At 39.3% G+C, this 57,239-nt stretch carries 65 protein-coding genes (2 of these 65 cut by a window edge); 48 read left to right on the forward strand and 17 right to left on the reverse strand.

Annotated features, from left to right (window positions below; translation table 11 throughout):
- The 24 genes from rplD to F777_RS0107005 all read left to right on the forward strand — a co-directional run.
- A protein-coding gene (gene rplD, locus F777_RS0106890; protein ID WP_026751397.1) for a 50S ribosomal protein L4 crosses the window boundary here: on the forward strand, positions 1-43 show its final stretch. It extends 590 nt beyond the left edge of the window; the window shows 43 of its 633 coding nt (coding positions 591-633); its start codon lies off the left edge, out of view; it ends in the stop codon at positions 41-43.
- Positions 44-69: 26 nt separating this feature from the next.
- A complete protein-coding gene (gene rplW / locus F777_RS0106895; RefSeq protein ID WP_026751398.1) occupies positions 70-369 on the forward strand; it encodes a 50S ribosomal protein L23 in 300 nt (99 codons plus the stop codon).
- Between the two features lie 43 nt (positions 370-412).
- Positions 413-1,252 carry a 50S ribosomal protein L2 gene (gene rplB, locus F777_RS0106900; protein ID WP_026751399.1) on the forward strand — a complete coding sequence of 280 codons (840 nt, stop codon included), beginning with the start codon at positions 413-415 and terminating at the stop codon, positions 1,250-1,252.
- 54 nt (positions 1,253-1,306) lie between these two features.
- On the forward strand, positions 1,307-1,588 hold the full coding sequence (rpsS, locus tag F777_RS0106905; RefSeq protein WP_026751400.1) for a 30S ribosomal protein S19: 282 nt from the start codon (positions 1,307-1,309) through the stop codon (positions 1,586-1,588).
- Positions 1,589-1,614: 26 nt separating this feature from the next.
- Positions 1,615-1,959: a 50S ribosomal protein L22 gene (gene rplV / locus F777_RS0106910; RefSeq protein WP_051408487.1), complete on the forward strand. Its 345-nt coding sequence runs from the start codon at positions 1,615-1,617 to the stop codon at positions 1,957-1,959.
- Positions 1,960-1,975: 16 nt separating this feature from the next.
- Positions 1,976-2,746, forward strand: a complete 771-nt coding sequence (rpsC, locus tag F777_RS0106915; protein WP_026751402.1) for a 30S ribosomal protein S3 — start codon at positions 1,976-1,978, stop codon at positions 2,744-2,746.
- A 73-nt stretch (positions 2,747-2,819) separates the two neighbouring features.
- On the forward strand, positions 2,820-3,239 hold the full coding sequence (gene rplP / locus F777_RS0106920; RefSeq protein WP_026751403.1) for a 50S ribosomal protein L16: 420 nt from the start codon (positions 2,820-2,822) through the stop codon (positions 3,237-3,239).
- Between the two features lie 18 nt (positions 3,240-3,257).
- Positions 3,258-3,473, forward strand: a complete 216-nt coding sequence (rpmC, locus tag F777_RS0106925) for a 50S ribosomal protein L29 (RefSeq protein WP_026751404.1) — start codon at positions 3,258-3,260, stop codon at positions 3,471-3,473.
- A gap of 17 nt (positions 3,474-3,490) precedes the next feature.
- Positions 3,491-3,748, forward strand: coding sequence for a 30S ribosomal protein S17 (gene rpsQ, locus F777_RS0106930; RefSeq protein ID WP_026751405.1), 258 nt, complete (start codon positions 3,491-3,493; stop codon positions 3,746-3,748).
- Between the two features lie 72 nt (positions 3,749-3,820).
- On the forward strand, positions 3,821-4,189 hold the full coding sequence (gene rplN, locus F777_RS0106935; RefSeq protein WP_026751406.1) for a 50S ribosomal protein L14: 369 nt from the start codon (positions 3,821-3,823) through the stop codon (positions 4,187-4,189).
- Between the two features lie 22 nt (positions 4,190-4,211).
- On the forward strand, positions 4,212-4,550 hold the full coding sequence (rplX, locus tag F777_RS0106940; RefSeq protein WP_026751407.1) for a 50S ribosomal protein L24: 339 nt from the start codon (positions 4,212-4,214) through the stop codon (positions 4,548-4,550).
- Positions 4,550-5,119, forward strand: a complete 570-nt coding sequence (rplE, locus tag F777_RS0106945) for a 50S ribosomal protein L5 (protein WP_026751408.1) — start codon at positions 4,550-4,552, stop codon at positions 5,117-5,119. The genes rplX and rplE overlap by 1 nt, the downstream gene beginning before the upstream one ends.
- Before the next feature lie 22 nt (positions 5,120-5,141).
- The gene (gene rpsN, locus F777_RS0106950) at positions 5,142-5,411 is read left to right on the forward strand and encodes a 30S ribosomal protein S14 (RefSeq protein WP_026751409.1); all 270 of its coding nucleotides are present in this window, start codon (positions 5,142-5,144) and stop codon (positions 5,409-5,411) included.
- A gap of 48 nt (positions 5,412-5,459) precedes the next feature.
- Positions 5,460-5,858: a 30S ribosomal protein S8 gene (rpsH, locus tag F777_RS0106955; protein ID WP_026751410.1), complete on the forward strand. Its 399-nt coding sequence runs from the start codon at positions 5,460-5,462 to the stop codon at positions 5,856-5,858.
- Between the two features lie 79 nt (positions 5,859-5,937).
- Positions 5,938-6,492, forward strand: coding sequence for a 50S ribosomal protein L6 (rplF, locus tag F777_RS0106960; RefSeq protein WP_026751411.1), 555 nt, complete (start codon positions 5,938-5,940; stop codon positions 6,490-6,492).
- A gap of 48 nt (positions 6,493-6,540) precedes the next feature.
- Positions 6,541-6,891 (forward strand): 50S ribosomal protein L18, encoded by a 351-nt coding sequence (gene rplR, locus F777_RS0106965; protein ID WP_026751412.1) that lies wholly within the window; start codon positions 6,541-6,543, stop codon positions 6,889-6,891.
- A 29-nt stretch (positions 6,892-6,920) separates the two neighbouring features.
- Entirely contained in the window at positions 6,921-7,442 is a 522-nt protein-coding gene (gene rpsE / locus F777_RS0106970; RefSeq protein WP_026751413.1) for a 30S ribosomal protein S5, read from the forward strand.
- A gap of 5 nt (positions 7,443-7,447) precedes the next feature.
- Positions 7,448-7,630, forward strand: a complete 183-nt coding sequence (gene rpmD / locus F777_RS0106975) for a 50S ribosomal protein L30 (protein ID WP_026751414.1) — start codon at positions 7,448-7,450, stop codon at positions 7,628-7,630.
- Positions 7,631-7,752: 122 nt separating this feature from the next.
- The gene (gene rplO, locus F777_RS0106980; RefSeq protein ID WP_026751415.1) at positions 7,753-8,202 is read left to right on the forward strand and encodes a 50S ribosomal protein L15; all 450 of its coding nucleotides are present in this window, start codon (positions 7,753-7,755) and stop codon (positions 8,200-8,202) included.
- A gap of 29 nt (positions 8,203-8,231) precedes the next feature.
- Positions 8,232-9,578: a preprotein translocase subunit SecY gene (gene secY, locus F777_RS0106985; protein ID WP_026751416.1), complete on the forward strand. Its 1,347-nt coding sequence runs from the start codon at positions 8,232-8,234 to the stop codon at positions 9,576-9,578.
- A gap of 69 nt (positions 9,579-9,647) precedes the next feature.
- The gene (gene map / locus F777_RS0106990) at positions 9,648-10,472 is read left to right on the forward strand and encodes a type I methionyl aminopeptidase (RefSeq protein ID WP_235785898.1); all 825 of its coding nucleotides are present in this window, start codon (positions 9,648-9,650) and stop codon (positions 10,470-10,472) included.
- Positions 10,473-10,487: 15 nt separating this feature from the next.
- Entirely contained in the window at positions 10,488-11,714 is a 1,227-nt protein-coding gene (locus F777_RS0106995; protein ID WP_026751418.1) for a BaiN/RdsA family NAD(P)/FAD-dependent oxidoreductase, read from the forward strand.
- 41 nt (positions 11,715-11,755) lie between these two features.
- A complete protein-coding gene (locus F777_RS0107000) occupies positions 11,756-12,184 on the forward strand; it encodes a CBS domain-containing protein (protein WP_026751419.1) in 429 nt (142 codons plus the stop codon).
- Between the two features lie 169 nt (positions 12,185-12,353).
- Positions 12,354-14,930: a zinc-dependent metalloprotease gene (locus tag F777_RS0107005; protein WP_026751420.1), complete on the forward strand. Its 2,577-nt coding sequence runs from the start codon at positions 12,354-12,356 to the stop codon at positions 14,928-14,930.
- Between the two features lie 131 nt (positions 14,931-15,061).
- Here the strand turns inward: F777_RS0107005 and F777_RS18080 are convergent, their stop codons facing one another.
- Together F777_RS18080 and F777_RS0107020 are read right to left on the reverse strand one after the other, a co-directional pair.
- Positions 15,062-15,232, reverse strand: coding sequence for a hypothetical protein (locus F777_RS18080; protein ID WP_173399620.1), 171 nt, complete (start codon positions 15,230-15,232; stop codon positions 15,062-15,064).
- Between the two features lie 188 nt (positions 15,233-15,420).
- Complete coding sequence (locus tag F777_RS0107020) at positions 15,421-15,843, reverse strand: hypothetical protein (protein WP_026751421.1); 423 nt, start codon at positions 15,841-15,843, stop codon at positions 15,421-15,423.
- 141 nt (positions 15,844-15,984) lie between these two features.
- Here F777_RS0107020 and rpsA point away from each other — a divergent pair, with 141 nt between their 5' ends.
- From rpsA to F777_RS0107065, 9 genes are all read left to right on the forward strand, one after another.
- Positions 15,985-17,877, forward strand: a complete 1,893-nt coding sequence (gene rpsA / locus F777_RS0107025) for a 30S ribosomal protein S1 (RefSeq protein ID WP_026751422.1) — start codon at positions 15,985-15,987, stop codon at positions 17,875-17,877.
- 141 nt (positions 17,878-18,018) lie between these two features.
- Positions 18,019-18,825 (forward strand): outer membrane protein assembly factor BamD, encoded by an 807-nt coding sequence (locus F777_RS0107030; protein WP_026751423.1) that lies wholly within the window; start codon positions 18,019-18,021, stop codon positions 18,823-18,825.
- On the forward strand, positions 18,818-19,162 hold the full coding sequence (locus tag F777_RS0107035; RefSeq protein ID WP_026751424.1) for a DNA-directed RNA polymerase subunit omega: 345 nt from the start codon (positions 18,818-18,820) through the stop codon (positions 19,160-19,162). Before F777_RS0107030 ends, F777_RS0107035 begins: the two co-directional genes overlap by 8 nt.
- An 85-nt stretch (positions 19,163-19,247) precedes the next feature.
- A complete protein-coding gene (locus F777_RS0107040) occupies positions 19,248-20,174 on the forward strand; it encodes a type IX secretion system protein PorD (RefSeq protein ID WP_026751425.1) in 927 nt (308 codons plus the stop codon).
- Positions 20,171-20,527 carry a DUF4296 domain-containing protein gene (locus F777_RS0107045; protein ID WP_152530881.1) on the forward strand — a complete coding sequence of 119 codons (357 nt, stop codon included), beginning with the start codon at positions 20,171-20,173 and terminating at the stop codon, positions 20,525-20,527. The genes F777_RS0107040 and F777_RS0107045 overlap by 4 nt, the downstream gene beginning before the upstream one ends.
- A 2-nt stretch (positions 20,528-20,529) precedes the next feature.
- Positions 20,530-21,222, forward strand: a complete 693-nt coding sequence (locus F777_RS0107050) for a CoA transferase subunit A (RefSeq protein ID WP_026751427.1) — start codon at positions 20,530-20,532, stop codon at positions 21,220-21,222.
- Between the two features lie 25 nt (positions 21,223-21,247).
- Complete coding sequence (locus tag F777_RS0107055; RefSeq protein WP_026751428.1) at positions 21,248-21,907, forward strand: 3-oxoacid CoA-transferase subunit B; 660 nt, start codon at positions 21,248-21,250, stop codon at positions 21,905-21,907.
- A 61-nt stretch (positions 21,908-21,968) separates the two neighbouring features.
- Positions 21,969-22,439: a peroxiredoxin gene (locus tag F777_RS0107060; protein WP_026751429.1), complete on the forward strand. Its 471-nt coding sequence runs from the start codon at positions 21,969-21,971 to the stop codon at positions 22,437-22,439.
- Between the two features lie 108 nt (positions 22,440-22,547).
- On the forward strand, positions 22,548-22,907 hold the full coding sequence (locus tag F777_RS0107065) for a T9SS type A sorting domain-containing protein (protein WP_152530882.1): 360 nt from the start codon (positions 22,548-22,550) through the stop codon (positions 22,905-22,907).
- Between the two features lie 72 nt (positions 22,908-22,979).
- Here the strand turns inward: F777_RS0107065 and F777_RS0107070 are convergent, their stop codons facing one another.
- Positions 22,980-24,155, reverse strand: coding sequence for a class I SAM-dependent rRNA methyltransferase (locus tag F777_RS0107070; RefSeq protein WP_026751431.1), 1,176 nt, complete (start codon positions 24,153-24,155; stop codon positions 22,980-22,982).
- 93 nt (positions 24,156-24,248) lie between these two features.
- Here F777_RS0107070 and F777_RS0107075 point away from each other — a divergent pair, with 93 nt between their 5' ends.
- Both F777_RS0107075 and dnaJ read left to right on the forward strand, forming a co-directional pair.
- The gene (locus tag F777_RS0107075; RefSeq protein ID WP_037369192.1) at positions 24,249-24,818 is read left to right on the forward strand and encodes a nucleotide exchange factor GrpE; all 570 of its coding nucleotides are present in this window, start codon (positions 24,249-24,251) and stop codon (positions 24,816-24,818) included.
- A 15-nt stretch (positions 24,819-24,833) separates the two neighbouring features.
- The gene (gene dnaJ, locus F777_RS0107080) at positions 24,834-26,000 is read left to right on the forward strand and encodes a molecular chaperone DnaJ (protein WP_026751433.1); all 1,167 of its coding nucleotides are present in this window, start codon (positions 24,834-24,836) and stop codon (positions 25,998-26,000) included.
- A 40-nt stretch (positions 26,001-26,040) separates the two neighbouring features.
- Here the strand turns inward: dnaJ and F777_RS16020 are convergent, their stop codons facing one another.
- Genes F777_RS16020 through F777_RS0107105 form a run of 5 tightly spaced genes read right to left on the reverse strand, consistent with a single transcriptional unit; the run spans position 26,041 to position 31,602 of the window.
- A complete protein-coding gene (locus F777_RS16020) occupies positions 26,041-27,789 on the reverse strand; it encodes a vWA domain-containing protein (RefSeq protein WP_051408488.1) in 1,749 nt (582 codons plus the stop codon).
- A 44-nt stretch (positions 27,790-27,833) separates the two neighbouring features.
- A complete protein-coding gene (gene hpt, locus F777_RS0107090; protein ID WP_026751434.1) occupies positions 27,834-28,376 on the reverse strand; it encodes a hypoxanthine phosphoribosyltransferase in 543 nt (180 codons plus the stop codon).
- A gap of 2 nt (positions 28,377-28,378) precedes the next feature.
- A complete protein-coding gene (locus F777_RS17220) occupies positions 28,379-29,506 on the reverse strand; it encodes a glucosaminidase domain-containing protein (protein WP_051408489.1) in 1,128 nt (375 codons plus the stop codon).
- Positions 29,503-30,147: an O-methyltransferase gene (locus F777_RS0107100; RefSeq protein WP_026751435.1), complete on the reverse strand. Its 645-nt coding sequence runs from the start codon at positions 30,145-30,147 to the stop codon at positions 29,503-29,505. The genes F777_RS17220 and F777_RS0107100 overlap by 4 nt, the downstream gene beginning before the upstream one ends.
- Positions 30,148-30,153: 6 nt before the next feature.
- Entirely contained in the window at positions 30,154-31,602 is a 1,449-nt protein-coding gene (locus F777_RS0107105; protein ID WP_026751436.1) for a sodium:solute symporter, read from the reverse strand.
- Between the two features lie 77 nt (positions 31,603-31,679).
- Here F777_RS0107105 and F777_RS16030 point away from each other — a divergent pair, with 77 nt between their 5' ends.
- The gene (locus tag F777_RS16030; protein WP_051408490.1) at positions 31,680-32,219 is read left to right on the forward strand and encodes an LOG family protein; all 540 of its coding nucleotides are present in this window, start codon (positions 31,680-31,682) and stop codon (positions 32,217-32,219) included.
- On the opposite strand, the gene F777_RS0107115 is transcribed toward F777_RS16030, so the two are convergent.
- Entirely contained in the window at positions 32,200-32,799 is a 600-nt protein-coding gene (locus tag F777_RS0107115; protein WP_152530883.1) for a hypothetical protein, read from the reverse strand. The two genes, F777_RS16030 and F777_RS0107115, sit on opposite strands and share 20 nt — an antisense overlap.
- Positions 32,800-32,822: 23 nt before the next feature.
- Entirely contained in the window at positions 32,823-34,235 is a 1,413-nt protein-coding gene (locus tag F777_RS0107120; RefSeq protein ID WP_026751438.1) for an FAD-binding oxidoreductase, read from the reverse strand.
- A gap of 173 nt (positions 34,236-34,408) precedes the next feature.
- Here F777_RS0107120 and pckA point away from each other — a divergent pair, with 173 nt between their 5' ends.
- Complete coding sequence (gene pckA / locus F777_RS0107125; protein WP_235785899.1) at positions 34,409-35,968, forward strand: phosphoenolpyruvate carboxykinase (ATP); 1,560 nt, start codon at positions 34,409-34,411, stop codon at positions 35,966-35,968.
- A 106-nt stretch (positions 35,969-36,074) separates the two neighbouring features.
- Here pckA and F777_RS0107130 read toward each other — a convergent pair whose 3' ends face one another.
- Positions 36,075-36,710, reverse strand: coding sequence for a deoxynucleoside kinase (locus F777_RS0107130; RefSeq protein ID WP_026751440.1), 636 nt, complete (start codon positions 36,708-36,710; stop codon positions 36,075-36,077).
- A 59-nt stretch (positions 36,711-36,769) separates the two neighbouring features.
- A complete protein-coding gene (gene trpS / locus F777_RS0107135; RefSeq protein WP_037369194.1) occupies positions 36,770-37,780 on the reverse strand; it encodes a tryptophan--tRNA ligase in 1,011 nt (336 codons plus the stop codon).
- A gap of 129 nt (positions 37,781-37,909) precedes the next feature.
- On the opposite strand from trpS, the gene recG reads away from it, so the two are divergent.
- From recG to F777_RS0107175, 8 genes are all read left to right on the forward strand, one after another.
- A complete protein-coding gene (gene recG, locus F777_RS0107140) occupies positions 37,910-39,979 on the forward strand; it encodes an ATP-dependent DNA helicase RecG (protein WP_369791997.1) in 2,070 nt (689 codons plus the stop codon).
- Between the two features lie 15 nt (positions 39,980-39,994).
- Positions 39,995-43,645, forward strand: a complete 3,651-nt coding sequence (locus F777_RS0107145) for a gliding motility-associated C-terminal domain-containing protein (RefSeq protein ID WP_037369971.1) — start codon at positions 39,995-39,997, stop codon at positions 43,643-43,645.
- A gap of 15 nt (positions 43,646-43,660) precedes the next feature.
- A complete protein-coding gene (locus tag F777_RS0107150) occupies positions 43,661-44,692 on the forward strand; it encodes a PorP/SprF family type IX secretion system membrane protein (protein WP_071790312.1) in 1,032 nt (343 codons plus the stop codon).
- Positions 44,693-44,734: 42 nt separating this feature from the next.
- Positions 44,735-46,027, forward strand: coding sequence for an aminopeptidase P family protein (locus F777_RS0107155; protein WP_026751445.1), 1,293 nt, complete (start codon positions 44,735-44,737; stop codon positions 46,025-46,027).
- Between the two features lies 1 nt (position 46,028).
- Positions 46,029-46,787: a CDP-diacylglycerol--serine O-phosphatidyltransferase gene (gene pssA / locus F777_RS0107160; RefSeq protein WP_026751446.1), complete on the forward strand. Its 759-nt coding sequence runs from the start codon at positions 46,029-46,031 to the stop codon at positions 46,785-46,787.
- A complete protein-coding gene (gene purS, locus F777_RS0107165; protein ID WP_026751447.1) occupies positions 46,784-47,032 on the forward strand; it encodes a phosphoribosylformylglycinamidine synthase subunit PurS in 249 nt (82 codons plus the stop codon). Before pssA ends, purS begins: the two co-directional genes overlap by 4 nt.
- 1 nt (position 47,033) lies before the next feature.
- Positions 47,034-47,702, forward strand: coding sequence for a 16S rRNA (cytidine(1402)-2'-O)-methyltransferase (gene rsmI / locus F777_RS0107170; RefSeq protein WP_026751448.1), 669 nt, complete (start codon positions 47,034-47,036; stop codon positions 47,700-47,702).
- 107 nt (positions 47,703-47,809) lie between these two features.
- A complete protein-coding gene (locus tag F777_RS0107175) occupies positions 47,810-49,633 on the forward strand; it encodes a M1 family metallopeptidase (protein ID WP_235785900.1) in 1,824 nt (607 codons plus the stop codon).
- Positions 49,634-49,692: 59 nt separating this feature from the next.
- Here the strand turns inward: F777_RS0107175 and rsmG are convergent, their stop codons facing one another.
- On the reverse strand, positions 49,693-50,349 hold the full coding sequence (gene rsmG / locus F777_RS0107180; protein ID WP_235785901.1) for a 16S rRNA (guanine(527)-N(7))-methyltransferase RsmG: 657 nt from the start codon (positions 50,347-50,349) through the stop codon (positions 49,693-49,695).
- Positions 50,319-51,443: a glycosyltransferase gene (locus tag F777_RS0107185; RefSeq protein ID WP_026751451.1), complete on the reverse strand. Its 1,125-nt coding sequence runs from the start codon at positions 51,441-51,443 to the stop codon at positions 50,319-50,321. Before F777_RS0107185 ends, rsmG begins: the two co-directional genes overlap by 31 nt.
- A 37-nt stretch (positions 51,444-51,480) precedes the next feature.
- On the opposite strand from F777_RS0107185, the gene tgt reads away from it, so the two are divergent.
- From tgt to F777_RS0107200, 3 genes are all read left to right on the forward strand, one after another.
- A complete protein-coding gene (gene tgt / locus F777_RS0107190) occupies positions 51,481-52,620 on the forward strand; it encodes a tRNA guanosine(34) transglycosylase Tgt (RefSeq protein ID WP_026751452.1) in 1,140 nt (379 codons plus the stop codon).
- A gap of 183 nt (positions 52,621-52,803) precedes the next feature.
- On the forward strand, positions 52,804-53,895 hold the full coding sequence (locus F777_RS0107195; protein WP_026751453.1) for an LptF/LptG family permease: 1,092 nt from the start codon (positions 52,804-52,806) through the stop codon (positions 53,893-53,895).
- 96 nt (positions 53,896-53,991) lie between these two features.
- Positions 53,992-55,314 (forward strand): citrate (Si)-synthase, eukaryotic, encoded by a 1,323-nt coding sequence (locus tag F777_RS0107200; protein WP_026751454.1) that lies wholly within the window; start codon positions 53,992-53,994, stop codon positions 55,312-55,314.
- A 72-nt stretch (positions 55,315-55,386) separates the two neighbouring features.
- Here F777_RS0107200 and F777_RS0107205 read toward each other — a convergent pair whose 3' ends face one another.
- From F777_RS0107205 to F777_RS0107215, 3 genes are all read right to left on the reverse strand, one after another.
- Positions 55,387-56,205, reverse strand: coding sequence for an IS3 family transposase (locus F777_RS0107205; RefSeq protein WP_026751387.1), 819 nt, complete (start codon positions 56,203-56,205; stop codon positions 55,387-55,389).
- Complete coding sequence (locus tag F777_RS18575) at positions 56,202-56,606, reverse strand: hypothetical protein (protein ID WP_026751455.1); 405 nt, start codon at positions 56,604-56,606, stop codon at positions 56,202-56,204. The genes F777_RS0107205 and F777_RS18575 overlap by 4 nt, the downstream gene beginning before the upstream one ends.
- Before the next feature lie 96 nt (positions 56,607-56,702).
- Positions 56,703-57,239: the 3' portion of a hypothetical protein gene (locus tag F777_RS0107215; RefSeq protein WP_152530884.1), read on the reverse strand. Its footprint extends 261 nt past the window's final position; only the last 537 of its 798 coding nucleotides appear in the window; its start codon lies beyond the right edge, outside the window — the gene reads right to left on this strand; it ends in the stop codon at positions 56,703-56,705.

The raw sequence follows: 57,239 nt of genomic DNA on the forward strand, positions 1-57,239 counted from the left end.
GAACACTGTGAAAATCTTCAACGAAGAAGAAGCAGCAGCTTAATTTAAGTAACGTTTCAATCATACAAAATGAGACAGTCAGAAATTTTAATAAAGCCTATATTAACCGAGAAAGCAAATGCTCAGCAAGATTCGCTAAGAAAATATGCTTTCAAGGTAAACCGTAAGGCAAACAAGTTGGAGATCAAGAAAGCAATCGAGGAATTCTACGGCGTACATGTAGTAGATGTAAATACTGCAGTTGCTCCTGGAAAAAATAAAGCCCGTTACACAAAAGCTGGTTTTATTCAGGGAATGAAGTCTGCTTACAAGAAAGCGTTTGTAACAGTAGCAGAAGGTGAAACAATTGATCTTTACGCAAATATTTAATTTATAGCAGCGGAGCTGAGAATTCCGCACAAAAAAATAAACAATGGCACTAAAAAAGTACAAACCAATCACAGCAGGAACTCGTTGGAGAATTGGAAATGCTTATGCTGAGATTACTACTAATAAGCCTGAAAAGAGTTTGTTAGAGCCTCAAAAGAGCACTGCTGGCCGTAACTCTCAGGGTCGTAGAGTTATGCGTTACATGGGTGGTGGAAACAAACATCACTACCGTATTATCGATTTCAAGCGTAATAAGAGAGATATGGCTGCTACAGTTGTATCTGTTGAATACGATCCAAACCGTACTGCATTTATTGCACTGGTTCAATATACTGATGGCGAAAAACGCTACATCATTGCTCCTCAGGGAATTCAGGTGGGTCAGACTGTAATTGCAGGTGATGCGGTTGCTCCTGAAGTTGGAAATGCATTGGCTATGAAAAACATGCCTTTGGGTACCATCATCCACAACATTGAATTGCAACCTGGTCAGGGTGGTAAAATGGTAAGAAGTGCTGGTGCTTCTGCTCAGTTAGCCAACAAGGAAGAAAAATACGCAGTATTGAAAATGCCTTCTGGTGAGTTGAGAAAAGTATTAATTAACTGTTATGCTACCGTTGGTGTGGTTTCTAACAGCGACCATAACCTTGAAACTGCTGGTAAAGCCGGTAAGAATCGTTGGAAGGGTATTCGTCCACGCGTAAGAGGTGTTGCGATGAACCCTGTAGATCACCCGATGGGTGGTGGTGAAGGTAGAGCCTCCGGAGGACATCCTCGTAGCAGAACCGGTAAGTACGCAAAAGGTGAGAAGACACGTACCAAAGGAAAAGGTAGCGATAAGTTAATCATCCAGCGCAGAAACGGTAAAAAGCTGGCTAAATAATTTAACCAGAAGAAATAATTAAAATAACTAATAGACCAGTAAACTCAAATAATTATGGGTCGTTCGATTAAAAAAGGTCCTTACGTAGACGCTAACCTAGAAGGTAAAGTAGTTGCGATTAACGACGGAAAAGCAAAGAGAAACGTTATCAAAACATGGAGTCGTCGCAGCACTATCACACCTGATTTTGTTGGACATACTTTCGCCGTACACAACGGTAACAAGTTTATCCCTGTTTACGTAACAGAATTCATGGTAGGTCACAAATTAGGTGAATTTGCCCCTACCAGAAACTTCAGAGGACACGCAGGAACTAAAAATAACTGTAAGGGTTAATCCCCATACATCAAACAAAAAAAGAAATGGAAGCAGTAGCTAAACTGAACAATTATCCAACAGGTCCGCGTAAAATGCGCCTGTTAGCCGATGTGATCCGCGGAATGGAAGTGGAAAAAGCACTTGCTATTCTGGAGCATCATCCTCAGCACAATGCCACTCCATTGGCAAAGTTGTTGAAGAGCGCTATCAGTAACTGGGAGCAAAAAAACAGCGGATCAAATGCTGCAGACAGTAGTCTGATTGTAAAGACCGTATTCGTTGACGGCGGTAGAGTATTAAAGCGTATGCGCCCTGCACCACAAGGTCGTGGCTACAAAGTACGTAAGCGCAGCAACCATGTAACATTAATCGTAGATTCTAAAAACTAATTAGTAAAACCATTATATGGGTCAGAAAGCAAATCCAATTGGTAACAGGTTAGGCATCATCCGCGGATGGGACAGTAACTGGTATGGTAGTAAAAAAGACTATGCATCCAAACTGATCGAAGATCATAAGATCCGTACCTACCTAAGTGCCCGTATCAACAAAGGTGGTATCGCAAAAATCGTTATCGAGCGTACGCTTGGTAAATTGATTGTAACCATTCATACTTCTAAACCAGGTATTATCATCGGTAAAGGTGGTAATGAGGTTGATCGTATTAAAGAAGAATTGAAGAAGTTAACCGGTAAAGACGATGTTCAAATTAATATTTTGGAAATCCGTCGTCCTGAACTGGATGCGACTATCGTAGGTGATACCATCGCTCGTCAGATTGAAAATCGTATCAACTTCAAACGTGCTACCAAAATGGCAATCGCCTCTACTTTACGTATGGGTGCTGAAGGTATCAAGGTAAAATTAAGCGGTCGTTTGGGTGGTGCTGAAATTGCACGTAGCGAAGAATTCAAACAAGGTCGTACTCCATTGCATACTTTCCGTATGGATATTGATTATGCCAATGTATTTGCTCAGACTGTATATGGTAAAATTGGTATCAAAGTATGGATCTGTAAAGGTGAAGTATTAGGAAAGCGTGAATTGAATCCAAACTTTGTTGGTGGAAAGAACGATATGAGTGACAGAAGAGAAAGATCTGGATCTGATGAGAGAAGAGGTGGCGAAAGAAGAGACGACAGAAGAGGTGGTGGAAGAGGAGAACGCAGAAACTAATAAGAACTAGTAATAATTATTACTAAAGTTTTAAATAACTACGAATTCATTTCGTGGACCAAAAAACTAAAAAATGTTACAGCCGAAAAGAAGCAAACATAGGAAACAGCAGAAAGGACGCATTCGCGAAGTAGCTAAGCGTGGAACTGCTATATCATTTGGATCATTTGCCTTAAAAGCATTGGAACCCATTTGGTTAACCAACCGCCAAATTGAATCTGCCCGTCAGGCCATGACCCGTGCTATGAAGCGTGAGGGTAATGTATGGATCAGAGTATTCCCTGATAAAATCATCACTCATAAGCCTGCAGAGGTGAGAATGGGTAAGGGTAAAGGTAACCCTGAATACTGGGCTGCTGTTGTTGAGCCAGGACGTATCATCTTTGAATGCGATGGCGTTACAGAAGCTGTAGCTAAAGAAGCGATGGGTCTTGCCGCACAGAAATTACCAATCGCAACCAAGTTCATCGTAAGAAGAGATTTGCAAGCATAACCAATAAAAGAAATTGCAATGGCTAATAAAAAAACATACGAATTCAACAAGAATCTAAAGGATCTAAGTGTAACAGATCTTAGAGCTAAAATCCAGGAAGACGAGCTTCGTTTAAAGAAACTGGAATTTGCTCACGCTATCTCTCCACTTGAAAATCCAATGACTATTCGTGGACTTCGTAGAGACATCGCCCGTATTAAAACGGAATTGAAGAAAAAAGAAATGGGTATTTAAACCATAAATTAAACACAATGGCTGAAAGAAATTTGCGCAAAACAAGGACAGGGATCGTTACCAGCGATAAAATGGATAAAACCATCACTGTTGCGGTTGAAAGAAAAGTAAAACACCCTATCTACGGTAAGTTCGTAAAGAAAACTACCAAATTCCATGCTCATGATGAGAAGGGAGAGTGCACCATCGGTGATGTGGTAAAGATCATGGAAACTCGTCCGCTTAGTAAAACCAAGCGTTGGAGACTGGTTGAAATTGTAGAAAAAGCGAAATAACAATATTGATTTGAGTTTCTTATACCTCAACAGGTATCTGATGCTTGAATGTAAAATTTCAAATTAAATAAAATGATTCAGCAAGAAAGCAGGTTAAATGTAGCTGACAATAGTGGCGCTAAAGAAGTACTTTGTATTAAGGTACTTGGTAACAGCGGTCAGGATTATGCTAAAATCGGCGATAAAATTGTTGTTACGGTTAAAGACGCAATTCCTGCAGGTGGTGTTAAAAAAGGAACAGTATCCAAAGCAGTTATTGTTCGTACTAAAAACAAACTCCGCAGAAAAGATGGTTCTTACATCCGTTTTGATGACAACGCAGTAGTGTTGTTGAATAACTCAGATGAACCTCGCGGTACACGTATCTTTGGACCAGTAGCAAGAGAGTTGCGTGATAAGGGTTATATGAAAATTATTTCTCTTGCTCCTGAAGTATTATAAAAAAAGCTAAAAGCTAAATAAAATGAGTACAAGATTTAAACCCAAATTCAACATCAAGAAAGGTGATACCGTAGTGGTTATTGCCGGTGATGACAAGGATTTGAAAAAGCCTCGCACAGTATTGGAAGTGATTATCGATAAAGGTCGTGTAGTTGTAGAAGGAGTGAATATCGTTACCAAGCACACCAAGCCCTCTGCTCAAAATACCAAAGGTGGTATAGTAAAAGTAGAAGCTCCAATCAACATCAGTAATGTAATGTTGTGGGATGCCAAGAAAAGCGAGCCAACCAAAGTGAAGCGTACCCGTGAGAATGGTAAATTAATACGTGTATCTAAAAAATCTGGGGAGGTAATCAAATAATGAGTACAGAGAAATATACACCGAGATTAGCAGCAAAGTACACTAAAGAAGTAGTACCTGCTCTTATGAAGAAGTTTGCTTACTCAACAGTAATGCAAGCTCCTAAACTAGAAAAAATCTGTATCAACCGTGGTGTTAATGGTGCGGTTACAGATAAGAAACTAGTAGACATTGCAGTAGAAGAATTGAACATGATCACTGGTCAGAAAGCAGTTCCTACCATGTCTAAGAAAGACATTTCTAACTTTAAATTACGTAAAGGAATGCCAATTGGTGCCCGCGTAACTTTAAGAGGTGAAAAAATGTATGAATTCCTTGACAGATTGGTATCTGTTGCTTTACCACGTGTACGTGATTTCAAAGGAATCAGCGACAAAGCATTTGATGGTAGAGGTAACTATACTTTAGGTGTTACTGAACAAATCATTTTCCCTGAAATTGATATTGATAAAGTAAATAAAATCACCGGATTGGATATCACTTTTGTTACAACAGCAAATACCAATGAAGAAGCTTATGAGCTTTTAAAAGAATTGGGTATGCCGTTTAAAGGAACCAAGAAAGATTAATTAAACTCAGAACAAAAAAATTATGGCAAAAGAATCAGTAAAAGCCAGACAAAGAAAGCGCGAGAAAATGGTAGCTCAGTATGCTGAAAAGCGTGCGGCTTTAAAAGCAGCAGGCGATTATGCAGGTTTGGACCTACTACCTAAGAATGCTTCTCCGGTACGTTTAAAGAACCGTTGTCAGCTTACAGGAAGACCTAAAGGATACATGCGTTATTTTGGTCTGTCAAGGGTTATTTTCCGTGACATGGCTTTGAATGGTATGATTCCGGGCGTAAAGAAAGCAAGCTGGTAATCTACCCGCTGCTAAAACAAAATTTAGAACTGATATAATAAAAATAATATGGTAACTGATCCAATAGCAGACTTCTTAACTAGAATTCGTAATGCTCAGTTGGCTGGTCACAGACTGGTTGAAATTCCTGCTTCTAATTTAAAGAAGCGTTTAACAGAAATCTTATACGATCAGGGTTATATTCTGAAGTATAAATTCGAAGACGACAATAAGCAAGGTCTTATTAAGATTGCGCTTAAGTATGATCCTGCTACCAAACAACCAGCTATCCGCTCTTTGGAAAGAGTAAGCCGTCCTGGTTTACGTCAGTATGCTAAGCCTGCTGAAATTAAAAGAGTAATCAATGGTTTGGGAGTTGCAATCTTAAGTACTTCTAAAGGAGTATTGACTGATAAGCAAGCCAAGGCTCAGAATGTGGGTGGTGAAGTATTGTGTTACATTTCTTAATTAATTGAGTTCCGACAATTAAGCCTCTTAGTCGTGGCTGAACACGGAGCTTTCATACACATAAAAACAAAAATCGACTATGTCTAGAATTGGTAAACAACCAGTAGTAGTTCCGGCAGGTGTAACCATCACCGTTGATGCAGAGAACGTTTTAACAGTAAAAGGTCCAAAAGGACAATTGTCTCAGGCAATTGACAGAGATATCACTGTTAACATTAATGAAGGTAATATTACATTTACCAGACCTACAGATCAGATTCGTCACCGCGCCATGCACGGTCTATATCGTTCTTTGGTAAACAATATGGTGAAGGGTGTTACTGAAGGATATAAAAAAGAATTAGAGTTAGTAGGGGTAGGTTTTAAAGCTGCAAACTCAGGTAATTTGTTGGATCTTGCTTTAGGATATTCTCACAATATCATCATTGAAATTCCAAGTGAATTAAAAGTAACCACTACCAACGAAAAAGGACAAAACCCTAAAGTGTTCCTTGAAGGTATTGACAAGCAATTAATTGGTCAGGTTGCTGCTAAATTGAGAAGCTTACGTAAGCCTGAACCATACAAAGGAAAAGGTGTGAAATACGCTGGTGAAATCTTGAGAAGAAAAGCAGGTAAATCAGCAGGTAAATAATTAAACTAACAATCCCCCGGCCGAATCGGAGGTATAAAATAAAAAACAATGGGTAAATTAATTCAAAGGCAGAAAATTAGATACCGCATCCGTAAGAAGGTTGCTGGTACAGCTGTAAAGCCACGCCTTTCTGTATTCAGAAGCAATGCCGAAATCTATGCACAATTAATTGATGATGATAATGGAGTTACTTTAGCTGCTGCATCTTCAAGAGATAAAGACATCGCTGCTCAGAAAGTTACCAAGATTGAAAAAGCTAAAATGGTAGGTGCTGCAGTTGCAACTAAAGCTTTGGCTCTGGGTTTAACTAATTGTGTATTTGACAGAGGTGGAAATCTATATCATGGCCGTGTGAAGTCTGTAGCAGACGGAGCAAGAGAAGGTGGTCTGGTATTCTAATTACTAACATCAATTTAATCGCTCAATAAATGTCTAAAGTAAGCGTAAATAAAGTAAAAGCGGGTGGCGACATCGAATTAAAAGATAAGGTTGTTGCAATTAACCGTGTGGTAAAAACCACAAAAGGAGGCCGTACATTCAGTTTCTCTGCACTTGTTGTTGTTGGAAACGAAAATGGTATTGTAGGACAGGGTCTTGGTAAAGCAAAAGAAGTACAGGAAGCAATTGCTAAAGGTATTGAAGATGCTAAGAAGAATCTTGTGAAAGTACCGGTTATGCACGGAACAATTCCTCACGAACAGTGGGCTAAAGATGGTGCTGCTAAAGTACTTATTAAGCCAGCTGCACACGGAGCGGGAGTTATCGCGGGTGGTAGCATGCGTTCAGTTTTGGAAAGTGCTGGTATTACCGACGTACTTGCTAAAAGCCTTGGATCTGCAAATCCTCACAACGTGGTTAAAGCTACTATCAAAGCGTTAAGCCTTTTGAGAGAACCAGTTCAGGTTGCTAAAGGACGTAACATTAAATTGAGCAAAGTATTCAACGGATAATATTTATGAAAAAGATTAAAATCACACAAATAAAAAGCGGTATCGACAGACCTGAGCGTCAGAAGCAAACCCTTATTGCGCTTGGTTTAAAGAAGTTGAATGCCTCTAGAGAAGTAGAAGCTACTCCACAAATATTAGGTATGGTTAACAAAGTTAGCCACCTGGTGAAGGTTGAAGAGGTTGCTTAATTAAAAATTTTTTAAGTCAGTAGTTTGGATATACCGCTTCATGCGGATATCTTTACTCCTGACTTTTATTTATTATAAACAACGCGAGGGGTGATACCCCGTAAGTTCAAAATCAAAGTAAAATGAAACTACACAATTTAAAGCCTGCTGAAGGTTCAGTAAAAAGAGAAAAGAGATTAGGTCGTGGTGAAGCATCTGGTAAAGGTGGTACTTCAACCAAAGGTAACAAAGGTGGTCAGAGCCGTGCTGGTTACAAGAGCAAAATGGCTCACGAAGGTGGTCAGATGCCAATTCAGCGTAGAATTCCTAAGCGTGGATTCAAGAACAATAACAGAGTTGAGTACAAAGTATTCAATTTAGGTCAGTTAGATCAGTTAGTAGAGAAATACGGTTTCACTGAAATTTCTCTTGAGAATTTATACATCAATGGTTTAATCAACCGTACTGATAGTGTTAAGGTATTAGGTAATGGCGAACTGAAGTCAAAGCTCAGTTTCAAAATTAACGCCATCAGCGAAAAAGCAAAAGCTGCTATTGAAGCTGCAGGCGGAACAGTTGAGATTATCAAATAATTAAGTTTAACGCCATTTAATTTAGTGAAGTGAAAAAACTAGTTCAGACTTTTAAGAACATTTGGACCATTGAAGAGTTACGTAATAAAATTATTGTAACCCTTGCTTTGGTGTTAACTTATCGTTTTGGTACGCATATCGTTTTACCAGGTATTGATCCGAATAAAATTGAAGCAGCTGCCAATTCAGCTAAGAGCAATGGCCTCTTGGGCATATTTGATATGTTTGCCGGTGGTGCCTTTTCACAAGCTTCTATTCTTGCCTTAGGTATCATGCCTTACATTTCTGCTTCTATCTTTATGCAATTGATGACCATTTTGGTTCCTCAGTTACAGAAGGTACAGAAAGAAGGAGAGAGTGGTCGTAAAAAAATCAACCAGTGGACCAGATACCTGACAGTATTGGTTACTTTATTCCAGGCAGGTGCTTATGTAGCTTACCTGAATAGTCCCGGATATGCCGAAGCGATTTTACCAGCTTATAAGCCTTTCTTCTGGTTTTCAACCGTTATTACCTTAACTGCAGGTACTTTGTTTGTTATGTGGTTAGGTGAAAGAATTCAGGACAAGGGATTAGGTAATGGTACTTCTATTATCATCATGGTTGGTATCCTTGCCCGTTTACCACAAAGCATTATCCAGGAATTTGGTGCCAAAGGTGTTAGCGGTGGCGGTGGATTGTTAATCTTCTTAATTGAAATGGCCGTATTGGTTTCCATTATCATGGGATTGATTATCCTGGTTCAGGGTGTAAGAAAAATACCAGTTAACTACGCAAAACAAATCATTGGTAGCAGACAATTTGGCGGCGCACGTCAGTTTTTACCTGTAAAAGTGAACAGTGCCGGTGTTATGCCTATCATTTTTGCGCAGGCCATTATGTTCCTGCCTACCTTGGTTTCTTTTACTAATCTGGATTCTGCTTCCGGCATTGTGAAAATCTTTAACGATCACAGCAATGCATGGTATATGTTAATCTACTCTGTAATGGTAATTGGTTTTACTTTCCTTTACACTGCATTGATATTTAACCCTAAGCAGATTGCAGAAGATTTAAAGCGCAATAATGGATTTGTTCCCGGTGTTAAACCCGGGCAACCTACTGCAGATTATATTGGAGCAATTATGGATAAGATTACTTTACCTGGCGCTATATTCTTAGCATTGGTTGGTATTCTTCCAGGTTTTGCTCAAAGACTAGGTGTAACGCAAGGTTTCAGTACCTTCTTCGGTGGAACTTCTTTATTGATTATGGTAGGTGTTGTTTTAGATACCCTACAACAAATTGAAACCTACTTGTTAATGCGTCAGTACGATGGCTTAATGAATAGCGGAAGAGTTCAGGGAAGACAGGGGGTAACCAGTTCTACCATCTAGTATCAAATAAAATAACGAACTTTGTAAACCTGTTTGGCAATGCTGAACAGGTTTACTTTTTAATAGACAATGACCAGAAGAAATAAAGAGATGATTATTTATAAAACGGATGCGGAAATAGATTTAATGAAAAATGCTGCAGTCTTAGTTAGCAAAACACTGGCTGAAGTGGCCAAAATATTGAAGCCTGGAGTTACAACGCTTGAAATTGATAAGTTTTGTGCCAATTTTATTCAAAAGCACAATGCTACTTCCTCTTTTTTAAATTACAGAGGCTATCCCTTCACTATCTGTGCATCAGTGAATGATGTGGTTGTTCATGGATTTCCCAATGATACCCCATTGAAAAATGGTGATATTGTTTCTATTGATATGGGCGTTATTTTAAACGGTTGGCACGGTGATCATGCTTATACTTTTATTATGGGCAATGCAGATCCTGCAGCCATTGAACTGGTTAAGGTTACCAAAGAGTCTCTTTACAAAGGCATTGAAAAAGCAATTGTAAATAATAGGATTGGTGATATTGCCTATGCCATTCAGGAGCATACAGAAATTAAACACGGGTATGGCGTAGTAAGAGAACTGGTAGGACATGGTTTGGGAAGAAGCCTGCACGAAGATCCGCAAATGCCCAACTATGGTAAAAGAGGTACAGGACCCAAGTTGAAGGAAAATCTGGTGCTGGCCATTGAGCCAATGATTAATATGGGTAGCAGGGAAGTATATACTGATGAGGATGGATGGACCATTAAAACCAGAGACGGGAAGCCTTCTGTTCATTTTGAACACGATGTTTGTGTAAAGAGAAATAAGGCTTTAATCCTTTCTGATTACAGTATTATTGAAGCAGAAGAAAAAGCCAATCCACATTTGAACTCCAGTTATTATTAGTATTCAATTTTATAAATGAAAAAGCTGGTTGTGGTAGGAGGTGGGGCTGCTGGATTTTTTTGCGCTGTTAATGCAGCGAGAATGAATCCGGCTTTGGAAGTGATACTATTAGAAAAATCTGCCAAGCTCTTATCTAAAGTAAGAATCAGTGGTGGGGGCAGATGTAATACCACGCATGAATTATTTGATATTCCAGCCCTGGTTAAAAAATATCCTCGTGGAGAGCAATTTATCAAAAAGGCTTTTCACCAGTTCAATACCAGGGACACCATTAACTGGTTTGAAGAAAGAGGCGTAAAACTTCATGCCGAATCCGACGGCAGAATGTTTCCTGTTACCAACCAGTCTGCTACTATTATTGATTGTTTATTGCGTGAAGCCGATTTATATAAGGTTAAAGTAAGTACGAACACGGGTGTACATTCCATTGTAAAAGAGGGCAATCAATGGAAAATTCTTACTGAGAAAAAGGAAGAGATTATAGCAGATGCAGTTTGTGTTGCTTGTGGTGGTTTGCCCAAATTGTCTATGTTTGATTGGTTAAAAAATACCGGACACAGTATTGTAGAACCCATCCCTTCTCTGTTCACTTTAAATATGCCCAAACATCCTATTATAGCTTTAATGGGGGTTTCAGTGCCCAATGTCTCACTTAAAGTGGTAGGTTCTAAATTAAAAGAATCCGGTCCTTTATTGATTACTCACTGGGGGTTGAGCGGACCTGCTGTTCTGAAACTATCTGCCTGGGGTGCAAGACAATTGGCTGAGCTCAATTATCATTTTGAAGTTGTTGTGAACTGGCTGGGTGAACTAAATGAAACCCTTTTAAGAGAGGAATGGTCATTTTACCGGGAACAAATGGCTACTCAAAAAATGTGGGGTAAATCTCCCTTTGCATTGCCCAATCGTTTGTGGCAATTTTTATTGCATGAAGCGGGTATTAGCGAGGATACCAAGTGGGCCGAACTGAAATCTGTTCAGCAGAATAAACTGATTCAGCTCTTGACCCATAGTAGTTATTCAATTTCCGGTAAAACCACATTCAAGGAGGAATTTGTAACAGCGGGAGGAATCGCCCTTTCTGAAATCCATCCCCAAACCATGGAAAGCAGGATTGCCCCCCATCTCTATTTTGCGGGAGAAGTAATGGATGTGGATGGAATTACAGGGGGATTTAATTTTCAGCATGCCTGGACAAGCGGTTTTATTGCTGCTACTGCCATTGCTCAAAAGTTTGCATAACTCAATTTCTTTGCTTAACTTATTGCAAGAAATATTTTTCTATGCATAAAGTAAGTGATATTCTCAACCGTAAAGGCACTCAGGTAACCGTAGTTGCTCCTGATACTACCGTAATTGAAGCCCTAAGAGTCATGGCAGAAAAAAACATTGGTTCTGTTGTGGTTATGGATAAAGAACGTTTCTTAGGAATATTAACAGAACGTGATTACTCCAGAAAAGTAATACTGATGGGAAGGCATTCCAGTGATACGCCAGTAAGCGAAATCATGAGTGCAGATTTCCCGTCTATTACTTTAACTGATACGGTTGAACATTGCATGCAGTTGATGAGTTCAAGAAGAATCCGGTATTTGCCTGTAATGCAAAATGATCAGCTTGCCGGAATTATCAGTATGAATGATTTGGTGGCTGAAACCATCCTGAGTCAACAACAAACCATCACTCAGTTAGAAAACTATTTACAATCTTAAGTTGATTAGCCCCAATGGGAATTGTAGCTACTTATTTTGAATATTGAGGGGTCCATTCATAATGGCTAATTACTTATCGACTGCTTTTTTTACCAATCATCAAAGATTTTGTTAATTCCATTTTGCGTATTAGCAGAATGCATAATTTGTTCTTCACTAAACTACTTGTATGAAAAAATATGTAATCGGCTCTGCCATGCTTTTTCTGGGTGTAAGCACTCTGGTAAATGCACAGCAGGTGTCTACCCCTCCCGCTAAACCAGCTACAGCAGATACGGCCAAGCCGGCTGCCCCCAAAAAACAAACCGTTGCAGATAAAACAAAGGGCACCAAAAAACTGGAAGGCCTTTTTACGCTTTACCAGGATACTACTACTGGAAGTTTACAGATGTATATTAGAAAAGACCAATTGGAAAAAGAGTTCATTTATCAGAGCTTTTCAATCAGTGGTCCAACCACTTTGTTTTTGAATCAGAGCATGCACAGAAATACAGCTGTGTACAAGATTAAAAAAGCTTTCGATAAATTGGAATTTTCTGAAGTCAACACTAATTTTTATTATGACCCGAAAAATGCGGTGAGCAAATCTGCTGATGTTGACAAACCTGAAGCCGTTTTCTTTAATGACAAATTTAGCATTGAAGACGAAAATGGGTATTTGATTAGTGTGGATGGTTTGTTTTTAAGTGAGAAGATGGACCCTGTTAAACCACAAATGGCGCCCAGCCCTATGGCGATGTTCATGTTTAATTTAGGCGGTTTAAATCCCACCAAATCAAAATATGCCGATATCCGTTCTTATCCGAATAATACAGATGTTGTAGTTGATTTATCTTATGATAATCCAACTACACTGGCAAGTGGCGGACCTGATGTTGTTGACCCCAGATATGTTCGTGTAAGAATGCAGCATAGTTTTCTGGAAATGCCTAAGAATGATTTCAGGGCAAGAAGAGACGATCCGCGCGTTGGATATTTTATGCAGCAGAGAACCAATATGACCAGCGTTAGCACTGTGCCTTACAAGGATATGATTAACCGTTGGTTTTTGAAAAAGAAAGATCCATCAGCTGCGTTGAGTGAGCCTGTTGAGCCCATTGTTTTCTGGGTTGAGAATACAACGCCTGTTGAGTACAGACAAATTATTATAGACGCTGGTTTAAAATGGAATGAAGCTTTTGAAAAGGCAGGATTTAAGAATGCTGTTCAAATGAAAATGATGCCTGATGATGCCAAGTGGGATCCAGCAGATATACGATACAATGTTATCAGATGGGTTTCTTCTGCACAGCCCTCCTATGGTGCCATTGGACCTAGTTTTGTGAATCCGAGAACCGGACAAATTTTAGGTTCGGATATTACAGTTGAATGGTATTCTGGTAGTGCAACCCCAATTCAGGATGAATTGTTTAACGGACCTTCCATGCCTCAGTTAATTTTCCCTGGTATGGAGCACCAGCATGCATTTAATTGCAATATTGGTTCTGAATTAAAAATGCAATATTCAGCTGGGCTAACTACGCTAGAAACAACGAATGCAAGCCCTGAAGAAATCAAGGCGATGCATGAACAGTTTCTTATTTATTTAATTATGCATGAAATGGGGCATACTCTTGGGCTGAATCATAATATGAAGAGTAGTCAGATGCTTTCTCCTTCAGAAGTACACAATACTGCTATTACCCGGAAAATTGGATTGATTGGTTCTGTTATGGATTATCCTGCTGTTAATATTTCTTTAGATAGAAGTAAACAAGGAGATTATTATACAACCAAAGCCGGACCTTATGATATCTGGGCTATTGAATATGGTTATACTCCTTTTATTTCTGAAGCTGAAGAGGAAGTGATGTTAAGCAAGATTTTGTCTAGAAGCAATGATCCAAAATTGGCATTTGGAAATGATGGTGATGATATGCGTGCACCAGGTAAAGCGATTGACCCAAGAGTGAATGTGAATGATATGAGTAGTGACGCCATTGCTTATGCAGAAGAGCGTTTTAAACTGGTAAATAATGTAATGGGTAAACTGGTGCAGAAATATACAAAGCCTGGTCAGTCATTTGCAGAATTAAGATCCAGATACAGTATGTTGCAAGGACAACGTAGTGGTCAGATTAATGCAGTAAGCCGCTATATTGGGGGTGTTTATATTGATCGTAGTTTCCCTGAACAGAATTCAGGCAACAAACCCTATACGCCTACACCTTATGCTACACAAAAGAAAGCTATGGAAGTGTTGACTAAATATGTGTTTGCTCCGAATGCATTTGAAGCTGACACCCAGGTATTCCCTTACCTGCAAATGCAACGTCGTGGTTTTAATCAGCCAGGGAATGGAGAAGATTTTAAAGTAACCAGCAATTTCTTAGGTCTGCAGGTGAATGGTGCATTGGCACATATTTTAAATCCAATCACTTTGCAAAGAATCAATAATACCCGGTTGTATGGAAATGAATACGGAGTTGTAGATGTGATGGGAGATCTGGTAAAAGGAATATTTGATGCGGATATCAATATCAATGTAAATATGTACCGTAGATACTTGCAAATCAGTTTTGTAAAAGGTGCTGCAAGTTTAATTGCGCCTACCTCAACTTTAGATGAAGTATCTAAATCGGCGGCTTTGTATACTTTGAGAAAATTGAGAACCAAATTGGCTGCTGCGGTTTCTCCTAATGAAGATACCAAAGCGCACAGAACACATTTGATTTTCTTACTCGATAAAGCTTTGAAGGCAGACTAATACAATTCTTCGTTGAAATAAAAAATCCGCTCTGGTTTACCGGGCGGATTTTTTGTTTTGTTTCTAGATGATTTTTTGAATCTTGATTACCTTGTAATGATTAGTAATCGTTAAAGAATTTCGATATGGGGTTATTGCCCTGATTTTTTCACAGGAGATTTCTTTGCTTCTTTATTTTCCTTGTATCGCATATCAGGTGTACCATCCGCTTTTCTTGGACCTGGTGCGGTAGCTCTGAATTTTTCTTTATTGGCCTTATACCTCATGTCCGGTGATCCGTCAGACTTGCTCGGGTGTATCACCTGACTGTTTTTACCAGCAGGATTAATTTTTTTTGAAATTGCTGAATTTTTTTAATATCAGCAGGGTTTTGGGTGGACCCTTTTTGTGAGAAGCCATTATAGACAAGGCATAAAAACAGGCAGCTGAGCAAGAAAGATTTTAGCATGATTAAATTGGTTTGTTCAGCTGCCAAATTACAGATTCTGATTTAATATCTTCTGGGATATGTTTGGGCTATTTTGGCTTCTTTTCTTTCTGTATTATTGCTGGGGCTTTTGTATCCGGGTGAGCCAATCCTTTCTGCTGCTCCTCCAGGTCCTGCTTTGTATTTTGCTTCCGGGTTGGCATTAGAAGTGGTGTTTTGAATAAATTGCATCCTTCTGCGAATACTATCCAGGTTTTCTTTATTTTTTTTGGCTTTTTCCGCGTCAGTTAAGACTGGCTCCGCATTTTTTGGCTTTTTGCCCATGGCCATGGCTTTGGCTCTTTCTGCCTTATTCGCCATCATTTGCGCTTCAATGGCTTTTTTCTGTGCCCGCAAAGCTCGTTCTACTCGCGGATCATGGGATTGGGCATTGACTGCACCGATTAAAAGAGCCCCTACAATTAGGTAGGATAAATGGATTTTCATCAGTTTTTACACTTAGTAAGGACAAATTAGCGAAATATTTATATATGTGCAATAGCAAAGGGGGAAATAATACTATTTACAAGCTAAAATTTAACAATAATTGTTACCTTTGCCCCCCGATTAAAACCATCGGGTTATTGTATGAATTTATTTAATAAACAACTAAACGCAGATGCTCAGGAGAACGCAGCCGCTTCAGAAGCCGCTAACGTACCTACTGCGACAACAAAAGCACCTGAAGTAGTAGAAACTGCTCATGACGATTTTGACTGGAGCATTGACAAGAGAAATGTAAGTCATTATGCGGCTACAGAGCGTGAAAAGTACGATAAGGTATATGACAATACTTTCGTACAAATTGAAGACGGTGAAATCATTAAAGGATTAGTGGTTGCCTTAACTAAAACAGATGTTGTTGTAAACATTGGTTTTAAAAGTGATGGCCTTGTTTCTTTAAATGAATTCCGTGATTTGCCAGGTTTGGCGGTAGGGGATGAAGTTGAAGTAATGGTTGTTGAAAAAGAAGACCGTTCCGGAAATCTTCATTTGAGCCGTAAGTCTGCAAGAATTTTCCGTGCTTGGGAAAGAATTGTGGAAGTTCATAAAACCGGTGAAGTAGTAACGGGAACTGTTACCAGCAAAACAAAAGGTGGATTAATTGTTGATGTATTTGGTATGGAAACTTTCTTACCAGGTTCTCAGATTGACGTGAAGCCTGTAACTGATTACGATCAGTTTGTTGGTAAAACAATGGAATTTAAAGTAGTTAAGATTAACGAAACCATCAAGAATGCCGTTGTTTCTCACAAAGCATTAATTGAAAGTGATATTGAAGCACAACGTGCAGAAATCATGAGTAAACTTGAAAAAGGTCAGGTATTAGAAGGTATCGTTAAGAATATCACTGACTTCGGAGCATTCATGGACTTAGGTGGATTGGATGGTTTACTATACATCACCGATATTTCATGGGGTAGAATTTCTCACCCTAGCGAAGTGGTGAAAATGGATCAGAAACTACAGGTGGTTGTATTAGACTTTGATGATGACAAAAAGCGTATCAGCCTTGGTCTTAAGCAATTGACCCCACATCCATGGGATGTATTACCTGAAGGATTGGCGGAAGGTTCTGTAGTAAAAGGTAAAGTTGTAAACATTGAAGATTACGGCGCATTCCTTGAAATTCAACCTGGTGTTGAAGGCTTGGTTCACGTATCTGAAATTACCTGGGCTAATACCCCAATTAATGCGAAGGAATTCTTTAAATTAGGTGACGAGCACGAAGCTAAAGTGGTTACTTTAGACAAAGATGCCCGCAAGATGAGCTTGAGCATTAAACAAATGACTCAGGATCCTTGGAACACCATTGAAAATAAATATCCTGAGAACAGCAAGCACAAAGGTTTGGTTAAAAACATCACTCCTTATGGCGTTTTCGTAGAGTTAGAGCCAGGAATTGGTGGAATGATTCATATCAGCGATTTAAGCTGGTTGAAGCGTTTCAATCACCCAACTGACTATACAAAAGTTGCTGATCAGATTGACGTTATCATCCTTAGCATTGATAAAGAAAACCGTAAACTTCAGTTAGGACACAAACAGTTGGAAGAAGATCCCTGGAATTCTCTTGAGGAAACTTTTGCCATCGGTTCTATCCACGAAGGAACAGTTACCCGTAAAGATGACAAGGGTGCATTGGTTCAATTACAGTATGGTTTAGAAGGTTTTGCCCCTAACCGTCACTTGAATAAGGAAGATGGTACTCAGGTTAAAGCCGATGAAACTGCACAGTTTGTGGTAATTGAATTTGACCGTAACGAAAAGCGCATCGTTCTTAGCCACGCCCGTATTTGGGAGCAGCATATAGCTGAAGAAAAAGAAGCTGCTAAGAAAGAAGCAAAAGCTGAATCTGATAACACCAAGAAAGCAGTTAAGAACATCCAGGCTAAAGTAGAAAAAGCTACTTTGGGTGACTTAGGTGCTCTTGCTGAAATCAAGGCAAAATTGCAGGAAGGAGAGGGTGATAGCAAGTAATATCACCTAAAGTTGTAATACAAAAAGGCTGTCCGGTTTAAACGCTGGATGGCCTTTTTAGCTATTAATTAACGGCCGCCGCCCCGATTTCCAAAAATCCCTTCTTAAATTGCCTTTTTATACGTAATTTCGCCAACTTCTATGGGTAGAATTGTAACTATTTTATTGCTTATTGTTTTTTTGGGAACCGCTTGTACTACCAAATTTGCCAAGATAATGAAGAGCAAAGATTATGAGTATAAGTACAAAATGGCGGAGCAGTATTATGCCAACAAAAAATACCCGGAAGCATTAAGGCTCTTTGAAGATATTTTCCCTTATTTAAAAGGTTCTCAGCGATATGAAGACATGTACTATAAGTATGCGTATTCCTATTTCTATATTAAGGACTATCTGAATGCGGAAAATATGTTTAAAAGCTTTGTAGAAAACTTTCCTGCAAGCACCAGAACACAGGACTGCGAATACATGAGAGCCTACTGTTATTATAAACAGTCACCCAAAGTTGAACTGGATCAAACCAATACCACAAAGACAATGGGTCTGATGCAGGCTTTTATTAGTACGCATCCTACATCGCCAAGGGTTAAAGAAGCTACAGAGATCATTGATTTATGCAGGGAAAAATTAGAGCTGAAGGAATTCCTGAGTGCAGAATTGTATTATAATCTGGGATTTTATAAAGCTGCAGCAATAGCGTTTAGTAATGTTGCTGACAATTTTCCCGATTCAAAAAAATCGGATGAATATAAAGTACTCATGATTAAGTCTTACTTCAAGTATGCTGAAATGAGTTACGAAGAAAAGCAGAAAGAGCGTTATGAAAAAGTGTTGTCGGAGTGTAATGAATTTGCAGAAAGATTTACCGACAGTAAATATTTGGAAGAAGTAAACAAGTATAAAACACAAACCCTTAACATACTTAAAAAAACGGGAAAAAATGAGTAAACTAAGAAGGCAGATGAGTGCCAATACCGCCAGTGTGGTAGAAACCAAAAGCCTGATCTCCATAAAAGAGAAAACAGGTAATCTGTATGAATCTATTGCAATTATTGCAAGAAGAGCTAACCAGATTAATATTTCTCTGCGTGAAGAATTACACAACAAATTGGAAGAGTTTGCCAGCCATACAGATAGTCTGGAAGAAATTCATGAGAATAAGGAGCAGATTGAAATTTCCCGCGCATACGAGAAGATGCCTAATCCTGCAATTTTGGCAACTACCGAATTCATGGAAGGGAAAGTGTACCATAGAAAAAATCTAGATACAGACTTATTCCGATAAGCTAATTCTTTCTAAAATGATTCAAACGACAGTATTTTACTGTCGTTTTTTGTTATTTTTAGTTTCTGTTCAACCTAATCTTACCATGTATTTCTTACGTATTACCATTCTTTTTCTTTCCCTGTTTACTTTGCCAGAGTTTTTATGTGCACAGGAGTTGAAAGCAAAAGTTTCCGTAATGGCTGCAAGGGTTGCTACTACTGTAGACAGGAAAATATTCACAACCCTCCAGACACAGTTGAATAATTTCATGAATAACAGAAAATGGACGAATGATGTATTTAAAGAAAATGAAAAAATTGAATGCAGTTTTATCATCAACATTGAGTCCGCTGTAGAACCCAATATATACAAAGCTTCTTTAACGATTCAAGCGGCTAGACCTGTTTTCAATGCCTCGTATCAGTCTGCGCTTGTAAATTTTATCGACCCGGAATTACTGTTTAAATATGTAGAGTTTCAGCCTGTTGAATTTAATGAGAACAGGGTACAGGGTACCGATGCAAGTATGGCAAATTTAACGGCGGTGCTTGCTTACTATGCTTATATGATTATTGGTTTGGACTATGATTCCTTTTCTCCGAAAAGCGGGGAACCCTATTTCCGAAAAGCACAGAATATTGTGAACAATGCTCCGGAGGGGAGTAAAATTGCGGGATGGAGAATGTTTGATGGGTTAAGAAACCGTTATTGGCTTAACGAAAATCTGATTAATACCAAGTTTAATATTATTCATGATGTTATATATACATACTACCGGGCAGGTCTGGACAAATTAATTGAAAATGAGAATGAAGCGAGAGCCAATATTTTACAGGCACTGATTCAATTGAATGCTTTGAATAAGGAAAATCCAAATAGTATGATTCTGCAATTTTTTATGCAGGGTAAAACAACAGAATTGATTGGAATATTCAAGAAAGGAAGTTTTGAAGAAAAACAAAAAGCGGTTGAATTATTATCGTTCCTGGATATTCCCAACGCCAATAAATATAAAGAGGAGCTGAAGTGAGAAAACTATTTTATTCCCTGATTGTTCTTTTTATGTTGGCTTGCGGAGGTGAGAAAATTCCCAAGAATGTTATTCCCGTCAATGATATGAGTAAGATTATGTGGGATATGATAAAGATGGATGAATACTATCTCCGCCTTACAGCCAAAGACACATTGAATTTAAAGATTAAAGAGAATATCCGTTTGTATGAGCAGGTATTCAGTAGCTATGGCATTAAAAGAAAAAATTTTTACGATAGCTATCATTATTATGAAGCACATCCCAGTCAGTTTAAAGTTCTGATTGATTCAATTGATGCCATTGCAACGCGCGAAAGAAATTTGATTAATCAAAAATCACAATCCAAATAAGAATGAACAAGGTATTTAAAGATGCATTAGAAGCAACTGCAGATATTAAAAATGGTGCAGTAATTATGCTGGGTGGATTTGGTTTAAACGGAATACCGGAAAACAGTATTGCTGCCTTGGTAGCGCATAATGTTCAATCCTTAACCTGTATATCTAATAATGCAGGTGTTGATGATTTTGGTCTTGGACTTTTATTGCAGACCCGTCAGATTAAGAAAATGATTAGCAGTTATGTTGGGGAAAATGCATTGTTTGAAAAGCTATTGTTAAGCGGTGAGCTTGAAGTTGACCTTGTTCCGCAGGGTACTTTGGCAACCGGAATACAAATGGCAGCCATGGGCATACCTGCTTATTTTACTCCTGCTGGTTATGGTACTGAAATTGCCGAGGGAAAGGAAGTAAGGGAATTTGACGGTAAAATGTATTTAATGGAAAAAGCCATTCATGCAGACTTTGCTATTGTAAAAGCATGGAAGGGAGACAAAGCAGGTAATTTGGTTTTTAGAAAAGCTACCAGAAATTTCTCTACATCAATGGCTAAAGCAGGTAATATAACTATTGCAGAAGTAGAGCATTTGGTTGAACCGGGAGAAATTGATCCCGATGAAGTGGATGTAGCAGGCGTTTATGTGCATCGCATTTTCGAAGGGAAGAATTATGAAAAGAGAATAGAAAGAAGAACTACCCGTATTTAATGATATTTCAAAACAAACCCTTATCATGGCTTTAGATAAATTTGGTATTGCTAAGCGTATTGCACAGGAGTTAAAAGACGGCATGTATGTGAATTTGGGCATTGGTATCCCTACATTGGTTGCGAATTATATACCATCTGATATTGCTGTTGTTTTTCAGAGTGAAAATGGAATATTGGGTATGGGGCCTTATCCAGATGAAGCGTCCATTGATGCCGATTTAATTAATGCTGGTAAAGAAACTGTAACCGTAATTCCTGGTGGTGCTTTTTTCGACAGCGCAGAAAGTTTTGGAATGATCAGGGCCGGGAAAATTGACCTGACAGTTCTTGGGGCTATGGAAGTGAGTGAAAAAGGCGATATTGCCAACTGGAAGATTCCTGGTAAAATGGTTAAGGGAATGGGAGGGGCAATGGATTTGGTCGCTAGTGCTAAGAATATCATTGTGGCAATGATGCATACGAATCCTAAGGGGGAGAGTAAATTGCTACCTTCTTGCAGTCTACCTTTAACTGGCGTTTCCTGTGTTAAAAAAATTGTAACCGAATTAGCTGTACTCTCTGTTACTCCTGATGGATTTTTCCTGCATGAGCGAGCCCCTGGTGTGTCTGTAGAAGAAATTAAATCAAAAACACTGGGTAAGCTGGTTGTTCCTGATTTCGTTCCTGAAATGCAAATCTCCTAAAACCTTTTTCCTCCATTTTTGTTGAACAATTTAAATAACATTCACTTTAAAATCAATCATAATGAGTATTCAAGTAGGACAAAAAGCTCCGTCATTTTCTCTTTTTAATACTGAAAAACAAAAAGTTACCCTGGATGAGTTAAAAGGCAAACCAGTAGTATTATTGTTTTTCCCTCTGGCTTTTACAGGAGTATGCACGGCCGAGCTTTGTAACGTTAGAGACAATATTGCCTTATATAATAATACCAATGCGCAGGTTTTTGGTATTTCAGTAGATTCCCTCTTTACCCTTGACAAGTTCAGTAAAGAACAAAACCTGAACTTCCCATTATTAAGTGATTTTAATAAGGAGGCAGCTAAGGCTTATGGAGTTTTGTATGAAACCTTCCCTGCTTTTGAAATGATGGGAGTTAGTAAACGTGCTGCTTTTGTTATTGATGCTGAGGGTACTGTAAAATATGCTGAAGTTTGCCCTACACCTGGCGATCTTCCAAGCTTTGAAGCTATCCAGTCAACACTAGCTTCTTTATAATTAATAAATATATTTAGGGCATTGTTTTCCAATTAATTGGGGAATAATGCCCTACTGATTTTTGGATATACCCTAATTTTTGCCTATTTTCATACCAGAAACCATTGGATGAAGATATTTTACAAAACAATTTTAGGGGTTTTCTTACTGGTTTGCAGCACAGTTTTGGTTGCGAACTATAATGGTTTTGATTATGTATACGTAAGTAATGTTGAAGCCAAGATTCAACGATTTTATCCTAACCCTGCTACTCAGTTTATCCATTTTGAATTAGATCCTTCCGTAGATAAATCTTTTAGTATGGAAATTTATAATTTTATGGGACGTAAAATGACTTCACAGCGGGTTACTGCCAGTAAAATGACGATCTATTTTGATGATAATTATTTCAGAGGTCTTTACATCTATCAATTAAAAGATCGCAGTGGCAGAATAGTAGAGTCTGGTAAGTTTCAGGTATCTCGTTAAGACTGATCTTCTATATCCATTGGGCATTAATTTCTTCCCATTACTTATTCCCGGATTTTCTTTCAGTTTTGATTACCTGTCTGTAACTTCTACTATCAGAAATTTCAAGTAGTTTGTATTTTCCATGCCCCACACAATTGGATGATCGCTTGCCTGTGCCTGAAATGTAACCTGCTTTAATTTCTTTTTTGCGTCTTTGGCTGCGGCATGAATAGTCTCCAAAAAAAGTTGTGGGTGAACTAAATTGGTGCAGCTTGATGTAACCAGAAAACCTCCGTTTCTTATCAGTTTCATTCCTCTTAAATTAATTTCCTTGTAACCGTTCACTGCATTCTGAATGCTGTCTCTGCTCTTTGTAAATGCAGGTGGGTCCAGCATTACCACATCGTAACGGGGGCCGTCCTTTCCCCAGTCTTTTAAAACATCAAAAGCATTCATTGCCTTGAATTCAACAATTTTTTCCAGTCCGTTTAATACGGCATTTTTATTAGCCTGATTAACTGCCTGTTCAGAAATATCTATTCCCAGTACCGATTTCGCGCCATAGTGAGCAGCATGAATTTCAAAAGTACCTGTATAGGTAAAAGCACCCATTACTTCTGCCCCCTTTACTATATGCTGAATGGCTCTTCTGTTGTCTTGCTGATCTAAAAAATACCCTGTTTTTTGCCCATTTTCAATATCTACATGAAAGCGAAGCCCGTTTTCATTAATGATGATATTGGTATCAAAAGGAGCGGATAAAAATCCTTTTTGCTGTGTTAATCCCTCCAGGGTTCTTACCGGAACATCGTTTCTTTCATAAATGCCCTTTGGGTTAAAAATGACTTCCAGCGCTTTTACAATAGCTGGTTTCCTTATGTCCATTCCCAATGAAAGTGTCTGAATAACAAAGTAATCATTGAATTTATCTACGATTAAAGCAGGAAGTTGATCAGCCTCGCCGAATACCAGGCGACAGTTTTCGGTATATCCTGTTTTCTGCCGGTAATGCCAGGCTTTCAGTATCTGCTGCTGAAAAAATGCTTCATTAATTTCTACCGGCCTTCTACTTAAAAGCCGAATGATAATTTGTGATTTCGGGTTAATATAGCCCACACCGGCAATTTTTCCATCGGCAAATCTAACTTCCACTATATCTCCGGGAACTGTTTCCCCTGCAATACGGTCTATTTCATTGGCATAAATCCAGGGGTGTCCGTTGGCAATTCTGGGGGCTATCTTCTTTTTCAGGTATACCTTTGTCATCTCGCAAATATAAGCAGGCAATAACTGTCATTTTTTCCCTTTTCTTTGCGTGGCAAAATTATTGCCTATATAGGCTAGCAAATAAAATATACTATGGAAGAGCAAGAATTGCAGAATAATGCAGAAACAACCGAAAAAACAGCAGAAATAAACATTAATGCTGACGAAAATGCAGCCGGTACGTCAAATTTGAATGAACCTGTTGCGGAAGAGTCTGTTGTAGCAAAACTGGAGGCAGAATTGGCGGAGCAGAAGGACAAATACCTTCGTTTAATGGCTGAATTTGACAATTTCAGAAGAAGAACTGCAAAAGAACGTTTAGAACTGATTCAAACTGCAGGAAAAGATGTTATTGTATCCTTGCTGGATGTTTTGGACGATTGCGACAGGGCAGAAAAACAACTGCAGGGAACAGAAGATATTGCAGCTCAGAAAGAAGGGGTAATGCTTGTATTTAATAAGCTCAGAAATAATTTGCAGCAAAAGGGAGTGAAAGTAATGGAAACGATTAATACCGACTTTGATGTGGAGAAACATGAAGCTATTACGGAAATTCCTGCTCCAACAGAAGAACTAAAAGGAAAAGTAATTGATGAAGTAACCAAAGGTTATTTTTTAAACGATAAAATTATCCGCTTTGCAAAAGTGGTGGTAGGGAAATAATCCAATTTATTATTTATGTCTAAAAGAGATTTTTACGAAATACTGGGTGTGTCTAAGTCTGCAACTGCGGATGAAATTAAAAAAGCATACCGTAAGGTAGCCATGCAATATCATCCGGATAGAAATCCAGGAGACAAAGCAGCTGAAGAAAAGTTTAAAGAAGCTGCGGAAGCTTATGAAATATTGAGTGATGCAGATAAGAAAGCCAAGTACGATCGTTTTGGACATGCTGCATTTGGTCCTGGTACTGGAGGCGGCAACTACGGTGGTGGAGCAGGCATGAATATGGATGATATTTTCAGCCAGTTTGGTGACATATTTGGTGAAGACATGTTCGGTAGCTTCTTTGGTGGTGGTAGTCGTCAGCGGGGTGGTGGAAGACAAAGAGGTACTCGTGGTTCTAATTTAAGAATCAAGCTAAAACTGAACTACGAGGAAATTGCCAAGGGTGTTACTAAGAACGTTAAAGTTAAAAAGCATGTGGTTTGTACAACCTGTACTGGATCAGGTGCAAAAGATAAAAACAGCACACAATCCTGTTCAACCTGCGGTGGTTCGGGTCAAGTTCGTAAAGTAACCAGTACCTTCCTGGGGCAAATGCAAACCGTATCTACTTGTCCAAGCTGTAACGGGGAAGGAACTACTATTACTGCTAAATGTGGTAGTTGTAAAGGTGACGGACGTGTCTATGGTGAAGAAACCATCAGCATCGATATTCCGGCAGGCGTGCAGGAAGGAATGCAGTTGAGCATGAGTGGAAAGGGTAACGCCGGAGAGCGCGGGGGTGCGCCGGGAGACTTGATTATACAGATTGAAGAGGAATCTCATGAAGAACTTCACAGAGATGGGTTGAATGTAGCATATGATTTACATATTTCTTTCCCGGATGCGGTATTTGGTACCCAGGTAGAAGTTCCAACCATTGATGGCCGCGCCAAAATAAAGATTCCTGCAGGTACTCAGAGTGGAAAAATTTTCCGTTTGAAAGGGAAGGGATTTCCTGAAGTGCAAGGATATCACCGTGGCGATCAGCTGATTAATGTAAATATCTGGACACCTCAGCATTTAAGTGCAGAGGAAAAACAGGCGCTTGAAAAATTTAGTACGAGTAGCAATTTTAAACCCAATCCATCAAAAGGAGAGAAAAGTTTTTTTGATAGGGTAAAAGAGGCATTTAGCTAATTGCATAAAAAATAAATTGATAGGCCCGGAAGAATATACTTTATGTTTTTCGGGGCTTTTTTCTTTTAGAAGGGTTGTATATTTTGTCTGCTTTTTGAATAAGTAGAAGTAGTTCATTTTGCAACGTATTGAGCGGATTGCAGGAATTTGTTGCCAAATTCAGCAAATCATTATAAGTAAAGGTTTTCATGAATTTAGATTTACGCAACAGGCCGGCTAATGCAGCAATACTAATGGTGCGCCTGCCTGCAGAATCAAGAAGATGAAGTGGAATGTGATTATTGCTCAGTTGCATTGATAGTTCTTTTGCAGTATGATTCAATGTTGATTCATATGTTAGCTGAATCCTTGCAATTTCATCAGCAGCAATCGTGTTGCTTGATTCTATTTCAAATAATGCAATGGATACATGTCCACTGCCAATTTCTCCACCCAGTAATGTAGCAGAACTGTCTGATATGGCATCTCGTTTGTTGTCGAACCCAATTAAACGATATGCACTAACGGCTTCTTTATTAAATGCAATATTTAAAATGGTATTTTTTGCAACAGAAAAAAGGGTAGTAGTGAATTCCCTGAAAAGTATTTTCTCTGCTTCAGCTACCTGATCTATATATGAGAAATTGCCGTTGCCTTTTTTTGAAAGCGTTTCTAATTTACTGTCTTTATAATTGCCCATTCCAACACCCAAACAGGTTAAACTGATTCCCAGTTCTTTGTAACTCACAATCAGGTCTTCCAGTTCTTTCTCGGTTCTTTGACCAACATTAAAATCACCGTCTGTGGCTAAAATAACACGATTATTGCCTCCCTTTATAAAGCTCCCCTTTGCCAGCTGATAAGCTACTTTAATTGCATTTTCTCCCGGGGTATCACCATTGGCACTCAATGAATCTATTACAGCATTAATCGTTTTTTTTTCGGCACCGCTGGTTGGGTATAATGCGATTGATACATTACCCCCATAGGTTACAATGCTTATGGTATCTATATTTCTAAGGTTGGCAGTAAGTATTTTAAAGGCTGATTGTAATAGGGGTAATCGATTGGGGTGGTCCATGGAGCCTGATACATCAATTAGAAATACCAGATTGCTGGGTGGAATATTATCTAGATTAATTCTGGGAGCAAATACTTTTGTTAAAAGTAATTTATTGTTGGGATTCCATGGACAGTCTGTAATAACAGATTCTAATCTGAACAATGAATCAGTATTATTATTGGGATAATCAAAGGAAAAATAATTAAGCATTTCTTCAGTTCTAACTGCATCAGAGGGCACATTCATTTCGTTGGACAAAAATCTTCTGATATTGCTATAAGCTGCTTTATCAATATTTAAAGAGAATCCGGTTTGTGGATATTGGTTGGTTTTAATAAACCCGTTTTCGATTAACCCACTGTAACTTTCACCCATTCCCCCATAGTATATACTTTCTGCTGGTTTTAGATCTGTTATAACAGAAGCCAGATTTTTTTGGTAAAGTCTGGCGGTACTGGGTAACATTTCTAATATTATCTGTTGGAATATACTGCTATGAACCAGGAAGCCAGTTGTTTCATAACCCGCCAATGAAAGAAATATACTGTCTTCTGATTTTGATAAAGAAATACCAAAGTCGCCGTCTTTGCCACTGTAATACGGAATTAGTCCCTTTGATTTTACCTGAATAGTAACTCCCTCAAGTTTTCTGCCTCTATTGTCTTTAATCTGTCCTCTCAAATAATACTGAGCAGAGCCTTCTGAAACCAGAAAAAGTAAAATAAGTATGGGAAATACCTTTTTCATTTCCTACAAATTAAGAAATCTGGCTGACGCTTTCTTGCGGGAAATTATTCGCTCTCTTTAAGCTGATAAATTTCTTTAAGATTTCTGCCGAAACCATCATAGTCAAGTCCGTATCCCAGGACAAATCGATTGGGAATACTAAAGCAGCAGTAATCAATTTGAACAGGGTAGATGGTTGCATCCGGTTTATGTAACAGTACCGCCATTTTAACGGAAGCGGGTTGCTGATGCTGTAGCTGAGGAATAAATTCATGCATGGTTTTACCGGTGTCAATAATATCTTCCAGTAAAATCAAATGTCGGTCCCTGATATCTGTATCCAGACCTATAGCAGTAATTACATTGCCTGTAGATTTTGTTCCTTTGTAAGAAGCCAGTTTAATGAAACAGATTTCTGCTTCAATAGTTATCTGTTTAAACAAATCTGCGGCAAACATGAAGGATCCATTCAGCACACCTATAAACAAAGGTTTTTTGCCTTCGTATTCTTTGCTAATCAGTTTGCCCAGTTCACTGATTTTTTCCTGAATTAAAGATTCCGGTAAATAGGGTTCAAATGTTTTATTAAAAAGCTGAATATCAGACATGATTATTTTCTGTTTGGAGTTGTCTTGCCGGTTATTGGCATCTTTAGAAATACCTTGGTGCCAGGAGTAGGAATGGCTTTTTTATTTAAGTGATTGTTGTACTGTAATAAATTCTCAAGTCTAACTCCGTTTAGTTGTGCAATTTCAAATAGCGTTTCGCCTGCTTTGGTTATATAAAAATCCTGCTCTCCTTTTTTGGGTTTTTTTTCCAGATAAATTAACTGATCTTCAGAAATGATATCTGTTTCTTCCAGTTCATTGTATTGCAAAATTTTTGCCAATGAAATATTATGCTGATTGGCTATTGCCAGCAAAGAAGTGCCTGCTTTTGCCAGTATTACACTGGAATTATTAATGGTGAATACGGATTCGGGGAAATTGTAGTGTCCGTATTTGGCTTTTTGAGAGTTGTTCTTTTGCTCTGTAGGAATATAGGTTTCAGAAGCTGGTTCATTGTCCGCGATTGGTTCCTGTTTTTTTATTTCCTGACTGGTTCCTAAGGCTTCTGATCCCTTAATTGTGCTGTTATTATTTGAATTGGATGGCACAAGGTCTCTGGCTCTGTCAGTTTGGGCCAGCACCTGAGTATTGTAATCGTAGGGTTGTGGATTATTCATTCTGGCCAATGCCATTGTATTATATTGGTCCAGTTGATAATCTTTTACGATTTTCATTAGCTTCTGTGCATAGGTAGGAGCGGTGGCATAGCCAGCTTTCTTTAACCCTTTTGCCCAACCTTCTGTGTCGGTTGGACTTAGTTTGAAAAGGAATTGATAGTGTGCTCTTGTTCTGAGAAAGTCTGAGTGGTCTTTAAAGGAAGAAGCCGGATTATCATATACCCTGAAACATTCCCCCTTTGCATCATCATCGTGATAGGTTTTGGCACCAGTCCATTCCGTTTTACATTTTATGCCAAAATGATTATTGGATCTTTTTACAAGGTCGCTTTCACCTGATTGAGATTCCAATACAGCCTGTGCCAAAGTAATAGCAGCAGGAACACCGGAACGAATCATTTCTTCAATAGCAATTTCCTTGTATTGTTCTATATAGGCAATGGTCTTGCTATTCTGTGCATGTAACTGCAAAAAACATACAAACCCAACTAAACTAAAAACCCACTTCATCATGCTTTTTTCTTTTTTATGATGCTGATACCATCCCTAACGGAAAGCATCACTTGTTCTGTTCTGGGATCATGCTGTACATGCTCATTAAATGCATGAATGGCTTTTGCGTTTTTACCTTTTAACGGTTCTTCCAGCACCTGTCCGTGAAAAAGAACATTGTCTGCTATTATGAAACCGTTCTCAGATAAAACCGGCAACACCATTTCGTAATAATCGATGTAACTTGTTTTATCTGCATCAATAAAAACCAGATCCCAGATAAAGGGTAAGCCAGGTATGATTTCCCTTGCATTTCCGACGTGCAAAGTTATCTGCTTATTTGCATTAAATTTCTTAAAATTTTCAGCAGCTGTATTTGCGTCTTCCGGCCTCAGCTCAATGGTGTGAATCATTCCCCCTACGGGCAGGCCTTTTTGAAGGCAAAGTGCGCTATATCCTGTAAAAGTGCCTATTTCCAGCACATATTTTGGCTGAATCATTGCACAGATCATACTCAGTAGCTGCCCTTGCACTGCACCACTAAGCATATGGGACAATGGATGACCTGCAATGGTTTGTTCACTGATCTCCTTTAAATCCGCTGCTTCAGGACTCGTAAATTTTGCCGTATAGGATTCAACAAGGGGGTTTATCAATTCCATTTCGGATTATTTATTTCCCTTTTTGGAAATCAGTAACAGGCCTATGAAAGTAAGTGCTCCATTGATAATCAACAGTTCTAATCCCACTTCATAGGAACCTAATAAGTCTTTCTGAAACTTATCTAATAGGAAACAAATGATTGGTGCAGCAACACAAACATAGGGTACCCATTTGTCGTTCACCATTCTTTTGGTAATTATGCCGAATGTAAACAAGCCCAATAAAGGTCCGTAAGTATAGGCTGCAATTTTTAGCAATAAGCCAATCATACTGGGATCATTCACCCATTTGAAAATTAAAACAAAAACAAGGAATATAGCTGCAAAAGTTAAATGCACTCTTTGTCTGATTTTTTTCTGAGTTGCTTCATCTAAATCAGCTCTTCGCTGAATACCAATTATATCAATACAAAAAGTTGATGTTAAAGCGGTGATGGCTCCATCAGCACTGGGAAATAATGCAGATATAAGTGCAATAATGAATATTACGGATACAATCGGAGGCATATGTTCCATTGCCAGTACAGGGAATATTTTATCACCGGTTGCGCCTACATTCAATCGTTCTGCATACAGGTACAATAGTCCACCAAGGAAAAGGAAAATAACAATCACAGTAGCCAGTGTAATGGCCATTGACATCACATTTTTCTGAGAATCTTTCAGTGTTTTAACGGAGATGTTTTTTTGCATCATTTCCTGATCCATGCCTGTCATGGTTACTGTTATGAATGCTCCGGCAATGATTTGTTTCAAAAAGAAAAATTTACTGTTGGGATCTGTTACGAAAATGGTAGAATATCCTCTGTCGTTCATTGCCTGAAGACTTTCGGCGAATCCCATATCCATTTGATTCAAAATATAGAATACACAAATGACCAACCCCGCCAGCATACAAGTGGTTTGTAGGGTATCTGTGTAAACAATGGTTTTTACTCCTCCTTCATAAGTGTAGAGTAAAATCATGATGAGGATGATTAAAGTAGTTGCCCAGAATGGTACATTGAAACTGTTTAAAATAGTTTCCTGTAAAATATTAACCACCAGGTATAATCTGGCTGTTGCGCCAAGGGTTCTGGATAGAATAAAAAAAGAGGAACCGGTTTTATAGGCATTGAAACCCATTCTGGAACTTAGATAGTGATAGATGGATGTTAAATTCAGCCTGTAATAAAGAGGAAGTAGTATGTAGGCAATCATGGCATAGCCTATCAGGTAACCCAGTGTAATCTGAATATAGGCAAAGGATTCTTTTGCAACTGCTCCTGGTACACTTACAAAAGTGACACCGCTTAAGGAAGTTCCTACCATACCGAATGCCACCAACATCCAGTTACTATTCTTATTTCCAATAAAAAAAGAATGGTTATCACTATTCTTTCCGGTATACCAAGCAACTGCCAGTAAAATCAGAAAATACCCAATTACAAAGGAAAAAAGCAATAATGGAGACATGGCAATTCGTTTGGTTTAAAGAATTTTGTAAAGTAGTAAAAATAATTAAGGTATTTTGTCTGTCCTAATAGTATACAATGAAAATTAAAAATATTGCAGTGTTCTGCGGGTCAAAGTCGGGTAACGATCCCCGATTTTTAGAAGAAACGATGATTCTTGGAAAATTAATGGCTGAAAATGGTATCAGATTAATTTACGGAGGCGGCAATAAAGGATTGATGGGTGCTGTGGCTGATGCTGTAATGGATGGGAAAGGAGAAGTTACCGGAATTATTCCGGAAGTGTTATTGGAATGGGAACATGAACACAAGGGTATTACCGATTTACGCGTTGTGGGCGATATGCATAGTAGAAAAAAAATGCTTTATGAACTTTGTGACGCAGCCATTATTTTGCCCGGAGGTAACGGCACACTGGATGAGCTTTTTGAAATGCTTACCTGGAATACACTTAAGATTCACAACAAAAAAATTGTCTTGCTAAACGTCAATGGATACTACAATCATTTGATTGCGCATATTGACACGATGTTTCAACAGGGTTTTCTTTATGAAGACTGGAAGCAACGTTTATTAGTTGCCGGTTCTGCTTCGGAAGCTATTTCTTTTTTGAGTTAAGATAGAATCCAAATCCACCGCGAAAAATGGGTTGAGGGTCGCCGGCAATACCATCTCTGTATGGAGAATTGACTGCCTGGTTTAAATCGATCATGATGGTTAAATAAGACAATTGTCTGCCAATTTCTCTGGTACCATAACCAATACCAGCAAGCATACTTGGCGCTTGTAATTGTAATCTGGTAGTTTGACCACTGATAGGGTCGGTTCGGGAAGAACTGATCCAGTTATATTCGGGTTGTATTTGTAAATGCAGAAAGGAAACGGGCCAAACCCTTAAAAAAGCACCACCTCCGTAATTAAAGTTTTTGTATTTGAAAGAATTAAATGCTGATGCACTTTGTGAATAATAATTGAAATTCATGGCTACTCCAACGTCTACCCAGTTATTCAAACTATAGCCAATGGTTGGGTTTAATCCCACATTAAAAAAGCGGTTGGATAAACCCAGGTTTAAACTTGAACCTATAAAAACTCTGTTCCTGTCAAATCCTACTGGTTCTTCCGGTTTCTCCATTTGAGCAAAACCAGCGAAACAAGAACTTATTAATATTGCGAAAATCAACACACACTTTTTCATAGCTGAACTTTTAGTAAAAATAGTTAATCCCTGCTGTCGAATATTTTTCCTGCATTTAAAATATTGTTAGGATCAAAAGCTTTTTTTATATCTCTCATCAATTGAATGGCAGATTGGCTGAAAACTGTTTCCATATAGGGTTTTTGAATGAGACCGATTCCATGTTCTGCACTGATGGTACCTCCCAGTTTTTTTACGATTGCAAACAGGGATTGCAAAATGGCTGTCATTTCCGGATTGCCATGGCTGTTTTTTATTGTTGGATGATTGATACGTATGTGGAGATTTCCATCTCCTGCATGACCATAACAAACTACTTTACAACCATGCTGTTGTCCTAATTCTTTCACACTTTTAATAAGGGTAGGCAACTCTGCACGAGGCACCACGGTATCTTCTTCAATGGTGTATCCTTCCAGTTTTACCGCCTCCGCCGCTTTTCTTCGCAATTGCCATAGGGCTGCTTTTTGTTGTGCATCATCTGCAAATAAAATATCGCCTGCATCAAAACTGGACAACAACTCTGCAATGGCTTCCATTTCCTGCATTAAGACATCCATATTATTTCCATCCACTTCTATAATCAGATGACCTTCCATTTCATCTGTAACTGGAACAACATTGCTGTCTACCATTTTGCTTACAATCTGCAATGCATTAATTTCTATTAATTCCAATGCACTGGGTGTGAAGCCTGCTCTGAAAATGGCACTAACCGCTGCTCCTGCTTTTTCAAGTGAAGCAAAGGGTACCAGCATCAGTAAATCGTATTTGGGTAGGGGAATTAGCTTCAATACAATTTTTGTAACAATGGCCAGTGTTCCTTCGCTGCCAACGATTAGTTGGGTTAAATTATACCCTGTAGCGTTTTTTAAAACATTGGCTCCGGTCCACATTACTTCACCTGTTGGCAATACAATTTCCAGATTGAGTACATAATCTTTTACCACTCCGTATTTAACTGCTTTGGGGCCTCCACTGTTTTCAGCAATATTACCTCCTATAAAACAACTGCCTTTGCTGCTAGGATCCGGCGGATAAAACAACCCTTTTTCTTTAACAGCATCCTGTAAAACTTCCGTAATTACGCCAGGTTCGGTTATTACCTGCAGATTGCGTTCATCAATGGTTAAAATTTTATTCAGTTTTTCCGTGGACAGCAAAACACCCCCCAAATGAGGCAATGCACCTCCGCTCAGGCCCGTACCTGCTCCTCTGGGAGTAACGGGTATTTGATGCTCGTTGCAGAGTTTCATAATGGCGGCTATTTCCTCTGTATTAGAGGGTTTGATTACAACCTCCGGTATATATACCAGCTTCTCAGTTTCGTCGTGGCTGTATTCCATTAAGGTCTCTTTATCTGCCAAGACCTGGTCTTTGCCTACGATTTCCTGAAACCTGTTTAAAATAGCGGTAGTTATCTTTCCCTGCTGCATGAAAGCTGAAATTAAATTTTGGTAAAAATACGGTTGAGGGGGCTAAAATTTGTGTAAATCGTACACAAATAATGCAATCAAATTATTAAACAGTGTACTTTTGTATACTAACTAACGATTGTTTGCATATGTCATTACCAACTTTATCATTAGATTTTTCAAAGTTATCAGCCTTGGGTTTAAAGAATGAAAATGGAGTACACTATCAGTTGTCTCCGGAAACCTTAGTAGAACAGGCATTATTGAAAGGGCAGGGTGTGTTGAATAACTCGGGAGCACTTTGCATTAAAACGGGTGAATTTACAGGCAGAAGTCCGCAGGATAAATTCATTGTAAAAGATGCTATTACAGAAGATACAGTTCATTGGAATAACTTCAATATTCCCATTGATGAAAAATATTTTCATCAGTTAAAGGCTAAAGTATTGGACTATCTGGGTCAACAAGAGGAAGTGTGGGTGAGAGATGCTTATGCCTGTGCTGATCCCAACTACAGATTAAACATCCGTGTGATTAATGAAAACCCCTGGAGCAACTTGTTTGCCTATAACATGTTCTTAAGACCAACAGAAGAAGAATTGGTAAATTTTGAACCGGAATGGCATATTATTCAGGCACCGGGCTTTAAAGCAGATCCTGCTGTGGATGGCACGCGTCAACACAATTTTGCCATTGTTTCTTTTACGCATAAAACCATTTTAATTGGAGGCACTGGATATACCGGTGAAATGAAAAAAGGAATATTCACTATTTTGAATTATATCTTACCTCAGCAGAAAAATGTATTAAGCATGCACTGCAGCGCCAATATGGGTAAGGAAGGAGACGTGGCTGTTTTCTTTGGCTTGAGCGGTACTGGTAAAACAACATTGAGTGCAGATCCCAACAGAAAATTAATTGGGGATGATGAACACGGCTGGACCAATAATAGTGTGTTCAATTTTGAAGGTGGATGTTATGCAAAAACCATTGACCTGAGTGAAGAAAAAGAACCTGAAATATTCCGTGCCATCCGTCCGGGAGCGTTGGTAGAAAACATTGGATTCGTTAATGGAACCAATGAAATTGATTTTGCTTACAAAGGCATTACTGAAAATACAAGAGTAAGTTATCCGCTTCATTTTATTTCGAATGCACAGGAGCCAAGTATTGGAGGATTACCTAAAAATTTGTTCTTTTTAACTTGTGATGCTTATGGAGTTTTACCTCCCATCAGCAAATTAAGTCCGGGTCAGGCAATGTATCAGTTCATCAGCGGATATACAGCCAAAGTAGCCGGAACAGAAGCAGGTGTTACTGAACCTAAATCTACATTCAGTGCTTGCTTTGGTGCTCCCTTCCTTCCATTACATCCGGGAAAATATGCTGAAATGCTGGGTGCAAAAATGAAGGAACATCAGGTGAATGTTTGGATGATTAATACAGGATGGAGCGGCGGTTCTTATGGTACAGGCAGCCGTATGAAACTTAGCTATACTAGAGCCATGATTACAGCTGCTTTAAACGGAAGTTTGGATAATGTGCAATTTGAAAAACATCCTGTTTTTGGTATGATGATTCCTACGACTTGTGAGGGAGTACCTAGCGAAATATTAAATCCTAAATCAACCTGGAAAGATGCAGCAGCATATGATGCAACGGCTAAAAATCTTGCCCAGCAATTTGTAAAGAATTTTGAAAAATATGCAGCCGGTGTTTCGGCAGAGATTCTGGCGGCTGCCCCAATCGTTTAACTATTGATTGCTAAAGTTTTTCGATTGTTTGCCTTAAGTGCCCCGAGTTTAACTCGGGGCTTTTTATTTGTAAGATGTTAAAGGCAAAAAGGGGTATTGTAGTAAATTAAAACAATCCAAAAAGCATACCATCCACTTTGCTGATAATTTCACCAAACTGTTCGTCGTTTTCAGCAAATTTGTTTTTATCGCAATCAATTACCAATAACGGCCCTTCTTTGTAACCGTCAATCCATTTGTTGTAATATTCATTCAGTTTTTTCAGATAGTCGAGTCTTATATTCTCTTCGTATTCTCTACCCCTTTTCTGAATCTGTGATACCAGGGTAGGAACCGATGCTTTTAGATAAATTAACAAATCCGGAGGCTGCACCATGGTTTTGAGGGTTTGGAAAAATTGATAATAATTATCAAAGTCTCTTTTACTCATCAGTCCCATTTCATGCAAATTCGGAGCAAAAATATTGGCATCCTCATAAATGGTTCTATCCTGAATTACGGTTTCAGTACCATGTTGAATATCGAGTAGTTGATTCAGGCGACTGTTTAAAAAATAAATCTGAAGGTTGAAGCTCCAGCGGGGCATGTCTTCATAAAAATCCATCAGATATGGATTGGTATCTACATTTTCAAACTGTGGAATCCATCTATAGTGTTTGCTAAGCATTTCGGTAAGGGTGGTTTTTCCAGCGCCGATATTACCTGCTATTGCAACGTGTTTAGGTTTTTTAGGTTTTGCCATTGGACTGTTCTGTTAAAGTGTGCAACTTATGTAAACTAATTTAAAATAAATGAAGCTCCCTAATAATTTAGTCCAACTGCATTCCGAACCATGGTTAAAGTTTCTGAAGCCCTGGCCCTTCCTTTATCTGCCCCTTGTTTTATAATTCTGTGTAACTCATCCGTATTGGCCAGTAAATCAGCAGCTTTTTCCCTGATTGGTTTTATAAACTGCACCATATCTTCTGCCAATTGCTTTTTCATATCCCCATATCGAATAATACAATTCCCCTGAGAACTTGCATTAAAGTCTGCTTCAAATTTTGCCAATGTATCCTGTGCACTTACCAACTTCATCATGGTGAACAGATTTTGTATATAATCTGGTTTCTCAGAATTGGGTGTTTCCGGTCCCTGATCAGTTTTTGCTTTCATGATTTTTTTACGAATTAAATCGTCGTCATCGGCAAGGTAAATGGTAGCATTTTGGTTCTCACTCTTACTCATTTTCCCATTACCGTCCAGACCCATAATCCGGATCAGTTCATCTCCATAATTAAATGCATAGGGAAGTGGGAATACTTCTCCATAACGATAATTGAATCTGTCTGCAAAATTTCTGGCCATTTCAAGGTGCTGTTCCTGGTCTTTACCAACCGGCACTTTTACTGCACGTTGAATGATAATGTCCGCAGCCTGTAATACAGGATAGGTTAACAATCCCGCGTTTACATTTTCAGGTTGTAATCTAACTTTTTCCTTAAACGTAACGGTTTTTTCCAGCTCTCCTTTATAAGAAAGCATATTTAAATACAAGTAGAGTTCAGCAATTTCAGGTATATCGCTCTGAACATAAAATGCCACTTTCTGAGGATCTAATCCGCAGGCAATATTTTCTGCAATAACACGATAGACGCTGTTCTTTAACTCCTTTGTATCAGGATGGGTGGTTAAACTATGCCAGTTGGCTACAAAAAAATAACAATTAAAATCGTCCTGCATGCGAACATAATTCCGCATGGCACCAAAATAATTTCCTAGGTGAAGGAACCCTGTAGGTCGGATTCCACTTACAACAACCTCTTTTTCCATAGTCGCGAAGATAAATATTGAGGTTGGTTTTTTGTGGCAGACCAAAAAAGAATTCGGAAATTGTAGCCCGAAACATATTTTAATCTTATTTCTACGAACAATAACATACTCGCTTCACCCATTGAATACCTGAAAGGGGTAGGACCGCTAAGGGCAGATATGCTCAAAAAAGAGCTGGAGATCTATACTTTTGGAGATTTATTGCAACATTTTCCCATCCGCCATATTGATAAAACAAAAATCAATACCATTGCTGAAATTAATTATCAGACAGATTACATCCAGATAGCAGGGAAACTTATTCAGTTTGATATTATAGGGGAAAAACGTTCCAAGAGGTTGGTAGCCCAATTGAAAGATGCCACTGGTACCATTGAACTTACCTGGTTTCAGGGTATTTCCTGGATTCAGAAAACCCTCTATATCGGAACAGAATACCTCGTGTTTGGGAAAACCGGCTTTTTTAACGGTAAGCCCCAGATGGTGCATCCAGAAATAGAATCTTTCGTGCCCGCAAAACTGGGAGGAAAAGCTTTTTTGGAACCAGTATATCCTTCCACAGAAAAATTAAAGGCCAAGGGCTTAAATGGAAGGCAATTGGCCAAGCTTACCTATTCTTTGCTGGAACTGATTAAGCCTGCAGACTTGTCTGAAAACATTCCCGAATCTATAGTGAAGGAACTCAAACTATTGGGTCGATATGAATCCTATATCAATATTCATTTTCCAAGTACGGATCAACATTATAAGAAAGCCCTGGAGCGTTTGAAATTCGAAGAATTTTTTATTGCACAAGTGCGATTACAACTGGTACGTCTGCAGCGGAACGCACAAAGCCGGGGAGTGGTATTTGAAAAAGTGGGTCCTTATTTTAATGAGTTCTATGAACATTATTTACCCTTTGAATTAACGGGCGCACAAAAGAGGGTTGTTAAAGAAATTAGACAGGATACTGCCAGGGGAAGACAAATGAACCGTTTATTGCAGGGAGATGTGGGCAGCGGAAAAACAATGGTTGCACTTTTAAGTATGTTGCTGGCTGCTGATAATGGTTATCAGAGTGCAATAATGGCGCCCACTGAAATCCTAGCACAACAGCATTATCAGGGACTTACTCAGTTATTAAATAAAATGCCGGTGGAAGTAGCATTGCTAACCGGCAGCACAAAAACAGCAGAACGAAAAAGAATTCTGGCAGGGTTATTAAATGATGATATACACTTAGTAGTTGGCACCCATGCCATTATTGAAGATAAAGTACAATTTAAAAATTTGGGATTGGTGATTGTAGATGAACAGCATCGTTTTGGTGTTGCGCAGCGAGCCAAACTCTGGACCAAGTCGGTGATTCCCCCGCATGTGCTGGTGATGACGGCAACCCCTATACCTCGAACCCTTGCCATGACCGCCTATGGGGATCTGGACTATAGTATAATGGATGAATTGCCCCCTGGAAGAATACCGATTACTACCGTACAAAGGAATGAAATGGCCCGGGCCAGTGTGATGGGATTTGTGAAAGAAGAAATTGAAAAAGGAAGACAGGCGTATTTTATTTATCCATTGATAGAAGAAAGCGAGAAGCTTAGTTACGAAGACTTAATGCAGGGATACGAACAAGTGAAAAGTTTTTTCCCTGAGCCAAGGTATAAGATCAGTATGGTTCACGGTAAACAGCCGCCTGAACAGAAGGAAATCAATATGAAACGATTTGTTGCAGGTGATACCCAAATCATGGTTAGCACAACCGTTATTGAAGTGGGGGTGAATGTGCCCAATGCTTCGGTTATGGTGATTGAAAGTGCCGAAAAATTTGGATTGTCTCAGTTGCATCAGTTAAGGGGTAGAGTAGGAAGGGGTAGTGAAAAAAGTTTTTGCATTTTATTAACGGGTAGCAAAGCCAGCAAAGAAGCCCGTGAACGTATCAATATAATGTGTGCCACCAATGACGGATTTAAAGTTGCGGAAAAAGACCTGGAAATGAGAGGTCCGGGTGATATTGAAGGTACCCGGCAGAGTGGGGCACTGAACTTTAAGTTAGCCAGCATTGTTAATGATAAAGGGTTGTTACAGCTGGCTCAGCAGAAAGCCGAACAAATTGTGGAACGGGATTTGCATCTGGAACAACCTGAGAATGCTTTGTTAAAAAACTACCTTACGCAAAAGCATACCAAAATAGGTTGGAGCAAAATTGCGTAACTTAAAACTGTGAATTTGAAATACATTAGCCTGATATTGATTTTCTGCATTGGATTTATTCGTGTTGACGCACAGGGATACCTGGATTTTGTAGAAAATAAGGGACAATGGGAATCCTTTATTCAGTTTAAAAGTGAATTATCTGCCAGTGCATTTGCACTAACCAAAAACGGTTACAGGGTACTACAACACAATGTGGATGATTATGCAGCCATTGCAGGATCAAGGCATGCACATTCTGTTCACGGAGAACCATCCGTTAAATCGGAAGTGACTCCCAAATTTCAAACAGGCAATGATCAATTGATATTGCGTTCTCATGCTTATGATGTAAGATTTTTGAACGCGAATCCCAATCCCCAGATTATTAAGGAAAAACCAGTAGCAGGGATCAGCAATTATTTTATTGGGAATGATCCTGCTAAATGGGCAACCGATGTCAAGACTTTTCAGTCGGTAACTTATAAAAATATGTACCCCAATATTGATATCCGATATTACACCAATAATGGGGTATTGAAATATGACATTATTGTACATCCCGGAGGTGATCCATCAAAAATTATTTTATTTTATGAAGGAACCAATGGACTCTCTCTAAAGAATGGTGCTTTGCAAATCAAGACTTCTGTTGGTGTTTTACAGGAGACCATTCCCTATAGTTATCAATTGTCTGATGCCAATAGAAAAGAAATTGATTGTGCCTATGAAGTGAAGGGTAATCTGGTGCAGATAAAAGTGAATAACACTTACGATAAATCAAAGACACTGGTGATTGACCCCCAGCCTGTGTTTATCAGTTATTCAGGCAGTGTTGCGGATAATTGGGGCTTTACAGCCACTTATGATTTATTAGGTAATTTCTATGCTGGCGGAATTGTTTTCAGTCCAGGATTTCCTACAACTACAGGTGCATTTCAAAGGCAATTCGGAGGAGGAATCAGCGAAGGACAAATCCAGGGGTTTGATATGGGTATCCTGAAGTTTGAACCAGGAGGAACCAGCCTCATTTATGCAACCTATATTGGGGGATCGGGGAACGAGCAGCCACATAGTTTGGTAGCTGATGCGGCGGGAAATCTGGTAATTGCGGGCAGAACCTCTTCTATTAATAATTATCCAACAGTAAGTAGCTTTCCTTTGTATGGATCGGGAGGGGGAACCCATGATATAGTCCTGACCAAACTAAATCCCAGCGGTACCGCCTTAATTGGCTCTCTGCGTATTGGAGGAAGTGGCAGAGATGGTATTAATATTCGTCCGAATTATGAAAATCCTACCGGTCCGGAAACTACCAGAAGAAATTACGGAGATGATGCCAGAAGTGAAGTGATTTTTGACAGTCAGGGAAATATTTTATTGGCATCTGTAACACAGTCAATCGATTTTCCTACCAGTGCCGGTGCTTTTCAAAGAAGCAGTGGTGCCGCAAGATTCAACGGAAGAATGCAGGATGGCGTGCTGATAAAATTAAATGCAACACTTTCTCAAGTTATTTTTTCCAGTTACCTGGGTGGGAATGATGATGATGCTGCTTTTGTACTGGCTATTAACCCTGCCAACAATAATATTTATGTAGCAGGCGCTACCGCAAGTGATAATATGCCTGCAAGAGCCAATGCACCCGCTGGATTTCAGAATTTCAACGGAGGGGTAGATGGATTCATCAGCATTGTATCTCCGGATGGTTCTACTATCCAAAGCACTTCTTATTTTGGAACCAATCTGGTGGACGTTATTTTTGGTATTCAGTTTGATCGCCAGGGATATCCTTATATAGTGGGCACAACCACTGGAACACTCACGCCGCAAAATTCGCCTTATAATACGGCCAATCCTGTACAGGCAACCGGTAAACAGTTTATTGTAAAATTTCAGCCGGATCTTTCTAGCATAATTTATTTAAGCAATTTTGGTTCTGCTGGATCAACCACTCCCAACTTGTCTATCTCTGCATTTTTGGTTGATCGTTGTGGGAATGTGTATGTTTCAGGCTGGGGTGGCAGTAATATCAATAGTTTCCCAACCAGCCCAATTACCAATCTACCCATTACTTCAGATGCCTATCAATCTAATACGGACGGTGCAGATTTTTATTTCTTTGTGCTCGAGAGAGATGCACAAAGGCAACTTTATGGTTCTTTCTTTGGTCAAACCGGTGGGTTTGCAGATCACGTTGATGGAGGTACCAGCAGATTTGATCCGAATGGTACCATTTATCAATCCATTTGTTCCTGCAGAAGAAACGGTGATCCAAGCAGACCTATACTGGGTACTGGTGGTGCATGGTCTACGGCTAACCGCAGTAATTCCTGCAACCTGCTTGCCATTAAAATTGCCTTCAATTTGGCCGGGGTTGGTGCAGGTATCAAAACCTCCATTAACGGGGTTGCCAGGGACACTTCCGGTTGTGTTCCTTTAACCGTTGTTTTTTCTGATACACTGGAATTGGCCCGGAGTTATCGATGGGATTTCAATGATGGATCACCTGAAGTATCCACGAACAATTCTTCTGTTACCCATACATTCAACAATGTTGGGGTGTATCGTGTAAGATTAATTGCCACCGATCCGGCATCGTGTAATGTGAACGATACTGCTTTTATTACCATGCGGGTAAGAGCGGATGAAGCGGTATTGGGTTTTACTCCCAATAAATTATTGCCTTGTGAATCCTTAACTTATCGGTTCGATAATACATCCATTGCACCCAGGAACTTTGGTGCCAATGCCTTCCGGTGGGATTTCGGCGATGGAACCAGACAAGTAGCTTCTTTTGGTCCTGTAACGCATACCTATGCAGCGCCTGGTACTTACAATGTTCGTTTGATTTTAATTGATACCAGTTTTTGTAATGAACTGGATAGCATTGAAACACAACTCAGAATTTCACCGCTGGTGGATGCCAGATTTGAAACACCATCATTGGGTTGTGCACCTTATACAGCTGTGTTCAACAACACTTCTTTAGCCGGACGTACTTTTATCTGGGACTTTGGTGATGGAAATACATCTACTCAAACATCTCCTCAGCATTTGTATACTGCAGTGGGTAATTACAATGTTCGGTTGATAGCCATTGATTCCTCTACCTGTAATATTGCAGATACCACCAATTTCACGATCAGTGTAAGAGGTAAACCGACTGCTGGCATTAGCTTTAGTCCTGATCCTACCGAACCCAATACGCCTGTTACGTTTACGAACAGTAGTTTCGGAGCTGACAGATATAAATGGACTTTTGGTGATGGGGACAGTTTATTTACCAGTCGCATTGACACTACTGTTAAACATTTATACAATGCTACGGGTACTTACAATGCCTGTGTGATTGCCATTAATGATGCTGGTTGTGCCGATACCAGCTGTGTTCCCGTTGCTATTACCATTGTTCCCGGCTTTAATGTACCCAATGCATTTTCTCCTAATGGAGACGGGGTAAATGACCGGATTTTTGTAAGGGGTTTTGGGATCTCTAAAATGAGTTGGCGGATTTATAATCGATGGGGAACCCTGGTTTATTTCGGAACCAGTCCGTCGGACGGCTGGGACGGTACCTATAACGGAAAGTTACAGCCACAGGAAGTATACCATTATACGCTTGAAATTGAATTTAGCAATAAAGAAAAAGCAACTAAAAAAGGGGATATTACCCTTCTGCGATAATACAGAAATCAAATAATGAAAGTATTGAAAATATCATACCGTTTGCTGGGTTTATTGCTGATGTTGTTGATGCAGCAATGGGTTGCTGCGCAGGCATTAAATTATTCTCAATATTTTAATTCTCCCTTGCTGGTAAATCCTGCCAACACTGGGTTTAATCCAGACTATGATTACAGGGCTGGATTAAATTACAGAAATAGTTTTACGTCAGTTGGTGGAGGATATAAAACGATGGGTGTATGGGCGGATGCGAAACTATTTGCCAATCGTTTCGAGAATGGTTGGATGGGTGTTGGAGGCAGCATCCTAAAAGATGTGGCTGGAACAGGACAACTAACAGCAACCGGAGCATCCCTTTCTTTGGCATGGCATCAGATGCTGGGGTACAATAGTTTGTTGAGTGCTGGATTCAGTGCAGGAGTAACCACCAAGCGGGTTGATATTGCCAAACTAAATTTTGACAATCAGTGGAATGGTCAGTTTTTTGATGTTTCTATTCCTTCCAATGAACCCTTTGCATTTAGCCAGGTGGGATATTTAGATTTGAATATGGGATTGAACTATGCTTATTTCGCATCAGAAAACTTTTATTTCAATGCAGGTTTCTCTATGATGCATATTAACCGCCCGAGAGAAAGTTTTTTTGCTGCCAATATCAGTGATGCAAGAGTGCCTGCAAGATTTAATTTTTTCGCCAATGCAAGTATTAAAGTAGAAGATATCTGGATACTAAATCCCAATATATATTTCAGTACCATTGGAAATAAAAATGAATTGGTAATGGGAATGAATGCTAACCGTAACTTAGGTGGAAACGGAGCACAACAAATGATTGTGGGGCTTTATTACAGAAACAGGGATGCAATTATTCCTATGATTGGCTATTCCATTAATGATCTTCAGATTACGGTTAATTATGATGCAACTATTTCTTCATTGGGCAGATTAAATGCAACCAGAGGCGCATATGAGTTATCCATCATAAAACACGGGATTTTCTCCAGCTCGAATGGACGTTCTGTTAAATGTCCTACTGTTCGTTTTTAAGTGCCTCAAACTTTATATATTGCGTAATACAAACGATTACGCATGAAATATCTTCCATTAGACTCAAACATTTTCATCAATAACAGAAAGCGTTTCGTACGCAAGATGACCACGAATAGTATTGCCGTATTTGTAAGCAATGATGAGTGGCCAGGTAATGGAGACGCCCTGCATCCATTTAAACAGAACAGCGATTTATTCTGGCTGAGTGGTATTGTTCAGGAAGATTCAATGGTGATTTTGTTTCCTGATAATCCTGATCCCAATTTTCGGGAAGTGCTGGTATTGGTTAGACCCAATGAACTGAAAGAAAAATGGGATGGGAAAAGACTGAGAGCAGAAGAAGCCAGGAAAATATCAGGCATTCAAACCATTATTTGGTTAGATAGTCTGGATGCTCTGTTACAGGGGTGGATTCATCTGGCTGATACCATTTATCTAGACAGTAACGAAAATGACAGAAAGGCTTCTAATATTCAAACCAGGGAGTATCGCTTCATTGCTGAAATGAAAGCCCGTTACCCATTGCACCAGTTTATGCGTGCGGCTAAAATAATGAAGGACTTGCGCGCCATTAAAACGAAGGAAGAAATAGCTGTAGTTCAAAAAGCCATTGATATTACCGATTTGACATTCAGGAGAATCATGAAGTTTGTGAAACCTGGGGTTCATGAATATGAAATTGAAGCTGAAATCTGGCATAGCTTTCTTAGTAATCGTGCAACGGGTCCGGCATATGGAAGTATTATTGCCAGTGGCGATAATGCCAGAACCCTTCATTATGTTTCTAATAATGCAGTTTGCAAGGACGGAGATTTGTTGTTGATGGATTTTGGCGCTGAATATGGTGGCTATTGTGCGGATTTAACCAGAACCATTCCTGTGAACGGTAAGTTTACCAAAAGGCAGAAAGAAGTATACAATGCCTGTCTTCATTTACATAACTACGCCAAATCAATTTTAAAACCAGGTATCAATATTCTGGATTATACCGATAAAGTGGGAGAGGAAGCCACCAAACAGTTTATTAAAATTGGTCTGATAACAAAAGCCGATGTAAAAAATGAAGACAAGGAAAACAGAGCATATCGCAAATATTTGTACCATGGAATTTCTCATCACCTGGGCATAGATGTACATGATCTGGGAACCAGGACGGCACCTATTCAGGCGGGTATGTTATTTACCATTGAACCCGGTATTTACATTGAAGAAGAAAGAATGGGCATCCGAATTGAAAATAATTTCTGGATTACCAAAAACGGGAACAATGATCTGATGAAGAATATCCCGATTACTGCAGATGAGATTGAATCATATATGAAGCGTAAATAGCATGAAGCATATTCCTAATTGTTTTACGCTGTTGAATTTATTTTTAGGTGCAACAGCTATTTTGTACATATTGCAACCTGGCCTGACTTACCAGGCGGAAGGGGATGGCTTGGTGAGTATTCCTGAAAAAATGATGTGGGCCAGCTGGCTCATTTTTGCGGCTGGTCTGGTTGACTTTCTGGATGGATTTGTAGCTCGCTGGATGAAACAGGCTTCTGAAATGGGAAAACAATTGGATTCTCTTGCCGATGTAGTGAGTTTTGGGGTTGCACCAGCAATGATTGTCCTTCAGTTTCTGCGTTTTTCCTATTCAAGTTCAGAAGGTGGATTAGATATCACGGAATGGGCATTATTACCAGCATTGTTATTGCCTTGCGCTGGTGCATACCGACTGGCCCGTTTTAATTTAGATACGTCAAAGTCGGTTGGGTTCAAAGGAATTCCCATTCCCGCTGCCGGAATTCTGCTGGCCTCCTTTCCATTGGTTAACTGGTATGCCAAAGATGCGTGGATTATGGATTTGCTCTTAAATCCTTGGTTATGGTATGGTCTGATCCTGTTTCTAAGTTTTGGTATGATATCTACGATACCAATGCTGGCGTTGAAATTCAACGGAATCAATTTCCGTAAAATAATACCTTTTCTAATAATTTTGGCTATTGCCTTACCCGTTGCCTTTCTTTTTGGCTGGCTGGCAATTTCGGCAGGGTTTATTGCTTATGTAATTCTATCTTTGTTCTTTAAATCAACCGAATCATGAAGTTTGAAGTAGCCATCAATGTAATGCCTTTAAAAGATTTATTAGACCCTCAGGGTAAAGCCGTTTTAGGAGGGTTGGCCAATTTAGGCATACACCAGGTTGAAGACGTAAGAGTGGGAAAACGCATTACCCTATCGGTTGAAGCCGGATCTGCAGAAGAAGCAAAATTGATTGCTGAAAAAGCGGCTAAACAACTACTGGCTAATCAGGTGATGGAGTTTTTTGAGATCAGTATAAACGCATAATTTGCTTTATTTAGTTCCTACACCTTTAGGCAATCTGAAGGACATTACTTTACGCGCACTGGAAGTACTGAATGCGGTGGATGTTATTTTGTGTGAAGACACCAGAACTTCATCCAAGTTACTGCAGCATTATAATATTCAGAAGCCTTTAAGTCCTTATCATCAGCACAACGAGCATAAAATTGTATCGCATATAGCCGATCAACTGGAAACTGGTAAAACCATGGCATTGATAACCGATGCAGGAACACCTGGAATTTCTGATCCGGCTTTTCTGATAGTTCGCGAATGCATACAACGGAAAATTAAAGTGGAGACTTTGCCGGGTGCAGTAGCTTTTGTGCCTGCATTGGTAAATAGTGGATTGCCAACCAACCGGTTTGTATTTGAGGGCTTTTTGCCTTTGAAAAAGGGCCGGCAGACCCTATTGAAAAAACTGGCTAACGAAGAAAGGACCATGATTTTTTATGAGAGTCCCATGCGATTAGTAAAGACGCTCGAAGAAATGGCGAAATATTTTGGCGAGGAGAGAAAATGTTCTGTTGCCAGAGAACTAACCAAAATATTTGAGGAGAATCAACGAGGAACTTTAATAGAAGTTGCAGAATATTTTAAATCTAAATCGGTGAAAGGTGAAATTGTACTGGTAGTTGATGGCTTGCCTGATTAGAATTCTCAAATTAATTTCGGAAATTTACCTTCCTTTATTTTAATTCATTGCTAACGATAAATCAATACCATGCCTAGATTGACGCAATTTTTATTTTTAGTTTACTGTTGATCAGTACAGCAGTTACAGCACAACCCGACCGCTGGCAACAGAAGATTAAATACACCATGAATGTAAATATGGATGTAACTACCAACCGTTTTACCGGCACCCAGAAAATAGATTATTTTAATCAATCCCCCGATACACTGAACAAGATGTTTATGCATTTGTACTGGAATGCTTTTCAGCCTAACAGTAGCATGGATGTAAGAAGCAGGGAGCTTGGTAAAACAAAGTTGTCAGACCCGCGAAGAAACAACGATGGACTTGACTGGGATGCGCGTGTAAAAGATCGTATCAGCAAACTAACACCTGATGAAATCGGATACCAACGAGTAAAATCAGTCACAATTAACGGAGTTGCTCAAGCTTTAAAAGAGCATGAAACCATCCTGGAAATTGTTTTGACCAAGCCGATTCTTCCTAAATCTAAAATTACCCTGGATGTTGTGTTTGAAGCACAGGTTCCTGTTCAAATCAGAAGAAGCGGAAGAGATAATGCAGAAGGCATTAGATATAGCATGGCACAATGGTACCCCAAAGTTGTGGAATATGATTATCAGGGCTGGCATGCCAATCCTTATATTGCCAGAGAATTCTACGGTGTATGGGGCGATTTTGAAGTGAATATCACCATCGATAAAAACTATATGGTAACCGCTGGCGGAGATTTACTGAATGCCAATGAAATTGGATTTGGATATGAAGCCAAAGGCGTAACTGTGAAACCTGCATCTGGTAAAACCTTAACCTGGAAATGGCAGGCCAATAATGTGCATGACTTTATGTGGGCAGCCGATCCCGAATACAAAATGATTACCAGAACAACTGAAGGAGGTCCGCTGTTGCGTGTTGTTTATAAGAAAGTGGATTCCTTAGAAAATCGCTGGCAGAAAATGGCAGATACCTGTGCTTTGGTATATCCGATTATTGCAAAAACTTTCGGAGCATATCCTTATAAGACTTACACGTTTGTTCAGGGTGGCGATGGTGGTATGGAATATCCAATGGCTACGCTTATTAAAAGTGCCAGCCTTGGAACAGCTATTCATGAATGGATGCATAGCTGGTATCAGATGATTTTAGGCAGCAATGAAGCATTGTATCCCTGGATGGATGAGGGCTTTACAGATTATTCAAGCACGCGCGCTTTGGCCACATTGCGCAACAGCCCGGGCTTCTGGTATAACGGAACTTACATGGGGTATATCAGACTGGCAAGAAGTGGATACGAAGAACCTGCAAGTACCCATGCCGACCATTTCAATACCAATTATGCTTATAGTTCTGCAGCTTACAGCAAAGGAGCTGTTTTTATTGAGCAACTCGGATACATTACAGGTGCCACAGTAAGAGATAAAATTTTATTGGACTATTATAATACCTGGAAATTTAAACATCCTAATCCAAATGATTTTATTCGTATTGCAGAAAAGGCAAGTGGTTTAGAGTTGGACTGGTACAAGGAATATTGGATCAACAGTACCAAGACTATTGACTATGCAGTAGGAGATATTGCAATGGTTAACAATAAAACTTCCATCACCATCAAGCGTTTAGGTAAAATGCCCATGCCGGTAGATGTACTGGTGACTTTTAAAGATGGCAGCCAGGAAATGCATTATATGCCATTGGATATTATGTATGGATCAAAAGCAGCTGAGTCTGCTGTTCCAAGAACCATGCACACTCCATGGAAATGGACTCACCCCGACTACAGCTTTAATACATCCAGAGCCATATCAGATATAAAATCCATCGAGATTGATCCTAGCCAACGTTTGGCAGATATCAACAGAACCAATAATAAACTGGTGATTCCTGATTAGAAGGGATTGCCCAAAAACAAAACCCGCAGTAAATAGATGCTGCGGGTTTTTTATTGTGTTTATTTGGCAACGTGTAAAATGTATTTTTCCTCAAAGTATTCTTCCGGAAAAATTTTCACAATGGGCATCATTTTAGGCCTGGCACCACTTTCAAATATTTCCTGATTTAAGTCGCCCCCCTTTAAGCAGATGAGTCCGTTTCTGATGCTGCCATCTGTTATTGGGCTGTTAGGTTTTTTAATTAATGGCATGCTCCACTTTAATAATTCTTTCAGTGGCGCAACTGCTCTGGAAACAGCAAAGTCAAATTTTCTGTTGGTAATATCTTCTGCCCTGGAATGCTTGGTAGTGATGTTTTTTATGCCTGCTGCTTCGCATACGGCATCTACTACTTTTAATTTTTTTGCAATACTGTCTACCAGAAGAAATTCTACTTCAGGGAAAAAAATGGCCAATGGTACGCCAGGGAAACCACCACCACAACCTATATCAATGATCTGCTGCCCTTTCTTAAAATCTGCGATGGCTGCAATACTTAATGAATGAAGTACATGGTGTAAATAAATACTGTCAATGTCTTTTCTGGAAATGACATTGATTTTGGCATTCCACTCTTTATACAATTCTTCCAGCATACCCAGCTGATGCAACTGCTGCGGAGTAAAATCATCAAAGTACTTGGTAATTAATCCCAGTTTTTGCGCGGCGCTTTCCATATAGCAGGTACAGTAAATAGGTAATAAAAAAACATCCAGATATCAAAAAACAGGAACCAGGGGTAAAGGTCTTTCTCATTCAGTTTTGCCATTCCTTTGTAAAGGATAAATGCCTGCAATAAAAATCTGACTGAATACACTCCCAAGGCTAGTTGCCAATTGAAGAAAATGATGGAAATAGCCAGAAGCGGGTAAACGAAGAACAAGGAAAAGGAATACAAACCCAACAGAAATTGATGAATGGGTTTATAATATTTACCGGTTGTGTAATGACGGTATTTCTGTGTCATCCATTCGCCCCAGGTTGTTTTGGGATCACTTAGGGTGTGCGCATCATGATCCATTAATACAGCCGTATTGGAACCAGTTGCCACCTGATTGATAAATAAATCGTCATCTCCGCTAGGGATTTGATTGATGGAAGAAAATCCTTTATTCTTAAAAAAGAGTTCTTTTTTGTAGCTCAGGTTTCTGCCTACGCCCATATAGGGCTTACCAGCCAAAGCGTAAGAAAAATACTGCATAGCCGTATGAAAAGTTTCAAATCGAATCAGCTTATTGAGTAAGCCGGGTTTTTTGTGATAAGCTCCATAACCCAGTACAATTTCTGTTTCCTCGTCGTAAGCGTCCTGCATTTTTTTAATCCAGTTTTCGGAAGCGGGAACGCAGTCTGCATCTGTGAGTAAGACAATTTCATATTTGGCGCTCTTGATTCCCATGGATAAAGGGAACTTTTTACCACTGATCATTTTGGCTTCCTGGGTAAGCTCAATCATGTTCAGGTTTTTAAAGGAGCGTTTGAATTCATCAATTACATATTTACTCTCGTCGGTTGAGTTGTCGTTAACCAAAACAACTTCGTGAGTAGTTGGGTAGTCCTGAACCAAAACCCCGGGAAGGTTTTTCACAAGGTTATGCGCTTCGTCTCTTGCACAAATAATTACAGATACGGGATGTTCAACAGATACTTCTTTTTCTTTATTATGATAATAAGCCATTCTTCTGAAGAAGTATAAATAATAAAAAGCCTGAATGGCAATAACTGTACAAAAAAGTCCAAAACTAATGGTCCAGACAATATCGGGTATGATCATGCCGCAAAAATAGGGCAAAGACCAGTACTTTTGCAGGATGGCTGCACTAAGTTATTCACTTGAACATACCTCAAATGGAACCGCTGCAAGGGCAGGAACCATTCAAACCGATCATGGTCAGATTCAGACTCCGATTTTTATGCCCGTTGGCACAGTTGGCTCAGTAAAAGCGGTTACGCAGCAACAACTGAAGCTGGATATACAGGCGCAGATTATTTTAGGAAATACCTACCATTTGTATTTAAGACCAGGTACGGCCGTACTGGAAGCTGCCGGTGGATTACACCGCTTTAATGGATGGGATCGACCTATTTTAACAGATAGTGGCGGATATCAGGTTTTTTCGTTGGCGGCCAACAGAAAAATAAAAGAGGAAGGGGTGGTTTTTCAGTCTCATATAGATGGGAGCCGGCATTTGTTTTCTCCTGAATCGGTAATGGATATTCAGCGGAGTATCGGGGCAGATATTATCATGGCTTTTGATGAATGTCCGCCATATCCCAGTACGTATGAGTATGCCAGAAAGAGCATGGAATTAACCCATCGTTGGCTGGACCGATGCATTGCCCGCTTAGCTGAAACACCTGATAAATACGGGTATACACAGAATTTATTCCCTATTGTTCAGGGAAGCACCTACAAAGATTTACGAAAAGCTTCCTGTGAGTACATTGCTTCACGCAATGCTGTGGGTAATGCCATTGGTGGGTTAAGTGTGGGAGAGCCTGAAGAAATGATGTACGAGTTTACCGCACTTTGCACCGAAAATCTGCCTTTAGATAAACCCCGTTATTTAATGGGAGTAGGAACACCCTGGAATTTACTGGAGTGCATCGATTTAGGAATTGATATGTTCGATTGTGTAATGCCTACCCGTAACGGTAGAAATGGCATGCTGTTTACAACGCAGGGTGTAATCAATATCCGAAATAAAAAGTGGGCAACCGATTTCAGCAGCATTGATCCTGGTTTGCCTTCTGAACCCAGTCAGTATTATACAAAAGCCTATTTGCGCCATTTGTTTGTAGCAGAGGAAATTCTGGGATTGCAGTTGGCCAGTATACATAACCTCAGTTTTTATTTGTGGTTAGTGGGTGAAGCGAGAAAGCATATACTGGACAATAGTTTTGCAAGCTGGAAAAAAGAAATGCTAGAAATAGTGAAGCGGCGGTTGTAATCTCCCCCCGGAAAAAAGGCTGTGGATAAGCGCAGCGCATTTTAATATTTATTCACTTTCATCTTAAAAGTCATGCAGGTTGAAGGAGTGTGATTATTTTAGTAATACTTACTAATCCGCTACCTACTGAAGCCCAGAAATTGTACATCCATTTTAATGGATGTTTTTTTTATCTTTGAATGAATGAAGAAGCTTGATTGGTACATACTCAGAAAATTTCTTACCACCTTCTTCTTTGCTATTTTTTTATTCGCGGTGATAGCGGTGGTTGTTGATGTTAGTGAAAAAACAGACGACTTTGTACGCTCTCAACTCGGATTCAGACGGATTGTGACCGATTATTATGCTGGTTTTATACCTCATATCATTGCATTGCTTTTTCCACTGTTTGTGTTTATTGCAGTCATTTTTTTCACTTCTAAAATGGCAGGTAACAGTGAAATCATTGCCATACTTGCCAGCGGTACCGGTTATTCAAGATGGCTGAGGCCCTATTGGATAGGGGGAATTATAATGGCTACCATATTGTGGTTTGCCAACCAGTATGTGGTACCTAAAGCCAATGTGCTAAGGGGAAATTTTGAAGCCAAATACATCGATGCCAATTCAAGCTATAATGCCTTACTGGGTCAGTCCAATCATATTTATCTGCGGATAGATTCTTTTACCTATGCAGGTATCCACTATTATGATACTTTGGTAAAAAGAGGGGGACCTGTTTTTTTGTATACAGTAAAGGGTAACGAAGTGGTAGAGAATCTAAGAGCAGAATCCATCATCTGGGATACTGCTTCGCGGAAATGGAAAATGGATGTTGTATTTGACAGAAAGCTTCAACCCATGCAGGAACAAGTGGTTCAGGAAGCTACCCGCCTCATGAACTTTAATTTTAAGCCATCCGACTTAACAAGAGACAAATACACAAAAGACAAATTGACCACCCCGGAATTGTCCCGTTTCATTGCGCTGGAAGAATTGCGGGGATCTGAAGGTTTAAATAGTTTAAAAGTAGAGCGGTATCGCAGGGATGCCACTTGCGTAACGGTCATTTTACTTACGCTTATCGGTGCCATAGTTGCCGGACGTAAAGTCAGAGGAGGAAGTGGGGTACACCTGGCGGTGGGATTTGTGACCGCTGCCTTATTCATCGTTACAGACCGTTTTTCAACCATTTTCTCCACAAAGGGTGATTTACACCCCTTGCTGGCAGCATGGATACCCAATATGATATTCCTGCTGGTTGTGGCGTACTTGTATCGTAAGGCTCCAAAATAATTATTTGTGAAAATTTAGAACCAGATTGGCATTGATTTTGTTACAGTTGCAACTTCAATTACCTTTGAAAAACAGATTATCTAACAATAGATTGCCATGGGAATAATTAAAGAAAGGTTTAAAGCAAAAGCTGATATAGCTTCCGCTGAAATCAAATCCATTTTAAAAGATCACGGAAATAAAAAAATTGGTGAAGTTACTCTTGCCCAAATTTATCAGGGTATGAGAGGTATTACCGGTTTAGTAACTGAAACCAGTTTACTGGATGCTCAGGAAGGTATCCGATTTAGAGGCTACTCTATTCCTGAATTACAGGAGAAGCTGCCAAAAGCACCCGGTGGAGGGGAACCTTTACCAGAGGGATTGTTCTACCTGATGTTAATGGGAGAATTGCCCACTGAGGAGCAAGTGAACCATATTACCAGTGTGTGGCAGAGAAGAAGCCATGTTCCGAACCATGTTTTTGCTACCATTGATGCGCTTCCGCTGAATACGCACCCAATGACCATGTTTGTAGTGGGTGTCATGGCTTTGCAGACTGAAAGCAATTTCGCCAAGGAATATGCAAAGGGAATGAATAAAAAAGATTACTGGGATGCAACCTATGACGATGCAATGGATTTGATTGCCCGTTTGCCTAGAATTGCAGCGTATATATACAGAAGAAAATATAGAAATAACGAACATATTCAACCCAATGGTTTGTTAGACTGGGCAGGAAATTTTGCCCACATGATGGGATATGACGATGAAAGCTTTAAGGAGTTGATGCGCTTATATATGACAATCCATGCAGATCACGAAGGAGGTAACGTATCCGCTCATACCACTCACCTGGTGGGTTCTGCATTAAGTGACCCATTCCTAAGCTATGCTGCGGGTATGAATGGTTTGGCTGGTCCTTTACATGGGTTAGCTAATCAGGAAGTGATCAAGTGGATTTTTGAAATGCAGGAAAAGTTGGGAACGGATAGTCCAAGTAAAGAGCAGATTGCACAATATGTGCAGGATACTTTGAATTCTGGCAAAGTAGTACCAGGATATGGTCATGCTGTTTTGCGTAAAACAGATCCGCGTTTCTCTGCACAAATGGAATTTGGCAAGAAACATATGCCGGATGATAAGCTGGTAAATACTGTTTGGAATATTTACGAAACAGTACCTCCAATTTTACAATCATTGGGTAAAATCAAAAACCCATGGCCGAACGTAGATGCTCATAGTGGTGCATTATTGGTACACTATGGTTTTGTTGAATATGAATTCTACACCGTGTTATTTGCAGTAAGCCGTGCATTGGGTGTAATGGCAAGCCTTTGCTGGGATAGAGCTTTGGGCTTCCCGTTGGAAAGACCAAAATCTGTAACTACAGAGTCTGTGAAATTATGGCTGGAAGGCAAAGACCAGATTTGGGAGTAATTGCTATTATGGCTTGAAAGCCTTGAATTGTCCTGAAATAGGTTGACAGTTTTAAAATAAGTCCCGGTTGCCTCAGGTAGCCGGGATTTTTTTGTTGTAGACCTGATCTGGCGTTTTCATTTGAAGTGCTAGATGTGGTCTTTTGTTGTTATATAAAAACACACTTTCTTGAACTAACTGTTTGACCTGTTCTTTACTTTTCAATTTCCGATCCATTCCAAATTCTTCTTTTATGGTACGGTTCATTCTTTCGGCTAATGCATTTTCGTAAGGGTCTCCATTTTCTGTCATGCTTAATTGTATATTATTTTTTGCTGTCATTAGCACATATTCCTTGCTACAATATTGCAATCCTCTGTCTGAATGATGGATGGTTGACATACTTGGGTTGTTTCGTTGTGTTACAGCCATTTTCAAGGCTTCAATCATACTTTCGGTTTCCATATTATCTTCAACAGCATAGCCCATGATTTTTCTGCTGTAGGCATCCGTTATCATGTTCAAATAACAATTTCCTTGTTCTGTCTTGATGTATGTTATATCGCTTACCCAAACTTCATCCTGATGATTTATTGTTTTCCCCTTGATTTGATTAGGCCATTTTCTTAGCCAATGTTTACTCATGGTTGTTTGTGTGTAGCGCCTACGGGGATTGATTTGTAACCCATAATGACGCATTAAGCCAAAGAGCTTATCCCGACCAAACTTCAGTCCATTCTTCTGTAAATCTTCTTTAATCAGATAGTATACTTTGCGCGTTCCAATTCTAGGCAGTTGTTTTCTTTCCCTATCCACTAGCTTTTTGACAGCCTCTAGTGTTAACGTCTTTTTTATCCTATCTTTTTGCTGCTTGTATACATTTTGACGACTGTAACCTAAGACTAATGCTATTCTTCCGACGCTGTATTCTCTTCTTTTTCCCCCTGTTTGTCGGAAGCTGCTTGTGACAGGGGTAAGAACTTTTTTCTAATCTCAGTATCGAACATATCATCGGCAATATCTATGGCTCTATTTAATATCTCTTTCTCTGCTTCAAGCCGTTTGATCTTTGCTTCCAATTGCGATATGTACGTCTTCGGTGGTGCTTTCTTTTTCATGGGAGATTTACTAGTCCAATCTAAAGTTCCGTGTTTTCTTAACCATACCAAAACGGTACTTCTTCCCTGGATGCCATACTTCTTTTGACTCTGTTTCCAGGTTAAGTGCCCTTTTTCAACTTCATCAACTACCTGAAGTTTAAAGGATAAGCTGTAGTCCCTTTGGGTTCTCTTTAAATAATTGTTACTCTGCATAAGTCAACTTTTGTGTCAACTTATTTTAGGACGAGGCACCTTATAAAATTTTAAAGCCCGACCATTTGGTCGGGCTTTTTGCTTAATCAATCTTGTTTATTTGGCTGTTACGCCACCTATTTCACTTACAACTATTGGTTTTTTAAACATCTGTTGAATATCATATACGGTTTTGTTGGGGTACCATGTGTATTGGTAATCTTTCCCAACAATACCCGAATTATTAAATGCTTTAGCAGCCAATGCAGCTGTGCTGCTAATGTCATTCATGCTCTCTCCGTAAACCGGTGCAACATATTTATAAACGAAGTTGTCAAATGAAATAACAATACAGCCCAATGTTTTTAAAGGAGGAGAAACATCTGCAGGACGAAAGGGCGAATAAACTCTTAGTCGGATACTATTATCATCATCATCATCATAAATGATGCTGAAGGCAGTCTTTTTATTGATGGCGTATTGGTATCCTGTCCATTTAAAACTAGACTGTTTTGGGGATTTAATTTTAATTTTCTTAAGACCTGCTTCTTTGGCTGAACCATCTAAAATCAATTCCAGAGAGTCCTTAATAATATCATAATAGGGCTTCCCAGTTTTAAATAATTGAGTAAAATAAAACGCCTCATTTTCTGC

It is taken from the genome of Sediminibacterium sp. C3 (genome assembly GCF_000508085.1).
Classification (GTDB): domain Bacteria; phylum Bacteroidota; class Bacteroidia; order Chitinophagales; family Chitinophagaceae; genus Sediminibacterium.

Bases quoted from the DNA above. Each gene is read 5' to 3' on its own strand.
- rplW (WP_026751398.1), top strand. From the start codon at position 70: ATGAGACAGTCAGAAATTTTAATAAAGCCTATATTAACCGAGAAAGCA.
- rplB (WP_026751399.1), top strand. From the start codon at position 413: ATGGCACTAAAAAAGTACAAACCAATCACAGCAGGAACTCGTTGGAGA.
- rpsS (WP_026751400.1), top strand. From the start codon at position 1,307: ATGGGTCGTTCGATTAAAAAAGGTCCTTACGTAGACGCTAACCTAGAA.
- rplV (WP_051408487.1), top strand. From the start codon at position 1,615: ATGGAAGCAGTAGCTAAACTGAACAATTATCCAACAGGTCCGCGTAAA.
- rpsC (WP_026751402.1), top strand. From the start codon at position 1,976: ATGGGTCAGAAAGCAAATCCAATTGGTAACAGGTTAGGCATCATCCGC.
- rplP (WP_026751403.1), top strand. From the start codon at position 2,820: ATGTTACAGCCGAAAAGAAGCAAACATAGGAAACAGCAGAAAGGACGC.
- rpmC (WP_026751404.1), top strand. From the start codon at position 3,258: ATGGCTAATAAAAAAACATACGAATTCAACAAGAATCTAAAGGATCTA.
- rpsQ (WP_026751405.1), top strand. From the start codon at position 3,491: ATGGCTGAAAGAAATTTGCGCAAAACAAGGACAGGGATCGTTACCAGC.
- rplN (WP_026751406.1), top strand. From the start codon at position 3,821: ATGATTCAGCAAGAAAGCAGGTTAAATGTAGCTGACAATAGTGGCGCT.
- rplX (WP_026751407.1), top strand. From the start codon at position 4,212: ATGAGTACAAGATTTAAACCCAAATTCAACATCAAGAAAGGTGATACC.
- rplE (WP_026751408.1), top strand. From the start codon at position 4,550: ATGAGTACAGAGAAATATACACCGAGATTAGCAGCAAAGTACACTAAA.
- rpsN (WP_026751409.1), top strand. From the start codon at position 5,142: ATGGCAAAAGAATCAGTAAAAGCCAGACAAAGAAAGCGCGAGAAAATG.
- rpsH (WP_026751410.1), top strand. From the start codon at position 5,460: ATGGTAACTGATCCAATAGCAGACTTCTTAACTAGAATTCGTAATGCT.
- rplF (WP_026751411.1), top strand. From the start codon at position 5,938: ATGTCTAGAATTGGTAAACAACCAGTAGTAGTTCCGGCAGGTGTAACC.
- rplR (WP_026751412.1), top strand. From the start codon at position 6,541: ATGGGTAAATTAATTCAAAGGCAGAAAATTAGATACCGCATCCGTAAG.
- rpsE (WP_026751413.1), top strand. From the start codon at position 6,921: ATGTCTAAAGTAAGCGTAAATAAAGTAAAAGCGGGTGGCGACATCGAA.
- rpmD (WP_026751414.1), top strand. From the start codon at position 7,448: ATGAAAAAGATTAAAATCACACAAATAAAAAGCGGTATCGACAGACCT.
- rplO (WP_026751415.1), top strand. From the start codon at position 7,753: ATGAAACTACACAATTTAAAGCCTGCTGAAGGTTCAGTAAAAAGAGAA.
- map (WP_235785898.1), top strand. From the start codon at position 9,648: ATGACCAGAAGAAATAAAGAGATGATTATTTATAAAACGGATGCGGAA.
- F777_RS0106995 (WP_026751418.1), top strand. From the start codon at position 10,488: ATGAAAAAGCTGGTTGTGGTAGGAGGTGGGGCTGCTGGATTTTTTTGC.
- F777_RS0107000 (WP_026751419.1), top strand. From the start codon at position 11,756: ATGCATAAAGTAAGTGATATTCTCAACCGTAAAGGCACTCAGGTAACC.
- F777_RS0107005 (WP_026751420.1), top strand. From the start codon at position 12,354: ATGAAAAAATATGTAATCGGCTCTGCCATGCTTTTTCTGGGTGTAAGC.
- F777_RS0107020 (WP_026751421.1), bottom strand. From the start codon at position 15,843: ATGAAAATCCATTTATCCTACCTAATTGTAGGGGCTCTTTTAATCGGT.
- rpsA (WP_026751422.1), top strand. From the start codon at position 15,985: ATGAATTTATTTAATAAACAACTAAACGCAGATGCTCAGGAGAACGCA.
- F777_RS0107030 (WP_026751423.1), top strand. From the start codon at position 18,019: ATGGGTAGAATTGTAACTATTTTATTGCTTATTGTTTTTTTGGGAACC.
- F777_RS0107035 (WP_026751424.1), top strand. From the start codon at position 18,818: ATGAGTAAACTAAGAAGGCAGATGAGTGCCAATACCGCCAGTGTGGTA.
- F777_RS0107040 (WP_026751425.1), top strand. From the start codon at position 19,248: ATGTATTTCTTACGTATTACCATTCTTTTTCTTTCCCTGTTTACTTTG.
- F777_RS0107050 (WP_026751427.1), top strand. From the start codon at position 20,530: ATGAACAAGGTATTTAAAGATGCATTAGAAGCAACTGCAGATATTAAA.
- F777_RS0107055 (WP_026751428.1), top strand. From the start codon at position 21,248: ATGGCTTTAGATAAATTTGGTATTGCTAAGCGTATTGCACAGGAGTTA.
- F777_RS0107060 (WP_026751429.1), top strand. From the start codon at position 21,969: ATGAGTATTCAAGTAGGACAAAAAGCTCCGTCATTTTCTCTTTTTAAT.
- F777_RS0107065 (WP_152530882.1), top strand. From the start codon at position 22,548: ATGAAGATATTTTACAAAACAATTTTAGGGGTTTTCTTACTGGTTTGC.
- F777_RS0107070 (WP_026751431.1), bottom strand. From the start codon at position 24,155: ATGACAAAGGTATACCTGAAAAAGAAGATAGCCCCCAGAATTGCCAAC.
- F777_RS0107075 (WP_037369192.1), top strand. From the start codon at position 24,249: ATGGAAGAGCAAGAATTGCAGAATAATGCAGAAACAACCGAAAAAACA.
- dnaJ (WP_026751433.1), top strand. From the start codon at position 24,834: ATGTCTAAAAGAGATTTTTACGAAATACTGGGTGTGTCTAAGTCTGCA.
- F777_RS16020 (WP_051408488.1), bottom strand. From the start codon at position 27,789: ATGAAAAAGGTATTTCCCATACTTATTTTACTTTTTCTGGTTTCAGAA.
- hpt (WP_026751434.1), bottom strand. From the start codon at position 28,376: ATGTCTGATATTCAGCTTTTTAATAAAACATTTGAACCCTATTTACCG.
- F777_RS17220 (WP_051408489.1), bottom strand. From the start codon at position 29,506: ATGATGAAGTGGGTTTTTAGTTTAGTTGGGTTTGTATGTTTTTTGCAG.
- F777_RS0107100 (WP_026751435.1), bottom strand. From the start codon at position 30,147: ATGGAATTGATAAACCCCCTTGTTGAATCCTATACGGCAAAATTTACG.
- F777_RS0107105 (WP_026751436.1), bottom strand. From the start codon at position 31,602: ATGTCTCCATTATTGCTTTTTTCCTTTGTAATTGGGTATTTTCTGATT.
- F777_RS16030 (WP_051408490.1), top strand. From the start codon at position 31,680: ATGAAAATTAAAAATATTGCAGTGTTCTGCGGGTCAAAGTCGGGTAAC.
- F777_RS0107115 (WP_152530883.1), bottom strand. From the start codon at position 32,799: ATGAAAAAGTGTGTGTTGATTTTCGCAATATTAATAAGTTCTTGTTTC.
- F777_RS0107120 (WP_026751438.1), bottom strand. From the start codon at position 34,235: ATGCAGCAGGGAAAGATAACTACCGCTATTTTAAACAGGTTTCAGGAA.
- F777_RS0107130 (WP_026751440.1), bottom strand. From the start codon at position 36,710: ATGGCAAAACCTAAAAAACCTAAACACGTTGCAATAGCAGGTAATATC.
- trpS (WP_037369194.1), bottom strand. From the start codon at position 37,780: ATGGAAAAAGAGGTTGTTGTAAGTGGAATCCGACCTACAGGGTTCCTT.
- F777_RS0107150 (WP_071790312.1), top strand. From the start codon at position 43,661: ATGAAAGTATTGAAAATATCATACCGTTTGCTGGGTTTATTGCTGATG.
- F777_RS0107155 (WP_026751445.1), top strand. From the start codon at position 44,735: ATGAAATATCTTCCATTAGACTCAAACATTTTCATCAATAACAGAAAG.
- pssA (WP_026751446.1), top strand. From the start codon at position 46,029: ATGAAGCATATTCCTAATTGTTTTACGCTGTTGAATTTATTTTTAGGT.
- purS (WP_026751447.1), top strand. From the start codon at position 46,784: ATGAAGTTTGAAGTAGCCATCAATGTAATGCCTTTAAAAGATTTATTA.
- rsmG (WP_235785901.1), bottom strand. From the start codon at position 50,349: ATGGAAAGCGCCGCGCAAAAACTGGGATTAATTACCAAGTACTTTGAT.
- F777_RS0107185 (WP_026751451.1), bottom strand. From the start codon at position 51,443: ATGATCATACCCGATATTGTCTGGACCATTAGTTTTGGACTTTTTTGT.
- tgt (WP_026751452.1), top strand. From the start codon at position 51,481: ATGGCTGCACTAAGTTATTCACTTGAACATACCTCAAATGGAACCGCT.
- F777_RS0107195 (WP_026751453.1), top strand. From the start codon at position 52,804: ATGAAGAAGCTTGATTGGTACATACTCAGAAAATTTCTTACCACCTTC.
- F777_RS0107200 (WP_026751454.1), top strand. From the start codon at position 53,992: ATGGGAATAATTAAAGAAAGGTTTAAAGCAAAAGCTGATATAGCTTCC.
- F777_RS18575 (WP_026751455.1), bottom strand. From the start codon at position 56,606: ATGCAGAGTAACAATTATTTAAAGAGAACCCAAAGGGACTACAGCTTA.